Origin of the sequence: Rhizobium mulingense (assembly GCF_029194105.1) — a bacterium.
GTDB lineage: Bacteria > Pseudomonadota > Alphaproteobacteria > Rhizobiales > Rhizobiaceae > Rhizobium > Rhizobium mulingense.
Window position 1 is genome coordinate 390,008 of the sequence record NZ_JARFVE010000006.1, and the last position, 55,639, is coordinate 445,646.

Here is a 55,639-nt window from a genome sequence, read left to right on the forward strand (position 1 = left end):
ATCGAGCGTGTTTGCATTGAACTGTGGCTGGAAGAACGCAATGAGTTCATCGCGTTCGAGCGCTTGATTGAATTCATCCGCCAGTTCTTTTGAATGGATTGCCGCGCTGCGGAGCTCTTCGGTGAAAACCGCGGCGCGGCCGCGGCCGGCTTTCTTCGCCTCGTACAGAGCCAAATCGGCATTCAGAAGCAGCTGACCGAGATCCCGGTCGCGAGCGCGTTCTGTCTCCCAGGCGACACCGACGCTTGCGCCGACCACATAACCGGCTCCATCGATAAAGATGGTCTGCTGCAGCGTGTCGACAATCTGCCTGGCCAATTCGGTTGCTTTGGGCTCGGGATTGCTGCTCCAGCTGGCGAAGACGAACTCGTCTCCACCGATGCGGGCCGCGACATCGTTCGGGCCGGTCAAATCGGCAAGCCGCGAAGCCGTTGTTTGCAGGACCATGTCGCCGCCGGCGTGCCCCTTCGTGTCGTTGATCTCTTTAAACCGGTCAAGGTCGATATGGATAAGGATTAGGCGGTCTTGCGGATCGGGCCTTGGCGGCTGCGAGATCATTTGGTCGACAAACCGCCGATTGGGTAGGCCGGTGAGGGCGTCATGCAATGACAGGTGCTCCAGCCTCTGTCGTGCTCGTACGAGCTTGCTCTTGTGAAGGCGAAGTTTTTCGATGGTCTTCTGGCGCGATTTGGTCAGAAAGCCGACCCAGACGATCGGCGCGACCACACACGAGGCCAACAGGCTGGCATAAACTTCAAAAGTGCCGATGCCGTTATTCTGGCCCCATCCATACCTGGGAAGTGCGGCGAGGGACCACCGGCCGTACGTCATATCGACGGAGGCCACGACCGGTTTCTTCCCAAAAGTTTCCAGGCTGCCAAAAAACACCTGTTTGGCCGAGTTCGGCTCCGGCGTCGTGCTGATGGCGATCTCCAGGTCGGTCGAACTGAGACCGCTATCGCGGTATAACCTCGGAATATCGATGATTCCCGAAAGCAGACCCCAAAAGATCTGGCTGTTTCCGTCGTCGATATAAACCGGGCACCTGACAACGAAAGCCGTTCCGCCTTGGACAAGCTCCACCGGGCCTGTCAGTACGATATTGTGTGTGTTGCGCGCCAGCATCGCGGCGGCCCGTTGCTTCTCATTTTTTCGGTAGTCGAGTCCGATGGCCTTTTCGTTTCCTTTTTCCGGATAAACCCACTGGACCACCATGTCGGGCGCCGCGGCGAAGCTTCGCAATTGTGACTCAGGCTGCAGAATTTGCGCGGCAAGTTTGGAAAATCTGTTCTGGCCCATCGCCGGAGCGACCGCGATACCCGCCGCCAAACCTTGCAACAGCTTCACATTGCTATTGAGGTTGGTCTGAAGCCGAGACGACATCGTCGCAAGCTCGCCGGCAACAACCGAGCGTTCGTCGGCCAACGACCGCTCAAGCCGCCAGTCCGTTGCCAGCCAGACGACGATGGCTGCGATAACGGCCGCAAATAGTGCCGGAGCGAATGCGCTCGCATGGCTCATCAGAGGGCTCGCGAGGCTGCGAACTATCTTTGTATTTCTTCGAAACTTCATCAGGTCGCCGGTATGAATGACAGACCTGCATCCTTGCACAGTTTCTTTAAGGCAACACTAAACCGGCCAGCTCCTTGTTCGGCGCCGGCATCGTGCATGCTTCTTGGTGGGGCCGGAGAGGCCGTAGCGCCATTTCACGCTAGCTCATTGCAACCAATCCCGTCCGCTTGTTTCCGAAGTTCATCAAAACGGGAGAGAGGGACATTCCAACTTTGTAGAAACAGGACACTTCAACTGGGCGGCTATGTCAAAGCTGGTTAGAGGTGCGGCGCCGCCAGCCAGTTAGAAACGCGACACTGGCACTGGCGATCAGCCCCCGACCGAACCGGCTGGGCCGGGTTGCAAGGGTAGGGAGGGGGCGGGTGAGAGGCGCCCTTCGCCTTTAGCTTTGAGACTATGCCGACACCATTCATTCCGCAGCCTCCATCCGCGCCAGCGCCTTCTGCCGTTTGGCAATGACTTCCGGATCGTTCATGAAGTCCGTCCGCCGGCCGGGTTTGCGACCACGCTTTTGATAACCGTTGCCCTGGCCGCCATCCGGTATCCCAAACATATGATCCGTCTGACCGGTGCGGCGCGGGCCGCTCTTACTGCGCTGCAGTTCACGTCCAGCCTGCAGCTCAGCGACGATCGAAAGCATGTCGTCCAAACGCTTGTTCTCAACGACTTCGGGTCTATGTATCGATCGCAACTTATCGAAGGTTCTGTAGGGCAGGGCAAAACTCTCGTGCATGATCTCGAGGCGACCGTCCGGATAGTCGCAGACAACGACCTTCTTACCCGCCAGCGCCTTGGCCTGCTCCGTCGAATCGAGAATGAACAAGACCTTGTCGTAGCGTAACGTCAGGGACTGCGACAGCGTGCGGACCTCCTTGCGGCACATGGCGCTATCGAGATTCTCATGTGCGGCGAGGGGGCGGTGCATGTCTTTCGGATTGCGCGGCGGCTTGCCGAACCGGACATTGAAATCCGCAATAAACGCCGGTGCATAGAGGTTTGCCGCCTCGATCGTGTCGATGCCGGCAGCCGGAGTTCCTTGACCAATCGATCCTGCAGCGTCTGATTGGCGCGTTCCACGCGACCTTTGGCCTGCGGGGTGTTGGCGCAGATGATATCGATGTTGAGCTCATAAAGGGCACGACCGAACTGCGTCAGGCCGCTCGTCCGGTCTTTCTCCGATGCATGGACCGGGCGGAAGACACCGTGCTTGTCGCTATAGAATGCCAGAGGTTTGCCCCATTGCTGCAGATAGGCCTTCGTCGCATGCAGGTAGTCGAAGGTGTTCTCCGATCCGGCGAACCGCAGATGCAGCAGCTTGCCGGTAGCATCATCGATGTAGACGAGCAGGGCGCATTTGGGACCGCGGTTCTCAAACCACCAGTGATGCGAACCGTCGATCTGGACGAGCTCGCCGAGACAATCCCGCCGGCCGCGCGGCTGAAAAACCCGCTTCTTGCGTTCGCGTCGCGAGATCCAGATGCCGGCCTCGGTCATCCATTGGCGTAACGTCTCCTTGGCGACCGAAATCTGATGCAGTTCGATCAGTTTCTCGCGTGCTAACGTCGGACCGAAATCCGGATAGCGTTCGCGGATCAGATCCAGCGCCGCATTGCGAAAATCCTTGCTGTGGCGCCGATTGCTCGGCCGTGATCGCTTCTTCGAAACAAGACCGGCTTCACCGGAACGATCATAAGCCTGCAGCAGCCTGTGAACCTGACTTCGGCTGAGATCGAGCACCTCAGCCGCCTGGACGACGCTCAGGCGTCGATCACGGGTCTTCTGAACAACTTCGAGGCGATGCAATTCTTTCTGCGACATGGTGATCAAACAGGACATGACGACTCCGACCGCTCATGGTCTCGACCAGGCTGAAGGTCGTCATCCTTGCTCCCAACGTTGGCATTGACCAGCACGTCGAGAGGCGAGACTGTCGCATCTCTAACTGGCCCAACTGTCGCATTACTAAATAGCTCCTACAAACAAATATCGCATAAGACAGATTATGGAACGCAAACCTTTGTCAGCCACACCAAAGGCTTATGTCGTCCGCCTTTGCGCTGCCCCAGTCCGGCTCAGCTCCGATCGCGTTGCGGCTCCAGCGCGATATTGAAGCCCACCTTCACTCTCTCCATCGCTACAAAACTGCGGAACCGCTTGACGTTCCTGTTGGCGAAGAACAGGCGCCGGGCCATGGCTTCGTAGGCTCCCATGGTTCGGACGGCAACGATCAGCATGAAACCACTTCGCCCGTCACGTAGTAGCACGGCTGGACTTCAGGAGCCTCGGCGAAGGATTTCCTCGTCGCGTCGTGCGTGGCGCCGGACTCGCTCTGCCTTGCCGGATCGTTCACCACCGTCTGGTCTGCGAGACATGACCGGCAAATTCGCCCAGCAATACGCCGAACGGCAAGCTTCTGATCGCCCTCGCGGCGACGAAGGCTGCGCCGGTGGCTAAGGCGAGTTTCAGCCACGGATAGTCGCCGAGCTGCACATGGGCATTCGCATCGACGGATGTTGCCTTGGCTTTCAGCGCTGCTTCCGCATCGTCACGCAGCAGGCCGATGCGGGCCTGAAGCAGCCGCAATTCCCGCTGCAGGTGGTGCAAACTTTGGTCGGCCTTTTCACGCGCGGACTCGGCGGCGGCATCGGCAAAAGGCGGTTCGCCTTCCGCGACCAGTTCATCGGGATCGGGCGGAAGAAAGCCGTCGCGGTTGATGGATGATTGCATCGACTTGTCCTCGAATAAGTGAGCGCAGCGAGGCTCGACATTGCCGCCGGCCTCGCTGCACATCAATGATCGCGCCGGAAACTCTGGCTCTGCTGCGACCCGCCTTGCGTCTGCGACTGCTGTTGCGAATCGTTCGATGATGCGGGAGCGCCGATGAATTTATAAGCACGAACCTTGGCGCTTCCATGCGCGGTGTCGCGCACGGCGACCGGCGCCTCGTCGGAAGCCGGCCCTTCGAATGCGCTTTCGGATACTGCCAGGTCGTCCGCGGCCTTGCCGCCATGGGCCGAGCCCGCAAAACCGGTATTCGACCCGCCTTGGCGTCCGCTTTCCGATAACCAGAGATCCGCCCGCTCGTCGATGTCGATGCTGCCCTCGTCGTCCAGGATATCGTGAACGGTTTCGTAGAGCGCGTCATCGATATCGTTGACCTGAACGAGGAAGCCGCCTCGCCGCAGCCCTTCTGCGTACATCGCGCGATCCTCGTCCGGGAAGAAGAAGTCGGCCAGCGCGTCGAAGAAGCCGCTGCGGTCGTCGCTCATGACGCCGGCATTTTTTTCATCCGCCTCATATCCCGGCATCAATCTTATTCTCGCTACGGGGACGCCGGCATCCTCGAGACGGGAAATCGCGGATTCGGCCTCCGACCGGCTGTCGAAAAAGGCGGTAAGGCTGCCGCCGCCCACGGGGCCTGAAAACCCCGGGTTGGTATCGTTGTGAATGTTGCTCACGGAACTCTCCTCTCGATGTCGCGTTCCAGCCGCCGACCCGACGCCTGGTTTCCTGACTCGGAGAACCGGCAGCCGAGACGAATGTTCCAAGGCAATGGCGACTTGACCGTCAGTTCCATAATGCTGCCGCTTATCGTTTCGGCTGCACCGCGCGGTGAATTGCACCGGCTGTTGCATCCCTCGGCGGTTGACGTCAAACGGTGGAGACGCTAGCACGGCTTTTGACGCATTGGGGACATTTCATATGGACATCTTCACGGCAGCCGGTCTTACGGCTTTGCTGCAGGTCATCGCTATCGACCTTGTTCTCGCTGGCGACAACGCCGTGGTTATCGGTCTTGCCGCAGCCGGCCTTGAGGCCACGCAACGGCGCAAGGCGATCATCGTCGGCATCCTGGCCGCAACCGTTCTACGTATTCTCTTTGCCAGCGTCGCAGTCTATCTACTGGCCATTGTCGGCCTGCTCCTGGCCGGCGGCCTGCTGTTGCTCTGGGTCTGCTGGAAGATGTGGCGCGAGCTTCGCAACGGCCAAAACGAGGAACACCTAGCGGAGACCGGCGAAGGTGCGCCGAGAAAGACCTTCTTCCAGGCGGCGACCCAGATCGTCATCGCCGACGTCTCGATGTCGCTCGATAACGTGCTCGCCGTTGCGGGGGCTGCGCGCGAACATCCGAGCGTGCTGGTCATCGGCCTCGGCCTGTCGATCGCGCTGATGGGCATCGCGGCCAATCTGATCGCCCGGCTACTCGGTCGCCATCGCTGGATCGCCTATGTCGGTCTGCTGATCATTCTCTACGTTTCGCTCGATATGATCTATCGCGGCGCCGTCGAGGTTCTGCCCTATATGTCGTGATCCTGCATCAGGGTCGGGGTTTTCGCCTCGACCCGCAGCGTTTTTTTCAGACACAGAGCAGGACGCTGCGGCGCCCAGAATTACGCGCTGACCTCAATCTCGAAGCTCATCTGGTCAAACGCCGGCACCACATGCTCGGGCGTCTCAGCCATCACCGCGTCGTAATCCAGCGGCGTGTGCATATGGGTTAGAATCGCCCGTTTCGGCTTGAGCCGGCTGATCCAGTCGAGCGACTGTTCCAGCGACAGATGGCTCGGATGATAGGTATATTGCAGGGCGTCGATGATCAGAACGTCGAGATTTCGCAGCTTCTCGACGGTCTGCGGCGGGAAATCGCTGATATCGCTGCAATAAGCCACATCGCCGATGCGGAAGCCGAGCGAATGGATATCGCCATGCTGCTGGATATGCGGGTAAAAATCGATCTTGCCGCCGGGGCCGCGGATTTCGACGGGTTCGTCGATATTTTCGATGACGACGGGCAGCACGATCGGTGGGTAATTGCTGCCGGGCGGCGTTTCCAGGCAATAGCGGAAGGCTTCACGCAGCCTGTCCATCGTATATTGGTCGGCAAAGATCGGCACGCGGCGGCGCGTATTGTGGAAATAACCGCGCAGATCGTCAATGCCGTGAATGTGGTCGGCATGCGGATGGCTGTAAAGCACGGCATCGACATGGTCGGCCCCGGCCCTGATCATCTGCTCGCGAAAATCCGGCCCCGTGTCGACGACGACCGTGGTGACGCCGTCAGGGCTGAATTGCTGCACCATGAACGAGGCGCGCGTGCGCCGGTTTTTCGGATTGTCGGGATTGCAGGCGCCCCAGTCGCCAGAAATGCGCGGCACACCCGGTGACGACGAACAGCCGAGAATGGTGAAACGCCGCCGGTAGAGCACGCTGCTAGATCCTCGGCATTTTCGAGAACAGGCGGAAAGCGTTTTCCGTCGTGATCCGTGCAATCTCCGCGTAGGAAAGGCCGATCGTCTCGGCGAGCACTTCGGCCGTGTTGACGACATAGGAAGGCTCGTTGCGCTTGCCGCGCCAGCGTTTTGGCGCCAAATACGGCGCGTCCGTTTCCACCAGCAGCCGATCCTGCGGGACTGTCTTGGCAATCTCGCGCAGCTCTTCCGACTTCGGGAAGGTCAGGATGCCGGAGAAGGAGACATAGCCGCCGAGTTCGACGCCGGTTCGCGCCAGTTCCGGACCCGCCGAAAAGCAGTGCAGGATAAAGGGGAAAGCCCCCTTCCCCGTTTCCTCGGTCAGGATCGTTGCCATGTCCTCATCGGCGCTGCGGCTGTGGATAACGAGCGGCAGCTGCGTTTCCCGAGCGGCGGCAATATGCCGGCGAAAGCCGGTCTGCTGGTCCTCGGGCTTTTGCGTGTCGTAGAAATAATCGAGACCCGCCTCGCCGATCGCGACCACCTTCTGATGGGCGTTCGCCAGACGCACGAGGTCTTCCGTCTGGATATCAAGCTCTTCGTCGGCATTGTTCGGATGCGTACCGACCGAGCAGAAGACCGAGGGATATTTCTCGGTGATGGCGAGCAGCCCGTCGAGCTTGCGCACGCGCGTCGAGATCGTCACCATCTGTTTGACACCGGCCTGATGGGCGCGCGCGACAATCTCGTCGCGCTCGGCCTCGAAGTCTGCGAAATCCAGATGGCAATGCGTATCGATCAGCACGGCCTCAAGCCTCCGGAGCCACGTAGCGCGGGAAGACTGGCGTAGGCGCCTCGAGCGGCGTTCCGGCGATCAGGCGGCCGGCCTCGCCGAGGGCGGCAAAATCGCGCTTGTCGGCAGGCGCAGCCACGAGATCGAGCAGCTTACCCGACGATTCCGGCATGAACGGCTGCAGCAGGATGGCAATCTGGCGCACGACTTCGGCGGTGACGTACAGCACCGTACCCATGCGCGCCGGATCCGTCTTTTTCAGCGCCCATGGCGCCTGGCCGGCGAAATAGCGGTCGGCCTCGGAAACGACGGCTATGATCGAGCCAAGCGCCCGGTGAATCTGCTGCTTGCCCATGTCTTCACGCGTCGACGCGTGCAGCGCGTCGGCCTGCGCCAGCATCGCCTTGTCCTCGTCGGTTAGCGCCCCGCATTCCGGGATTTTGCCGTCACAGTTCTTGACGATCATCGACAGCGAGCGGCTGGCGAGATTGCCGATGCCGTTGGCGAGGTCGGAGTTGATGCGCGTGCCGATCGCCTCTTCGCTGTAGCTGCCGTCCTGGCCGAAGGAAACTTCGCGCAGGAAGAAGTAGCGCACCTGATCAAGACCGAAATGGTTTACCAGATTGACGGGATCGACGACATTGCCGAGCGACTTCGACATCTTCTCGCCCTTGTTGAGCAGGAAGCCGTGGGCAAAGACCCGCTTCGGCAGCGGCAGCTTCGCCGACATCAGGAAGGCCGGCCAGTAGACGGCATGGAAGCGGATGATGTCCTTGCCGATGATGTGGACATCCGCCGGCCAGTATTTGGCCCGCGGGCCGTTCCTGTCTTCGATATAGCCGGTCGCAGTGATGTAGTTGGTCAGTGCGTCGACCCAGACATACATGACGTGGGACGGATCGTTCGGCACCTTGATGCCCCAGTCGAAGGTCGTGCGCGAGACCGACAGGTCCTTGAGCCCCGATTTGACGAAGGAGATCACCTCGTTGCGGCGCTCGGCCGGACCGATGAAATCGGGATTGGCCTCGTAATGCGCCAGCAGCTTCTCCTGGTATTCGGAGAGCTTGAAGAAATAGCTTGCCTCTTCCACCCATTCGACGGGCGTGCCTTGCGCGCCGTAGCGCACGCCATCGGCGCGCAGTTCCGTCTCGTTTTCCTGGTAATAGGCCTCGTCGCGCACTGAATACCAGCCGGCATAGCTGTCCTTGTAGATGTCGCCATTGTCGGCCATCAGCTTCCAGATGTTGCGCGACGTCTCGTGATGGCGCTGCTGCGTGGTGCGGATGAAATCATCGTTCGAGGCGTTGAGCAGCTTCGCCATCGCCTCGAATTCGCCGGAGTTGCGGTCGGCGAGCGCCTGCGCGGTAATCCCCTCGGCGCGCGCCGTCTGCTGCATCTTCTGGCCGTGTTCGTCGGTGCCGGTCAGGAAGAAGACATCCTTGCCGTCCAGGCGCTGGTAGCGCGCCATCGCATCCGTCGCGATCAGCTCATAGGCATGGCCGATATGCGGTTTGCCATTCGGATAGGAAATCGCGGTGGTGATGTAGAAGGGTGTCTTGTCTGTCATGGCGGCCAATGTCCGGCTTACTCTATAAAAATGGTCAGCCGCTCTTAGCGCATGTCTCCGCCAAGCGAAACATCAAGTTTTGGCGCCGTCATGATTTCCGGGGCACGGGGTCGTGAACTTGACTCCGCTTCGCACCCAATTTACCGGTCGTCAGAAAGAGGGCGGGACAGAACGAAGTGTCAGTTTTCATCGATCCGGTTTGTTGTGGCCGCGCGCCGTTGGGGGCGCTTGTTTGACATTCGAGCCGCTCTATTCGATTTCGGGCCTGTTTGTCGGCGCGCTTGTCGGCATCACCGGCGTTGGTGGCGGTTCGCTGATGACGCCGCTGCTGGTGCTGCTCTTCGGCGTACACCCCGCAACCGCGGTCGGCACCGATCTCCTCTATGCGGCGATCACGAAGACGGCAGGCACTGCCGTTCACGGCGTGCATGGACGGATCAATTGGAAGATCGTCGGAAGCCTCGCCGCCGGCAGTGTGCCGGCCGCCGTGCTGATGCTTTGGCTGTTGGCAGGCGTCGATCGTAAAAGCATCGGCGTGACCAACACCATTACGGTTGCGCTCGGCTGGCTGCTTGTCATGACCGCGATTATGCTGGTCTTCCGAGGCTCGATCCTCGAATTGGCGCGGCGCGCCATCGGCGATCGCACGCCGCCGCAGCCGGCAACCATCCTCATTCTCACCGTCATTCTTGGGTTCTGTCTTGGCGTCCTCGTCACCCTGACCTCGGTCGGCGCCGGTGCGCTCGGTGTGACGATCCTGCTGGTACTCTATCCCAGGCTTAACGTGCGCGAGATCGTCGGTTCCGATATCGTCCATGCGGTACCGCTGACCCTGATCGGCGGCATGGGCTATTGGCTGATCGGCGAAATCGACTGGGCGATGCTGTTTGCCCTGCTCGTCGGCTCGATCCCCGGCATCGTCATCGGCAGCCTTCTGGCGCCGAAGCTGCATGAACGCACCATACGCATCGTCCTGGCCGCCACGCTTGCCGTCGTCGCAGGCAAGCTCTTGACCGGCTGACCAGGCTCAGGATTCTCATGCATGTCGCCGGGAAATGTGCAGCGGTTCCGGGACAACGACATGCATCAAAACAAAGAGCTAAAGCGCGTCGCATGAATCAAATTTAATGCGACGCGCTTTAGAGGCCCGGCTGCTTGATATCGGCGAGAATGCTGATGATCGTCTGCTTGCGGTCGAGATTATAGGCATCCGAAATGGTGAGCCGCTCAGTGATTTCGGAATAGAGCCGCGCCAGACGCTCGGCAGCAGCGATCTGCCCCTCCCCCGCTGCCACACGCGCACGGTTCATGATGTCGTCGCCGACATGGCTGACAAAGAAATCGAAGATCGTGTCGCTTTCTTTGCCCGACAGCGCATCGGCCAGCCCGTGCATCGCCTTGCGGGCCGCCGGCCCTTCGGCGGAAAGCACCTCGTCATAGGCGGCGATGATCTCTCCGCCGCCATAGTTCAAGAGCTTCAACGCTTCGCCGACACTGCCCTTGGCCGCCGAAAGCACCGCCCCGCCCTCTCCCGATATGCCGAGATGGTCAAGGGCTGCCACCAGCGCATCATCTGAAAGCGGCGACAGTTTCAACGGCAGGCAGCGCGAGCGGATCGTCGGCAGCAGCCGACCCGGCGCATGTGATAGCACCAGAAACAGCGCCCGCTTCGGCGGCTCCTCGAGGATCTTCAGAATGGCGTTGGCCGCATTGCGGTTCATGTCGTCGGCCGGATCGATGATGACGATCCGCCAATTGCCGGTACCTGACGTCTGCGAGAAGAACTTGCCGGCGCGGCGTACCTCGTCGACTGTTATCGCCGATTTCACCTTGCCGGTCTTTTCGTCCACCGGCCGGGCAAGATGCAGGAGATTATGCGAAGCGCCGGAGGCGATCTGGCGGCTGACTGCGGAGGCGGGATCCGGATCGCCGATCGTCTCCGGCGCTGTCTCGGGATCGGGATGCGAGAGCACGTGGTTGGCGAAGCGGAAGGCGAGCGTCGCCTTGCCGATGCCCTCCGGCCCCTCGATCAGGATGGCGTGATGACCTTTGCCGGATCGGTAGGATTGCGCGAGGAAGGCCTCCGCCTCCTCATGGCCAAACAATCTGGTGTTCTCGGCCGGCCAAACAGCGCCGTCGAGCAATCCCGGCCTCTCCTCACTCATAATGGAATTCACTCATGATGGGCGGCTTCCGGCAATCGGGCGCGGTCTGCGGGCGACTTGAGCTGCCTGATGATCGCCAGGATCTCGGCCGCGATCGCCTCCTCCGTCTGCATGGCGTTGACCACGTGGCAGCGCTCCGGCTCGCGCGCGGCGATATCGAGAAAGGCCTCGCGCCGTTTTTCATGCGTTTCGAGCCGCTCCTTCTCGAAGCGGTCGGGCGCCTCAGTCGCGCTGCGCTTCTGCGCCCGCTCCAGGCCGACCTTTGCGGGAATGTCGAGTATCAAGGTGCAATCGGGCACGACGCCATTGATGGCGATGCGCTGCAGCGTCTCGATGAAATCGGGTTCGAGGTTGCCGGTGATACCCTGGTAGACACGGGAGGAATCCATGAAGCGGTCGCAGAGCACGATCTTGCCCGCGGCAAGGGCCGGCCGGATCACCTCTTCGACATGGTCGTTGCGGGCAGCGGCAAAAAGGATCGCCTCCATCCGTGTGCCGAAGGCCTCGGCAGCCCCGGACAAGAGCACGTGGCGCACGGCCTCGGCGCCGGGCGATCCGCCCGGTTCCCGCGTTATCAGCACATCGTGACCTTCGCCCTTCAGCGCCTCCGCGAGGCGGCGGATCTGCGTGGATTTCCCCGCCCCTTCCCCGCCTTCAAACGTAACGAACAATCCCGTACCGGATGACAATGACAGCTTCCCGCATTCCGGGCGCCGCACGCGCGCGCGCCCCGCCTCTTCTATCTATCCGAAGACATCGGGAAGGAAAACCTTTCGCCGCGGCGACATAATCACCTTCCCCGGCAAATTATATCAGAAGGCCCGGCGTTTTATATCAGAAGGCCTGGCGTTCAAGTCTTGAACATGTGGCGCGCGACAGTGCAGCCGCTTGGCGATACCGGCTTCAGCCGGGCGCGGATTTGTCCCAGAGCCACGAGAAAAACAGCGATTCGCCGAGCTCCAGCATGGCATCGACGGCGCGGCTGCTGAGCGAGCCTTCGCCCACCGCCTGCGCGGTATAGAGCGGGACTTCCCTGAGAAGCCGGCTGCCGGCGAAAATCCTGAGCGTGCCGGCCTGATAATCCGGCTGCACCGGCGCTGTCAGCGGCCAGCGATAGACGATGCGCGCCGACAGCCGGTCGGGATTGCTGACCGGAATATAGACGCTGACCGGCGCTTTGGCGATCAGATCGACGGTGCGCGCCGCGCCGCCATAGACGCTGGCTGCGCCGATCACTTCATGCTCGGCGAAAATCTGCCGGCTCTCGAAGGCCGTCAGGCCCCATTCGAGCACACGCTTGGCCTCTTCCGTCCGCTCCTTGTCGGAGGCGATTCCGGCGAGTGCCAGAAACAGCCGCCGGCCGTCGCGCTGGACCGAGGCGACGATCGAATAACCTTCACCCTCGCTAAAGCCCGTCGCAAGTCCGTCAGCGCCGAGATCGAGCCCGAGCAGCGGGTTGCGGTTGCGCTGAAAGATCTTGTTCCACTCGAAATCGGGCTGGGCAAAATAGGGATAAAGATTGGGATAGGATTGCTGGAGGGCGGCGGCAAGCGTCACCATCTCGCGCGCCGTCACCTTGCTCTTGCCATCCGGAAGGCCGGTGGAATTGCCGAACACCGCCTTCTCCATGCCGATCTCGCGGGCGCGGCGCGTCATCGATTCGGCGAATTGCTGCTCGCTTCCGGCCATGCCCTCGGCGAGAATGATGCAGCTGTCATTGGCGCCTTGGATGGCGATGCCCTTGATCAGGTCTTCGACGCGCACGCGCGATTTCAGGGCGGCAAACATCGTCGCCGTCCTCGACGGCGCGCCGCCGGTGCGCCAGGCATATTCGGAAACGGGATATTCAGTGTCGAGGGTGATCTGACCCTTGGTCACCGCCTCGAAGACGAGATCCATTGTCATCAGCTTGGCAAGCGAAGCCGGCGAAAAGCCCTGATCCTCGTTCTTGGCGAGAAGCACCGTGCCGGTGGATGCCTCGATCATATAAGCCTGCGCCGCCTTGGTGGCGAAACCGGCAGCACCCCCATCGGCTGCTTGCGCGCCTCCGGCGAGCGGCATCAGGAATGCAAGAGCAGATGCGGCAAAAGTGCCGAGCGGTTTTGCCTTCGCAACTGCGGAAAAATAAAAGGTTAGAGCGATCCTGCGCTTCGGTGAAAAGCGCAACCGCTCTAGAAGGCGAAGCACAGGCCTCAGCATCGCAATTCCCATCGGTGAACGGCAGTTTTGAGAACGTTAGAGCGCGGCGAAATCCGATGCAATCGCCATGCTCAGCGCGCCGCGGATTTTGCCTGCTGGCGCTTGGCCGAGGCAAGGATCGAGGCCTGCGTCAACCCGTCATTGCGCACCATCACCGCGTCGAAGGCGAGATCGACGGTCACCGTCTTCACGCCCTCGTTCTGATAGCCAAGCGCGAGGGAAGGCTGAGAGCCGCCATAGGGGCGTTCATAGGGCATGGGACCGATCTCCGGCAGCACGACCACCTGATCGAAGGCCGGCGCGGCGTTTGAGGACGGTGCCGTCGGCGCCACCAGAACATGGGCGCCCGGGGCAAGCGCGGGCGCCGCATTGTAGCGCGCGCTCGGCGTCGAGCCGGCATAGGAGGTCGCCGACATCGGCACTGGTACCTTGGTCGGCTGCGCCTCGTAATCTTCCGCACTCTGCAGCTGATCGCGGGTGATCTTGCGGCTGTTGGAGGCAACCATGACGCCGCTCGCAATCTGCCCTTCCGGATTGACGCCGGGAATGCGGCTGCCCTTTGGTACGTAGGAAGCCATCAGATAGGGCATGTCGTGGCCGTCCATACGAGCGCGGCCGACATATTGCACGCGCACCTTGCCGGTGCCGCTGTGCTGCAGATCCAGCATATCGGCGGTCTTGTTGGAAAGATCGATGATGCGGCCTTCATGATAGGGACCGCGATCGTTGACGCGCACTATGATCGATGAGCCGTTCTCGATATTGGTGACGCGAGCATAGCTCGGCAGCGGGAAAGTCGGATGCGCGGCGGAAAGATGCATCTGATCGTAGACTTCGCCGTTCGCCGTCAGGCGTCCATGAAAGGCCGAACCATACCATGAAGCGATGCCGACCTTGCTATAGGAGAAGTCTTCCTTCGGATAATACCATTTACCCTTCACCACATAAGGATTGCCGACCATGTAGCGGCCGCCGCCCTTCGGGATGTTGTTGCCGGTGGCGACGCGGGGGCTGGCCTTCACGCCATATTCGGATTCCGAGAAATACTCTTTGCCATGGGCCTTTTTCTTCGGCACGGCCTGTGTCGTGCCGCATGCCGCAACCGTCGCACACATCGCCGATATCGCCAGCCACCGCGCTGTCGTTGCGAAAGACCTCGCCCCGTATCCCAATGTCATATGTCCCACGCCGCTCAAAGATCGTTATGGTTAAGGAACCTTGCCCCATCTTGGGCCAATAACGCCTTATGCCCACCCGCCTAACGAGACTTTAAATCTTGCTGGGTTCGTGGCGAATTTACGAACGTTTTCGTAGCGATAGCGACAATTCTAATGATTATGGTTTACAAATCGCTAACGTGAAGCGGCCGCCCTACCCTTCCACGGCTGCAGTCAGAGCCGCAATCGGCGTGCCGATGCGGATCATTTGGCATTGCAAAGTCAGCTTTCGGAGCGCGAGATGCCCCGGAGCGAAACAGCTGAGACATAAAGGTTGACGTGCCACCGAGCGCCAGGAGGCTGCCAATCTCCGCTGGAGTTGGAGCTTTCACCTCACGGTAGTGGCGCGACTTGTTTTTCACGCTTAGGGACGCGCCTTGAGTGGTAACCGCGGCGGCCACTCCCTTGGGGCGTGTAGTTTGTTGCTTGACTCAAAGTGGAGTAGAAAGTTTATTTGCGGCGTTCGGGTCGTAGCCCGGCGTCCTTTCCACGCTTATCTTTAGGGAGACGAGCTATGGCAAATCACAAGCCAGCAGTGCCTGACGTGTCGGTCCACGACTACGCACCAGCGGAAGCCATTGAAGGAAACCTTCTCGATAGCGCCTCGGATTCCGATGGCGACCTGCTTCAGGTTCAGTTCGTCAACGGAATAAGAATTCCCAACAAGACGGGTGAAGCAGGATACCTGGCCATCGAGGGTCAGCACGGAACGCTGACGATCTGGAGCAACGGCAGCTATAGTTACACGGTCAGTGATCCCGCAAGCCTTGAACCCGGTGAAGTCTTCGCCGAGAAATTCTCCTTCAAGATCTCCGATGGAAAAGGCGGCACGGATGTCGCCAATCTCAACATCGGCGTGCATACGCCTCCGCAAGGGCTGTATTCCATCGATTTCGAGAAGGCTCCGACGGAATATCCCGGGCAGCCGGATATCGCCTCGGGCTATGCCGGTTTCAAGTTTGGCGACAAGCTCGACGGCAATCTGTGGACGGTCGCCGAATCCGGCGGCAACGAATACGTCGTCACCAACCCCTACAATCCATTCTTCGATCGCGTTGACGGCAAACTCTTCACCGTGGAGGGTGTCGACGTCGCGACGGTTTTCGACCCGGCCTATCAAGGTGTCGATGCCCTTGTGACGTTCGAAGGCTATATCGGCGGCAACAAGGTGAGCGAGATGTCGCTGACAGTTTATGGCGACACCATTGCCGACGGCCAGCACATTTCGCTGGAAGCCTTGGGAGCAGTCGATTTCATCCGCTTCGATATTCAGCCCGATGTAGAGCCGACGGGGTTTCCGCAGCTCGCATTTGACAACTTCACCGTCCTCGTCTGACGATGGCAGAGAGAAGCGGCTGTCATAGCCGCTTCTCTGCAGAACAAGTTGACGCTGCGGTCAAAGCTGCTAAAAAGCCGGCCTGTGAGTGAATGGGCAGCAAATCGGCAGAAACCACCGATGCACTAGAAATCCCGAAGCGGAATTTCTTACAGCTTCTCAATTACTTGGAAGAGTGTCCGAGTGGTTTAAGGAACCGGTCTTGAAAACCGGCGTACGGGAAACCGTACCGTGGGTTCGAATCCCACCTCTTCCGCCATTTTTCACTTTAATGTGCCAGCGTCAGCCGCCCGATGCAGCGGTCCTTGAGGCATAGCCCCTAAGAGATCGAATGCAGGCGGGTGAAAACGGCGGCCCCGCCGTTTTCTGCGGCGATAATCCTCAGGTCGAAAAGAGAGCCGGCAGCCTTGCCGCAGCCGGATCGCTCGCGCCGTTATTCTAGAACGACGACGGCTTCGACCTCGAAGAGCATCGTGTCTATTGCAAGTTTGGGAACCGGGACAAGCGTCTGCGCCGGCAGCGCCGCGCTGAAGGTTTCTTTGACGTTTCTGGTCAGCACTTCGAGCTTGGACATATCGTGATCGACCACGAAGACCGTAAGCTTGGCGACCTGATCCGGCCTTGCGCCGAGCCCATCGAGAGCGGCGCGCAGATTTGCGTAAGCCTGCTTAACCTGGACAGCGAAGTCCGGCGACAAGGCGCCGGTGCTGTCCTGGCCACCCTGTCCTGAAATAAAGGCCAACCGCGCGCCGCGCGGTGCGATCGCCGCCGTGCTGTAGCCGTTCGGCGTCGGGTCGTAGAGGTCTTTCGGATTGACGATGGTTGGCTTGAGGTCGACCGCATTTGCCGTCGCCGCAGTGGAAATTCCCGTGGTCATGATGATTAGCCCTCCGAAAAGCAAATGTTTGATGGTGTGTGACATGATTTTCTTGGCCGTGCGGACTGCGAGCGATGGCGCACGCGGTCTTCGGATTGAATACTCGTTCGATCGTCGCATGATTGACTCGTACAACGTACGAATAAATCGCATCGTACGTTGTACGAGTCAATCGGCCGGAGTCGACATTTGCGGCTTTGTCGGCTTAAAACGACCGTCAGATCATTTAGGAAGGACGCATGGCAGCCAAAGGCGGCGGCGCTCAGGGTAAACGGCCTCGACGGCAAGCTGGGTCGGTCCCGTCCATGCAGCAGGCGGGCAGTGAACGGGCGCTTTCGATCGAACGGATCGTGGCGACCGCGGTCGAACTGCTGGATGCCGAAGGTGTCGACGGATTGACGATGCGCCGCCTGGCCGATCGCCTCGGCGCGGGCGCGATGAGCCTCTATTGGCATGTCGACAACAAAGAGGAAGTGTTTGATCTGGCGCTCGACTCGGTTCTCGAATATCGCGGGCCGCCGCAAGGCGGCGAGACTGCGGACTGGCGCGGCGCAATCTTTCACATGCTCGAGGACTGGCGCGCCGGCATGCTGCGCCATCCCTGGTCGGCATCGCTGCTGCCGCGCCGGGCGCTCGGCTCGAACATCCTCAGTCGCCTGGAATTGCTGGGTCGGATCTTATACGGAGCCGGCGTCGCCGAGGGAGATTTGAACGGGGCGATATGGTCGCTCTGGAACTATGTGATCGGCGCGACCATCACCCGTGCGAATTTCGACCTTTCCGACGCCGACATGGCCGCCGCGCAGCAGCGCCTTGCTCATCTCAGCGAAAAATATCCGACGATCGAGCGTGCTCGTCTGCTGCTGGATAATGATTGGGACGGCGCTTTCAGGAAAGGTCTGGATTTCCTGCTTGACGGGCTCGTGCCAAAATAACGAACCGGGCTCGGCCTTCCAGTTGATCAGCACTCTTGGTCACGAGCCTTGACCATGATCCTGGTTTTGATTGAGATTGTCCAGGACCGTCGCCGGCCATGACTTCGCTTCGCCCGAATACCCGATGAAATGATCGTGGACTGAAGGTGTGAGGGGGCCCTCACGATAATAGCGAGTAGACCCAGACGCCGATAGAACCCCAGAAGATCACCGGCGTCAGTATCATTCCTACAACGATAATTTTCGTCACCGCTATAAAGCTCCTCAATTCCGCCCCGCCGCGAAAACTATTGCAGCAACCAAGCCATTGGTATCGGCACGAAGTCCGGTTCCGATCGGACCTTGGTCGGTTTGGCTCGAAGGGCGACGGGCGGGGGAGTGATCTGCGTCGCCTCCCCGTCCGGTCTCAATGCCCCGCGGGCGCTCGGCCACGACGGTAAGTCCCGACCGCGATGGCGAATGCCGCGGCGATCAATGTGGCCGCGACGGCAAAAGTGATCTGCATGCCCAGGGGAATGGCCTCGGGAGGCGCGGCAGGGTGGCGGTTGACTATCCCGTGTCGTCGTGATTTCCCCTGCCGCATCATCAAGCGAGGACATCATGGCCGAGGACATTATTGTAAAAGACAGCAACGGAAGCCAGCTTCACGACGGCGATTCCGTGACTCTCATCAAAGACCTCAAGGTCAAGGGCACCTCGGAGACGCTGAAGCGTGGAACCTTGGTCAAGGGCATTCGACTGACCCACAATCCCGGCGAGATCGAGTGCAACACCAAGCAGGTCAAGGGCCTCGTGCTGAAAACGGAATTCCTGAAGAAGGCATAGGATTTGCTCGTCCGCGGCAATTTTTGAGTGCCTTCACGGCACTTCCTCGGTGATCACCTCGAAGCGGGAAAGTGTGGCCGGGCCGAAAGCCGTCGACATGGCGACGTCGGTGGCGTCGCGGCCGGTCGCCATCAATATTCTGCCGATCCGCGGCGTGTTGTGGCGGGCATCGACCGTGTGCCAATGACCGCCGAGAAAGACTTCGAACCAGGCGCTGAAATCCATTGGATTGGGATCGGCTGGAACGCCGATATCGCCGAGATAGCCCGTGCAATATCTGGCAGGAATGTTCAGGCATCGGCAAAACGCCATGGCGAGATGGGCGAAGTCGCGGCAGACGCCGCTCTTGTCGGTAAAGCCGCCATGCGCGGTTCTGAGAACGTCGGCCTTCTGATAGTCGAAGGTGATGTGGTTATGCACAAAGTCGCAGATCGCCTGCACGCGCGCCCAGCCGAGCGGCGTCGACGAGAAGGTTTTCCAGGCAAAATCCGAAAGCCTGTCGGTGTCGCAGTAACGGCTGCCAAGCAGGAAGACGAGCACTTCGTCGGGCAGGTCCTTGATCGCATGCTGCACGGCCTCGGTGGGCACGACGTCAGGTTGCCCCGTATCGTAAATCTCGAATCTGGTCGAAATCGTCGTCAGCCCGGGCGGAGCGATGATCCGGCTGCAGGCGTTGCCGAAACTGTCGGTATACTCCCAGACTTCGATAGGCCGGTCGAATGTCAGGACCTGCTCGCTCAGAAGGTCGGCACGACGAGAGGGGTGAATGTTGAGCACCAGCAGCATCGGCGTCGGCTGGATGCATTCATAGCCCAGATGGAACCCGGCGCGTATCTTCATTGTGGCTTCCTCGTCCTCCCCGCATGGAGGTGAGTATGGAACGCCGATTGCGCTGCCCGGTTCCAGCGGCCGCGCAACTCTCATCCAGCCGCGGTGATCCACCATCATCCCTGTTTTATCCCCGCCTGCTGCGTGGTCACGTTGACCTGCACCGTCATGCTGTCGAAATCCGACCCGTCGCCGTCATAGCTGCCGCTCAAAGGAACAGCCTGGCGCGGATCGCGGGCAACGGCCACGCGAATCAGATCGCGGTTGCCGACGATGCCGTTGGTCGGATCGAACTCCGCCCACCCAGCCCCGGGAAGATAGATCTGGCACCATGCATGTGTGGAGCCGCCGCCGAGCACGGTGGAGCCGTCCCGATTGGGGACGTAAACATAGCCGCTTACGAATCGCGCTGCCAGGCCGAGCGTGCGTGCAGCCTCCATCATCAGAAGTGCGAAATCCCGGCACGTGCCGGAGCGAAGATTTAAGGTCTCAAGCGGTGCCTGCGTCCCATGTTCGTGGCGCCGCGCATAAGCGAAGCTTTCCCGAATGGCATAACAGAGCGTCATCAGCAGGTGCCCAGTCTCAGTCGGGTGCCCCAGGCGCACAAACCGGCGCGCCCAGCGGCCGATCTCATCGCCCGGATCGGGGTAGTGGCGCTGCATCGCCGGCGCGAGATCGGCGATTTCGTCCTTGTCGTAGGAGAAGGGATAGGTGAGCGCCGCCTCGTCGATTCGAATATCCGGGGCGAACTGGGGTGTGTGGTCGAGCGTGATCCAGGTTTCGAAGCGAAGCTCGGAGGAGGGCCGCGAAAAATCGACGAGCGCCACGCAATTGCCGAAAACATCGTGGATCCAGCGCACATGACTTTGCTCCGGATAGGTCGTCAGCGACGCTTCGATCAGCCGCTGGTCGAAACTGTCGCGCGGCCGGAACATCAGGCGATGCTCGCCGAAATCGACCTCCCTGCGGTAACGATAGGCCGTGATGTGGCGGACCGTAAAAATCGTCATGGCCCGCCACCGGGTGATCTATTCACCTTACTGCTCCCAAGATGGCGACTCCGTCTCCTCATGAAGCGCCCTTCCCGCTTCCCCGCCTATCCCGATTTCTTGTCATATAAGCGGGTTTGAAAGATTGCTATTGTACCTTGACCGATCGACGGCAGGGCCGTCCAACCTAAGAGGATAACATGCATATCATCTGGGACGTTCTGACTCTTCTGCTGATCATCGGTTCGCTCTATGGCGGTCGCGAATATCGGATTATTCGCGCCCGTGCCCGCGCTCAGAATTGGGGCAGCTTCTAAACTCGATCCTGGCGGTCGCGGCCGGAATCTGCCGGTCGCGGTTACGTCGAATGACGTAAAGCCATACGATTAAGGAAATGCTGTATTAGTCGAGACGGTTTCCATCCGTCCATTCTCTCTGTTAGGCCAAGCCCGCCTCACCCCAGGCGGGCTTTTTTTCATGCAAAGCTTGGCCGCCCAGTGACGGCGCGCGTTTCGCTGCTGCCGTTACTTCTTGGCACCGGCCGAAAGCACCCGATGCGTCGCGTTGTCCATTGCGTGGCTGGCCTCCTGCCCATCCTTCTTCAGTCCGTAGGCAGTGTTGCCGCAAGCGGAAAGCGTCAGCAGGCAAAGGCAGGCAAAGGCGATAGCAGCTTTTGACATCGAGTTTTTCCCTGATAGAGGCGACCTCCAGGAAAAATGATGCAGTCCGCGCCAAAATCAATCCGTGCATTAAATCGGGGCATGTTCCATCGCCCTATACCCGATAATGATCCAGGTTACGCCAGGTAAAAACCCCATGAAATGTTGGAATTGTTTGCCTCTTAGCGGTGACATTGCCTGAAGCACCTGTATTTCATCGCCGGTCGCAGCGGATCATACTACTGCATTGGTGGTATTTCTAATTTTACATAAACATCACTCTTAACTATCTGTTAGTAATAACCTTGCGTCGATCGAAGTTAGGCTTATTCTATACCCAGAAGGGGATAGGTAAGAAATGTTTAGCAAAAGCCTGATCATGCCTTTCGGCTTCGCAATGCTTGCTGTGGCAGGCCTGCTGTTCCAGCTGATTGCCTACCTGCTGGAGACGCCGGTCACCCTGTTGCAGCCATAATCGACTAAGTTCCTCCAGGAGTGGAACTTTCTGCGGTTTCGTGCTTTCCTGCGAGTCGGTTTACAGGAGGGATTACCATGGAAGGCGCGGGCGTGGGTTGGATTGCAGCCATCATCATCGGCGGTATCGCCGGCTGGCTGGCGGAAAAAGCCATGAGCAGCAGCATGGGCCTGCTCATGAACATATTGCTTGGCATCGTCGGCGCGATCGTCGCCAACTGGATCCTCGGTCTCTTGCACATTCAGCCGCTGGCCGGCTGGCTGGGTTACCTGATCACCGGCTTCGTCGGTGCGTGCCTGCTGATTTTCGTCGGCCGCGCCATCCGCCGCTAATGGCCCAGACATAACTCTCGGACATGACTCAAAGCCGGGCGCGCCTTGCGTCCGGCTTTTTCTGATCCGAATTGCGTGTCAGCGGCGGCTCATCAGGCCGAAAACATAGGCGATGCCCGCCGTCACCGCGAGCGCCATGATCGGTTCTTCGCGAACCTTGTCGCGCAGCCGTTCCGTCATCAGCGAAGCTTCGTCCGTGACCACCGACTTCGCCCCCTGCCCCAGCGCCCGCACACTGTCCGTCAGCCTGGACAGATCTTCACGGAGTGCCGTGACCTGCGCCGACAGATCGTCTGCTGCGATATCCGCCTTGACGCGCGCAGCGGTGGACTCGGCGGAAGCGGTTTTCAAATCTGCCATGGTCTGCTCCTGTTTCATGGGATGCCGCTTCAACGAAATGGCGGGCCGAAAGGTTCCGCCGAAGCCGATCTTTTGTGTGCGGTCAACGCCTTGCGTCGCCACCGTCGCTCTGCGCAGCTTTTCGCGTGACAACCCTTCATTTCCTGTCGGGTTTGTTCTAAGGAACGTCGAATGTCTGCCCGCGCGCGGGTCAATGAATACTGCGAGGTTTGCGTTTCCATGTTCCATTTTCTGAGAAGAGCTGCTCAGACCTGGGTTGCCAAGCTGCTCCTGCTTCTCTTGGTCGCCTCCTTCGGTATCTGGGGCGTATCGCGCGAGCTGATATCAGGCGGCAACAGCACCACGGTCGTGACCGTCGGCGATCAGCGTGTGGGCGTCAACGAATTCCACCTCGCCTATCAGCGTCAGGTGGCAAGCCTCGGCCAGCAATTCGGCATGCGTCTCACGCCGGAACAGGCCCGTGCCTTCGGCGTCGAACAGCAGGTCCTCTCTCAGCTCATCGCGGGCGCTTCGCTCGACCAGCTCGCCGCAGACATGAATCTCGGACTGTCAGAGGATCGCCTCGCCCAGTTGATCGGTGATGATCCGGCTTTCAAGGCCGTCAATGGCCAGTTCGATCGCGAGCTGTTCGTCTCTCGCCTGCGCAATGCCAACATCCGCCAGGACGATTACATCAAGGAACGCAGCAAGGTGGCCGTGCGTAGCCAGATCGTCGATGCCGTTTCCAACGGCTTCAGCGCGCCGAAGACGCTGGTCGACGCATTGAAACTTTACGGCGATGAAAGCCGCAGTGTCGACTACCTCCTGCTGACCAACGCCAATATCGAACCGATCAAGGCGCCGGCCGATGATGTGCTCGCCGCCTGGTTCGAGGGCGTCAAACAGCGTTACCGCGCGCCGGAATATCGCAAGATCGCCTATCTCAAACTGCAGCCGGCCGACATCGCCGATGCCGCGACCGTCACCGACGACCAGGTCCGCGAAGCCTTCGATAAGGGCAAGGATAGCTATCGTACGCCCGAAAGCCGCACCATCGAGCAGCTGACCTTCACCAGCAAGGATCTTGCCGCCGCCGCCGAAACTGCGTTGAAGAGCGGCACCAGCTTCGATCAGCTGGTCTCCGACCAGGGCAAGACGGCAAGCGACGTGCTGCTTGGCGAATTCACCAAGGACAAGGTTCCCGACCAGGCCGTTGCCGACGCCGCCTTCGCGGTTTCGAAGGACGGCGGCACGACGCCGGTTGTCGACGGTTCTTTCGGTCCCGTCATCCTGCGCATCACCAACATCAAGGCGGAGACGACCAAGAATTTCGACGAGGTGAAAGACGAGATTCGCAAGCAGCTGGCGCTTTCCAATGCCTCTCAGGAAGTGATCAACGTTCACGACCGCATCGAGGATCTGCGCGCTGGCGGCGCCACGCTTGAAGACATCGCCGGCCAGCTGAAGCTCAACGCCGTAACCGTCGATGCCGTCGACGCGACCGGTGCCGACAAGGACGGCAAAGAGGTCAAGGATATCCCCGCCAAACAGCAGCTGCTCGGGGAAGCGTTCAAGACCGAGGTCGGCGTCGATGCGCCGCCGCTTCCGATCGGCAATGATGGTTATGTCTGGTTCAACGTCCGCGAGATCACGCCGGACCGCGACCGTCCGATCGCCGAGGTGCGCGAAAAAGCCGTCGAGGACTGGACGGCGGAGCAGCAGAAGGCCGAACTGGCCAAAAAGGCCGACGAATTGAAGGCCGAGGCACAAAAGGGCACCGCCCTTGCGGACATTGCGACGCCACTCGGCATCGCCGTCGAAAGCAAGAGCGGCATTACCCGCTCCACCGACGATCCGGTTCTCGGCCGCGCCGGCGTCAAGGCTGCCTTCTCCGGCCCTGTCGATACGGTGGCAAGCGCTGTCGGCGCCGATCCCTCGACGCAGATCCTGATGAAGGTGACCGAGGTCAACAGCCAGCCGACCGGCGACGTGCTGAACAACCGCGATGCCCAGCTCACCGCCATGGCCAACGCCGCGGGTGATGATATTCTCGATCAGATGGTCAACCTGCTGCAGACGCAGTACGGCGCGCAGGTCAACCAGACACTCGCCGAACAGACGGCGGCCCGCTAGAACAGGATGATTTTGGGCCGGGTCGGCCTAAAATCTGAATCCTGTTCCGAATTCAACAGTTAGAGCATGATGTTCGCCGAAGGTCGCTCACACTTTTCGGCGTCATGCTCTGGGAGGTTTTATGTCCGATCTGAAACCGTTCCTGGCCAAGGCCGCAAGCCGCGAGCCGCTGACGCGTGACGAGGCGCGCGCTGCCTTCGACATCCTGATGTCGGGCCAGGCGACGCCTTCCCAGATCGGCGGCTTCCTGATGGCGCTGCGCGTGCGTGGCGAAAGCGTCGACGAGATCGTCGGCGCCGTCACCACCATGCGCTCGAAAATGCTGACCGTCGAGGCGCCGGCCGATGCCATCGACATCGTCGGTACCGGAGGCGATGCCAGCGGCACCTACAATATTTCGACGCTGGCGGCACTGATCGTCGCCGGCGCCGGTGTGCCGGTGGCAAAGCACGGCAACCGGGCGCTGAGCTCGAAATCAGGCGCGGCCGACAATCTGGCTGCACTCGGCGTCAATATCGATGTCGGTCCCGAGATCATTTCCCGCTGCATTGCGGAGGCCAGCGTCGGCTTCATGTTCGCGCAGCTTCATCATTCCGCCATGCGCCATGTCGGCCCGTCCCGCGTCGAACTCGGCACCCGCACCATCTTCAATCTTCTGGGGCCGCTCTCCAATCCGGCCGGTGTCCGCCGCCAGCTGCTGGGCGTCTTTTCGCCGCAATGGCTGGTGCCGCTGGCCGAAGTCATGCGCGATCTCGGCTCCGAATGCGTCTGGGTGGTCCATGGCGATGGTCTCGACGAGATCACCACAACCGGCATCACCAAGGTTGCCGCCCTCGAAGACGGCAAGATCCGCACCTTCGAGCTGTCGCCCGCCGACTTCGGCGTCAGCCCCTGCGTGCTCGCCGATATCAAGGGCGGCGATGGTGTCGCCAATGCTGCAGCACTTCGCGAGGTTCTTGGCGGCGCGAAAAACGCCTACCGCGATGTTTCGCTGGCCAATGCTGCCGCCTCGCTTGTCATCTCGGGCAAGGTCGACACGATCCGCGACGGCATGAAGCTTGCCGCGCATTCGCTCGATAGCGGCGCCACCGCGCTCGCTCTCGACAAACTCATCGCCGTTTCCAACGATATCGATTAGGATTGCCGGATGAGCGATATCCTGAAGAAGATCGAACTCTACAAGCGCGAGGAAATCGCCGCCGCCAAGGCGACAGTGTCGCTGGCCGACCTGAAGGCGATGCAGGCGGGGCAGTCCGCGCCGCGCGGTTTTTATCAGGCGCTCGCGGCCAAGCGTGAGGCTGGCCATTTCGGCCTGATCGCCGAGATCAAGAAGGCAAGCCCGTCCAAGGGCCTCATTCGTCCGGATTTCGATCCGCCGGCGCTGGCCAAGGCCTACGAAGCCGGCGGCGCAGCCTGCCTTTCCGTGCTCACCGATACGCCAAGCTTTGAGGGTGCACCGGAATTTTTGACGGCGGCGCGCGCTGCCTGCGCCCTGCCCGCTTTGCGCAAGGACTTCATGTTCGAGACCTATCAGGTGCATGAGGCCCGCGCCTGGGGCGCCGATTGCATTCTGCTGATCATGGCGTCTCTCACCGATGACGAGGCGGAGCGTCTGCAGGACGAAGCTTTTTCGCTCGGCATGGATGTGCTGGTCGAGGTTCACGACGCGCCGGAAATGGAACGTGCGCTGAAGCTCTCCTCGCCGCTTATCGGCATCAACAACCGCAACCTCAGGACTTTCGAAGTCAGCCTGACCGTCAGCGAGACGCTTGCCCCCATGGTTCCTGATGATCGGCTCCTCGTCGGCGAAAGCGGCATCTTCACCCATGCCGATTGCAAACGCCTGCAGGCCGCCGGCATCAATACCTTCCTGGTCGGCGAAAGCCTGATGCGCAAGGACGACGTGACGGCCGCCACCCGCGCGCTGCTCGGCGGCGAAGCGGCAATCGCGGCCGAATAAGATGAACGGCGGAAAGCCCGGCCTCACCCATATCGATGCGTCAGGCGAGGCGCAGATGGTCGATGTTTCCGACAAGGCCGAGACGGTGCGCGTCGCCACCGCGGAAGGCCATGTGAGAATGGCGCCGGAAACACTCGCGCTCATCCGCCAGGGCAATGCCGAGAAGGGCGATGTCATCGGCGCGGCCCGCCTTGCCGGCATCATGGCCGCCAAACAGACCGCCAATCTGATCCCGCTCTGCCACCCGCTGATGCTGACGAAGGTGACGGTCGAGATCGCGGCAGATGCGGCCCTGCCCGGCCTGCGCGTCACGGCAACCGCCAAGCTGACCGGCAAGACCGGCGTTGAGATGGAGGCGCTGACCGCCGTCTCCGTCGCGTGTCTGACGATCTACGACATGGCCAAGGCCGCCGACAAGGCAATGGAGATCGGCGGCATCCGGCTGCTCGAAAAATCCGGCGGCAAATCCGGCAATTTCCGTCATCCGGAGGCGAGATGAACCTGCTCCCGGTCACCGAGGCACAGAACCGCCTGCTCTCTCGGGCAAAGCCGGTCGCAGCATCGGAGACGCTGCCGCTCGCCGAAGCAGAGGACCGCGTCCTTGCCGTCGATCTCACGGCCGGCCTGACACAGCCACCCTTCAATGCATCGGCAATGGATGGCTATGCGCTGCGCCGCGAAGACGCGCCGGAGCCGGGCGCTGTGCTGAAGGTCATCGGCACCTCGGCCGCTGGCCACGGCTTCGAGGGAAGCGTCGGCCGCAGAGAAGCCGTCCGCATCTTCACCGGCGCGCCGGTTCCGCCAGGCGCCGACAGCGTCCTGCTGCAGGAGGATGCTGAGAAGATCGAAGACGGTATCCGAACCAATTTCACCGTCCGGCAGGGTCAGCATGTGCGTCCCCGCGGCCAGGATTTCGTCGAAGGCGAAGCCGTGCTGACGGCCGGAACCGTGCTCGATTTCTCGCGGTTGACGGTCGCTGCCGGCATGAACCGGCCCGACGTCGAGGTGCTCCGGCGCCCGCTGATTGCCATCCTCGCAACCGGTGATGAACTGCTGCCGCCCGGAAGCACGCCCGGCCCTTCGCAGATCATCGCGTCCAATACGTTTGGTATCGCAGCCCTCGCCCGCAAGGCCGGCGCCGATGTGCTTGACCTCGGTATCGTCCCGGACGAACAGGCGAGGATCACCGCGGCGATTGACACGGCGCGAAACGCCAAGGCCGATGTCATCGTCACGCTCGGCGGCGCTTCGGTCGGCGACCATGATCTGGTGCAGGCAACGTTGATCGAGGCCGGCATGCAGCTCGATTTCTGGCGCATTGCCATGCGTCCCGGCAAGCCCCTGATGGTCGGCAGCTTCGGCGACATCCATGTGCTCGGCCTGCCCGGCAATCCGGTCTCGAGCCTCGTCTGCTCGCTGCTCTTCCTGGAGCCGCTGATCCGCAAGCTCGCCTCCCTGCCGCAGGTGCGACGCGAGGCAATGGTGGAGGCAGCCGTCACACTGCGCGCCAATGATCACCGGCAGGACTATATCAGGGCGAAGCTTACGAAGTCTGCTTCCGGAAGCTGGTTGGCCGAACCGTTCGGCAAGCAGGATTCCTCAATGATGAAGGTATTCGCGCAAGCCGACTGCCTCATCATCCGCCCGCCGCATGCGCCGGAGCTACCGGCCGGAGCGCCCTGCCCGGTCATGCTGTTGCGGCCGGACCTTCTGGCTTAGTCGCGTCTTTAGGTATCGAGGAAAGCGAAAAGACGCCCGCCCGCACCGCCTTGGCTGCCAATCCCGCACCGAAATCCGCAACCCCATGGGTTGCGATTCGCGTGAGTTCCCCACGCGGCAGATGGGCGCGCTCGGGATCGCCGATCAACATCTCGATACCGGCGGCCTGGCAGCGCCGCAGGAAGGCCATTACCCGTAAAGCAAGTGAGGGATCGTAAAACACGTCGCCCACCACAAGGAGATCGATCTCCTCCGGCGGCGGCTCGTCGATGATATCGGCGGCGAGCGCAACGATGCTAACACCGTTAACCGCCGCGTTAAGGCCGATCGCGGCAATGGCATTGACGTCGACATCAATCGCCGTCACCGCGGCAGCTCCGGCCTTCGCCGCCGCAATGGCGACGAGCCCGGAGCCGGCGCCGAGATCGACGACGCGGCGGCCAATGACTGTTTCCGGCCGATCGAGCAGATGGCGGGCAAGCACGGCGCCGCCGGCCCAGGGATAGGCCCAATAAGGCGCCGGATCGGCTTCTTCGCGGCCAGCAATTCGCCAGAGCCCGCTCGCAGGCCCTGCCGTATGTAGCAGGATTTCGGGAACGGCCGGAACGGGTGAGATCGGCAGATTGGCCTGGATGAAGGTGGCCGGATCGGGATGCGGCCTGCCGGAGCGTTTCATCGTCGTTGTGCTCCCTGCCCCGCTCTAAATCCAGCGCATCAACAATTCTTCCGGGCGATATGCGGCGTAGCTTATCGGCCGTCAGACAAAGCCCTCCGCCGCTACGAGCGAAGGGCTGCCGGCGAAATCAGCCGGGCTTCTTCTTCGAAAACTTGTTCTTCGGCCCGGCGCCGTCCTTGCCTTCGTATTTCGGGCGTTCGGATCTGGCGCCTTCGGATTTCCCGCCTTCGAATTTCTGCTTGTCGTATCTGGGCTTGTCGGATTTCGGGCCATCGAAGCCAGGCTTACCGGGTTTCTTGCTCCAGGGCTTGCTGTCCCGCTTCTCCCCGCCGGTATTCTCGGCCGCGGCATAGCCGCCGCCCGAACCCTTGCCGAACTTCTTCTTCGGCCGCTCGTCGCGGAAGTTATCGCCCGGCCGGTCGTCACGCGAAGCCTTGCCGGCATAGGGCTTCTGTGCCGGCGCACGGCTGAAATCCGGCGTGCCGGAAAGCCTGGTCACGCGGATGCCGCGCTCGAGCGTCTTGTTCGGTCCGAGCGCCTCCTGGAAGCTGTCGGCGCTTGCTACGGCTATCTCGACATAGGTTTCCTCGGGCTGCATCTTGATCGCGCCGATCTCGCGCTTCGTGACATTGCCGTTGCGGCAAAGCATCGGGATCAGCCAGCGCGGCTCGGCATTCTGCTTGCGCCCGACCGAGACGGAGAACCAGACGCTGGCGCCGAAATCCTCGCGAGGTCCCTTCTGCGCCGGCTCGTAAGACTCGGCATTGTCGCGGCGCTTGCGGCTGCGCTCATCCTGCACGGTGATCTCGATCAAATCCTCCGGCGCCGAATGATTGGTGCGGTAGAGACGCACGAAGGCGGCGGCGAGCTTTTCGGCGCCGTGGCTGGAGAGAAGCTGCTGCACCAGCCCCTGTTCTTCCTCCTGCGGCGCTTCGCTGAAGATCGGATCGGCGAGCAGCCGCTCGTCGTCGCGCTCGTTCACCTCCTCGGCCGACGGCGGCCGCGCCCAGGCGGCCGAAATGCCGGCATTCTCGAGAAGGCGTTCGGCCTTGCGCCGTGCATTCAGCGGCACGATCATGGCGCTGATGCCTTTGCGCCCGGCTCGGCCAGTGCGGCCGCTGCGGTGCAGCAGCGTGTCCGGATTGGTCGGCAGGTCGGCATGGATGACGAGATCGAGACCTGGCAGGTCGATGCCGCGAGCGGCGACGTCGGTCGCGATGCAGACGCGGGCGCGCCCGTCGCGCATCGCCTGCAGCGCATGGGTGCGTTCGTTCTGTGTCAGCTCGCCGGAAAGCGCTACGACGGAGAAATTGCGGTTGTTGAAGCGGGCGGTCAGATGATTGACCGCGGCGCGCGTCGAGCAGAAGACAATGGCGTTGGTCGCCTCGTAATAACGCAGCACGTTGATGATCGCATTCTCGCGGTCACTGGGGGCCACCATCAGCGCGCGATATTCGATATCGACATGCTGCTTTGTCTCAGCCGCGGTGCTGATGCGCACGGCGTTGCGCTGATAGCTTTTGGCAAGCTTGGCGATCGCCGCCGGCACCGTTGCCGAAAACATCAGCGTCCGGCGCTCGTCCGGCGCCGAATCGAGAATGAATTCCAGATCTTCGCGGAAGCCGAGATCGAGCATTTCGTCAGCCTCGTCGAGTACGGCGGCCTTCAGTTCCGACATGTTGAGCGCCCTGCGACGGATATGGTCGCAAAGACGGCCGGGCGTGCCGACGACGATATGGGCGCCGCGTTCGAGCGACCGGCGCTCGCTGCGGATGTCCATGCCTCCGACGCAGCTGGCGATCACCGCGCCGGTCATCTCATAGAGCCATTCGAGCTCACGCTTCACCTGCAGCGCAAGTTCGCGCGTCGGGGCGATGACAAGCGCAAGCGGCGCGCCGGCGTTGCCGAAGCGCTCCCCGCCCTCGAGCAGCGTCGGCGCCAGCGCCAGGCCGAAGGCGACAGTCTTGCCGGAACCGGTCTGGGCGGAAACCAGAGCGTCGGACGCGGCAAGATCAGGATCGAGCATCGACTTCTGCACCGGGGTGAGTTCGGCGTAACCGCGCTTCTGCAACGCCTTGGCGATCGCCGGAACGACGCCGTTGAATTCTGTCATGAGTTCGATCTTTCGGAGCTGTCAGGCGCGAAATGCGCCATGGCCGGAGCCAGCCGGCGGGATATTTGCGCCGTTCCTAGCCGCTCCCGCAGCGATTGTCAAAGCGTGCGGCTGCGCCACAGCCAGGCGTCGATATGGCTTGCCCGGCCGCGTAGCTCCGTTTCCAACGGCCCCTCCATCCGGCCGGCCTGCGGTAGCGCGCTGTCGGGGCCCGCGGCACGCACGATTTCGTCGCTCAGCGCCAGCTCGACGCCGTTATGGGCGGCGACCTCCATCAGCCGGGCGCCAACATTCACCGTGTCGCCTGCCGCCGTGATCTGCTGCCGGTCGCCGGTGCCGAGCCGCGAGGCGACGATCGGCCCGCAATGGGCGCCGACCTTGAAGCCGATCTTCTTCTCGGCAAAGCCCGCATGCGCGCCAAGCCAGGTCCGTGTACGCTCGCAAAGGCTGACCGCGCAAGAGACGGCGCGGGCAGCATCGTCATCGGCCGGCTCCGGAAGGCCGAACAGGATCATTGCCCCGTCGCCCATGAAGCTGGTGATGGCGCCGCCGTGAGACCTGGCCTCGTCGTCGATGATTTCGAAGAAACCGCTCAGCACTTCGCTGACCTTGACCGGTCCGAGCTTTTCGCTGAGACCCGTGAAACCCGAGAGATCGATGAAGATAACGGCAGCGTTCTGGCGTACCGGCGCGGCGAGGAAATTCGGATCACGCGCCAGCCATTCGCCAAGGCCGGGAGCCTCGATGCGCTGCAGGAGGGCGCTCTGCTCGGCGAAATGGCGAGCGCGGCCGCGGTCGCGCCAGAGTTCAGCCGCACCGAGCAGCAGCGCCGGCGGCAGCGCCGCGGCGATCGGCAGCGCCGCACTCAGCCAAAAGCCATTGGCAAAGGCCGACAGATTGAGCATGGCCCAGACCACCAGCACCAGTACCGTGATGAGGTAGCCCGCCGCACTCCGCCGCCAAGCCATCAGCGAAACGAGCAGGAGCGCCAAGCCGATGGCAATGCCGGCATCGATCAGCCTCATCCTGCGGTCGCGCACCATGCCGTCGCCGGTGACGAGATGGATGATTGCCGTCGACATCACCTCCACGCCGGGCATGACAGGATCGAACGGCGTCGGGAAAACGTCGCCGCCGCCGGTGACCGTCGAACCGATGACGACGATGCGGCCTGCCACCGCCGCTGCCGGCAGCTTGCCGTCCAGCGCATCGGCGGCGCTGAAGGTGGCGATGCTGCCGCGCCCGCCATAGAAGGTCAGCGGCAGGCGTTGACCGATATCCGTTGGAATACGCAGCGCTCCGAGCATGACGGCATCGCGTTCGATACTGGGATCGGCGCCGAGCGCCAACGATGCGGCACGCAACGGAAAAGCCGGATCCAGCCGGTCGGCGCTGCGCGAAATCAGCGGAATGAAACGCGGCGTGCCGGTCTGATCGGTTGCGACATTGACGATGCCGACCGCCGCCGCCTCGGCAAAACGCGGGAGCGGCAACAGAAGCTGGTTTGCCTCGGGGATGGCGGCCAACGGATCCTCGGCGGAATCGGTGACCTGCTGCCTGCTTTGCGCAAAGGTGGCCGCCCCCGCGATGACGGTTGGCCCCTGGCGCAAGGCGGCGGTCAGCGCCGCATCACCCTCCTCCGGCCCGGGATCGACGAGCAGAATGTCGAGCGCCAGGGCTTTCGGCTTGCCCGCATTGATCGCGCCAACAAGACGGGCAAGCGTGGCGCGGTCGAGCGGATAGCCGTGGGCGGCGGCGGTGCGGTCATCGATCGCGACGATCGACACGACAGGAGGCGGCTCTCTTGCCCCGACGGCGAGGCTGCGGACATCCGCAAGCGTGGCCTCCATCCGGTCGAGAAGGCCGACCTCTCCGTTGAGATTGAGATAACCGAGCGCCGCGCCCCAAACACCGGCGAACAGCAGCGCGATCACGGTCAGCAGACGATGGCTCATGAGAGTTACTGGCCGAGGCGGGCAAGAAGGGCAGCGACGCGCGGCGCCGGCCAGCGGCGCACGACAAGAGGTTCGGTTGAGCTGGTTACATCGACGCCCTCGCCTGGCGACAGCACCACCGGCTCGCCGGCCGGCCGACGGACGGCAACGCTGCCCCTGACGACCAGCACCGAGGTCTTGCCGCCTGCGACGTCGACAGCCCATTGCGTGCCGCGCACGGCAGCAATCGCCTGCGGCGTCACCACCTGGAAGCCACCTGTGTGCTGACTGCTGTCGACATCGACGAGAATGGCCTTGCGCCGTAGCGACGCCGAATCGGGACTGCCGTCACCGTTGCGGTCGGTAAGGCGGAAAGACGCGCCGGCCTCTGCCGTCACCTTGACGCCGCCGGGGCAGCTCAGCACCTGACGGTCGCCGGCGTCACGCGATATCGCGCAGCCCGCAGACTGCGCGAAGGCCACCTCATGCGGAATGAGGCCGGCAGCCAGCGCGGCGACAAACAGGTTGCGAAGCGTCGTATGCATGGAAAGCCCCCGTGACCGCGCGGAACAGCTTTTGCGAAAGCGCCCGCCAACTGTCTTCTTCCATATCGGCCATGATAGCCGAATTCCAATATTTCCGTAGGCGAAAAAGTAGACCGGTGAGACCACCGCTGAATTCTCAGGAACCGCTTCTCATCTGCGGCGCCGGCCCGGCATAACGCGCGCGCGGCCGGATCAATTCTCCGCTCTCTATCTGCTCCATCGCATGCGCCAGCCAGCCGGTGGAACGGGCAAGCGAAAAAATGATGATCGGCGCCTCTCGAGGCAGACCGAAGGCGGCCGCCATGGCAGCAAGCGCGAAATCGACATTGACCTTCTCGCCGACCATCTCCTCGCCGGTTTCCCGAAGCGCAGCAAATTGCGGCGGCAGGGAAAAATGCGAAAGCAGCGCCAAAGCCCTGATATCGCCATCGGGATAGAGCGGATGGCCGAAGGCCGAGAGGTGATTGCCTTGGACAAGCGAACGGCAGATCGCCTGTTCTGGCCCAAGCGCTGAAGATGAATCAATCAAGGCGTCGACGCCTTGCCAGGCGGCGCCGTGCAGCGGTCCCGTCAGCGTCGCCAGACCGGAAAGCACCGCGGCCGATAATGCGGCACCCGCCGAGGCGGTGACCCGCGCCGCAAAGGCCGAGGCGTTGAGTTCGTGATCGGCAAGCAGCACCAGCGCCCGGCGCAGGCAATCGGCGGCATCCGGCCGTTCCCAGCTTGCCGCCAGCCGCAGGTGCAGTGGCTGGTCCGAAGGTCCCGGCGCCAGCGCATCGGCGATGGTCGAGAGAACGCTGTGTGCCTCGCGCCGCAGCGCGGCTTGCGATCGGCCGAGCGATGGCAGATCCGCCGTTACCCGTCCGGCCAGCGCCAGGAACGCAGCCTGAAGCGACGGCGGGGCATTTCCAGTTGCTGTGCCCGAGAACAGCGTTTCCGCGCCGTTCCAGAGCAGTGCCGCCGTCTGCTCAGGCGTCGCCGCCTCGGCGAAGTCGGCGGCATCCCGCCCACGATAGAAAAGCCGTCCTGCGATGATGGTGGAGATCGCCGAGGAGAGAACCGGGTCGCCCCAGCGGATCGACTCGGCAGCTACCGTTTCGGCCTTGCGGCGGCCGGCATGGCGTTCGGCCAGCCGCTGCACATCGGCAGCCTGGTAGAGGCTGCGGCGCGGGTCGGCGGGATCGGGTTTGGCGCGGATGCGCCCGCGGCTAACATTGGCGTAAAGGGTCTGCGGTTTGGTCTTCAGCGCCTGCAACGCCTCCTCGGCGGTCAGCCATGGCATCGGAGCCTCATATTGATCATTTGCATCAAGATTGACGTCAATGAGACTAGGTCGGATCATCCTTGTCGTAAAGGAGAAACAATATGAAAAACGGCTTGGAAGACGTCATCGCCGCCGAAACGCAGCTCTCGGATGTCGATGGCGAAGCGGGGCGCCTGATCATCCGCGGCGTATCGCTGGATCATCTCGTCGCGGACGGGACCTATGAGGGCGTTGCCGCCCTGTTGCTGGATGGCTTGATGGAGCGGAGCTTCGATGAAGCGGAATTGCGCGGCTGGCTGGCGAAAGCGCGAACGAAGGTCTTCGTCCATATTGAGGCCGCCGACGACGCCTTGCTCGCACTACCGCCGGTTGATGCGATGCGGGCGCTATTCGCCCGGCTGCCCGACGGCGAGGATTTGGATATCGCGCTCGGCCTTCTGGCAGCGCCTGCAGTCTTCCTGCCCGCGGTTCTCAGGCTGCAGCGCGGCCAAAAGCCGATCGCGCCCGACGCAGCACTGCCGCAGGCGGCCGATATCCTGCGCATGCTGACTGGCAAATTGCCGAGCAAGGAGCAAGTGTCAGCGCTCGATACCTATCTCGTCACGATCTCAGACCACGGCCTTAACGCCTCGACCTTCGCATCGCGGGTCATCGCCTCGACCCAGGCCGGCCTCACCTCTTCCGTGCTGGCGGCGCTGAGCGCGCTGAAGGGGCCGCTGCATGGCGGCGCGCCCGGGCCTGTCCTCGACATGCTGGATGCCGTGGGAACGGCGGAGAATGCCGGCCGTTGGCTCGGCGACGCGCTCGATCGCGGCGAAAGGCTGATGGGCTTCGGCCACCGCATCTATCGTGTGCGCGATCCGCGCGCCGATGCGCTGAAAGGCGCGCTGAAGCCGCTGCTCGCGTCGGGACAGGTGGACAGCGCCCGTGGTGCGCTGGCGGAAGCCGTGGAGGCCGCCGCGTTGGCGATCCTGAAGGCGCGCAAGCCTGACCGGCCGCTCGACGTCAATGTCGAATTCTATACCGCGCTGCTGCTCGAAGCGCTCGGCTTCCCGCGGCAAGCCTTCACCGGCGTCTTCGCAACCGGCCGCACGGTTGGTTGGCTGGCGCATGCGCGCGAACAAGCCCTCGACGGCCGGCTGATTCGCCCGCGTTCGGTCTATATCGGGCCGTTGCCGGCGGCTGCATGAAGGCTGATCCGGCAGGATATCCGGATCCAATCCAGATCGCGCGTAATCGCGCGATCTGGTGCCGCACTCGTCAGACGAGCCGGCTCTGCTCCGTTGCTGCTTCGATGAAGCTGGCAAACAGCGGATGCGGGTCGAGCGGGCGGCTCTTCAGTTCGGGGTGATACTGCACGCCGATGAACCAGGGGTGATCGGGATATTCGATCGTCTCCGGCAGAACGCCGTCCGGCGACATGCCGGAGAAAACGAGGCCGCAGCTCTCAAGCCGGTCCTTGTAGTCGACATTGACCTCATAGCGGTGGCGATGACGCTCGGAAATGTCGGTCGAACCGTAGATTTCCGAGATCTTCGTGCCCTTCTTCAAGGCCGCCTTGTAAGCGCCGAGGCGCATCGTGCCGCCGAGATCGCCGGCCGCGGTGCGCTTCTGCAGCTCGTTGCCCTTGACCCATTCGGTCATCAGGCCGACCACCGGTTCCTTCGTCGGGCCGAATTCGGTCGACGAAGCCGCCGGCACATCGGCGAGATTGCGCGCCGCCTCGATGACGGCCATCTGCATGCCGAAACAGATGCCGAAATACGGCACCTTGCGCTCACGGGCAAAGCGGGCCGCATGGATCTTGCCTTCGGAGCCGCGCTCGCCGAAGCCGCCGGGCACGAGGATTCCATGCACCTTTTCCAGATAGGGTGCGGGATCTTCCTTCTCGAAGACCTCGGACTCGATCCATTCGAGCTTGACCTTGACGCGATTGGCGATTCCGCCGTGGTGCAGCGCCTCGATCAGCGATTTATAGGCATCCTTGAGGCCGGTATATTTGCCGACGATCGCGATCGTCACTTCGCCTTCCGGCGTCCGGATGCGATTGCAGACCTCTTCCCACTGGTCAAGGCGCGGCTTCGGCGCCGGCTCGATGCCGAAGGCGGCGAGCACTTCGTCGTCGAGGCCTTCCTTGTGGTAGGCCATCGGGACGTCGTAGATATTGGCGACATCGAGCGCCTGGATGACGGCGGACGGGCGAACATTACAGAACAGCGAGAGCTTGCGGCGCTCGGCTTCCGGGATTTCGCGATCGGCGCGCACCAGCAGGATATCGGGATGAATGCCGAGCGCCTGCAGTTCCTTGACTGAATGCTGCGTCGGCTTGGTCTTCAGCTCGCCGGCCGCCGGGATGTAAGGCATCAACGTCAGATGGACGTAGACGGCGGTGCCGCGCGGCAGGTCGTTGCCGAGCTGGCGGATCGCCTCCATGAAGGGCATTGCTTCGATGTCGCCGACCGTGCCGCCGATCTCGCAGATGACGAAGTCGTAGTCCTTATTGCCCTCGGTGACGAAATCCTTGATCTCGTTGGTGACGTGCGGAATGACCTGCACCGTCGCGCCGAGATAGTCGCCGCGGCGTTCCTTGTCGATGATGTTCTTATAGATGCGGCCAGTGGTGATGTTGTCGGTCTTGGTCGCCGAACGCCCGGTGAAGCGCTCGTAGTGGCCGAGATCGAGATCGGTTTCCGCGCCGTCGTCGGTGACGAAGACCTCGCCGTGCTGGGTCGGGCTCATCGTGCCCGGGTCCACGTTCAGATAGGGATCGAGCTTGCGAAGCCGGACCCGATAACCACGAGCCTGCAGCAAGGCTCCGAGAGCCGCGGCCGCGATTCCTTTTCCGAGGGAGGAAACCACGCCGCCAGTGATGAATACGTATCGCGCCATGGGATTCACCGGATACCTTTTCAAAAACGATTCCACCAGCCCAAAAATTCTTTTCCGGAACTTTCGAAGCCTGACGCGGGAATCTGAACAAAAGAAAACCGGCAGACCCGAGGGCCTGCCGGCGGTTTATGTCGAGGACCGGTTACTGTCCCGTCGGGACGCCGGAGGGCTGAGCCGGCGCCGGCGCGGCCGGAGCTGCGGGCGTTGCCGGGGCAGTCGTTGCCGGAGCGGTTGCTGCCGGCGCATCCGTTGAAGGCGCGCTGGCCGCCGGCGCCTGGGCTGCCGGAGCTTGCGCGGCCGGAGCCTGCGGAGCGGGCGCGGCGGCGCCGCTGCTCGGAACGCCGTTGCCCGCCGGCTGGTTGGCCGGAGCCTGTGCGCCGCCGAGCGAATCGAGAATGCCGTTGCCCTGGCCGCTCGTGGCCGGAATGCGGTTGAGGATGTCGCTTGGACGGCCCTCATAACGCGTCAGTATGCCGAGGCCGAGCGACGTCAGGAAGAACAGCGTGGCAAGGATCGCGGTCGTACGCGTCAGAGCATTGGCCGTGCCGCGGGCCGACATGAAGCCCGAACCGCCGCCGATGCCGAGGCCGCCCCCTTCCGAGCGCTGGATGAGCACGACGCCGACGAGGGCGAGCACGATCATGAGATGGATGACAATCAATACTGTCTGCATGGGTCCAGTCCTGCCCGCCGGAAGACGGACATAATTGAAAATTCTGGCGGCTCTTTACATGAGGCGTTCATCTATTCCAAGCCCTTCGGCCGAGAATACGTCGCGGATTGAACGAATAACCCGGGAATAAACAACGCCTCAGGCGAGCAGCCCCTCGTAGGCCCCGTAGATGGCGAGGAAGTCGGCGGCTTTCAAGCTCGCCCCCCCGATCAGCGCGCCGTCGACATTGGCAATGCCCATCAGCTCGCCGGCATTGGCCGGCTTGACCGAGCCGCCATAGAGAAGGCGCATCTTGCGGCCTTGGTCGCCGAAGCGCGCCGCCATTTCGGCGCGCATGAAGGCATGCGCCTTTTCCACGTCGCCCGATGTCGGCGTAACACCGGTACCGATCGCCCAGATCGGCTCATAGGCGATGACCGTATTTTCGGCGGTTGCGCCATCAGGAACGGAAGCCGAAAGCTGGCGCTTGATGATGTCGAGCGCCTGACCGGCGCGGCGTTCATCCGCCGTCTCGCCGATGCAGATGATCGCCGTCAGCCCCGCGGCAAAGGCGGCCTCCGCCTTGGCGCGCACCAGATGGTCCGTTTCGGCGTGGTCGGTACGGCGTTCGGAATGGCCGACGATCACATAGGTGCCGAAACTGTCGGCGATCATTTCGGCCGAGAGGTCGCCGGTGTGCGCCCCAGAGGCCTTCTGATGGCAGTCCTGCGCGCCGATCGAAAGCGGGCTGTCGGTGCAAAGCGCGGTCGCCACATAGAGCAGCGTCGCAGGCGGGCAGATCAGCGCCTCGACCTTATCGGCGAGCGGCGGGCGAACACCCTCGGCGATCGCCTTGATCTGATCCAAGGAGGCACGGGTGCCGTTCATTTTCCAATTTCCCGCCACGAGCGGGCGCACGTCAGGTGTCATGCCGGCCTTCCCAAAATCTGCTTATGCCTGCGGCCATATCAAAAGCTTGCGGCAAAGAAAAGCATCATGCCCTTGACGTAAGGGGAATCTCGGCCATTCTCGGGCAAATTTTCCCGAAAATCCGCTGCTAAGCCGCAAGAATCCAGTTCAACACCCTGCGCCAGTCGATCATTCGGATCGGCGTTCCGTGATTGCCGGTCTGAAACAGCGTGAAGCGCGTCGGATATTTTGCCTTGTGCAGTCTTTCGAACAGCGCCTGCTGGTCGCTGGCGGCATAGACCGGATCGCGGCTGCCATGCGCGAACCAGAGCGGCAGCTTCGCCCTGTAGAAGGCGCTTCTGGTGAAATCGGGATCGGTAACCCCGCTCATGATCAGCATGCCCTTCAGCCGCTGGACACTGGCCTCGTCGCGGGCAATGCCCCAGCAGACCTGGCTGCCCATCGAGGCGCAGGAGAGGATCACCGCCCGGCCCGGCGATTGGGCGCTGGCATAGCGGATGAGACCGGCGATGGCGGCAGCGCCGTTGCTGTCGAAGCTCTTGACCGTCGGCGAATAGTAGACACCACCATTGCCGGCAGCCAGGTTCTTCAGCCGGTTGAAATTGCCGCCGAAGCTGTAGTCGTTGGCCCCGAGTCGGCGGTCGCCGTCGCGGCCGTGGATGAAGATCACCGTGAAAGCGGCATTTTGCGCCGGTCCCACCCTGGTGACATCGAGGCTGACGCCATCGAGGGAGAGCGTTTCGTCGACTTGCGCCTTGCGGATGCCGAGCGCCACATATTTCTGCTGCACCCGCTTTTGCGGGATCTGGTCGCGGCCGTTGATATCGCGCATTTCGTCGTAGTCGATGACCTCGAAAGCGCCGTCGTCGCCTGTCTGCAGGACGGTCTGCTTCGAGAACAGTTCGTCCTTGAAGGGCGCCAGCGCTCCAGCCGCCCGCGCCGGCCCGCCTGATGACAGCGTGACCGCAGACAGGAAAAACGCCGCAATTGCTGATATAACAGTGCAATCACTTGTGGACATTCGCATGCAGATGGTTTCCTGAAGCCTGCCGCCGCTTGCCATTCCGCGCCCGGCAACGCAAATCATGTGTCAGACTCCGCCAGAATTGGCGGTGTCGCGTATAGAGGTGCTTTCTGGCAGAATCTGCCTGATTCGCAAATGTGACATGAAATGCGGTGATTTTGGGTCGGCGGCGGATGCAAGCCCAAGACAGGATGAAGATCTGAACGGCTCCATGGACGACAGCAACGACCTTTTCTCCGGACTGCCCCTTTCTGAAAAACGCGAGGAGGCACAGAAGCCCGTGGCGCCGGCCGAGCGGCCAGCGGCCGCAGCGCCCATTGCCGCGACGCCGCCCTCCGCCTCTGTGCGCCCGGCGCCCGCCGGATCGAATTCGGATGAATACGGCGCCTCGTCGATCCGCGTCCTCGAGGGTCTCGAGCCGGTGCGCATGCGCCCGGGCATGTATATCGGCGGCACCGACGAAAAGGCGCTGCATCACCTCTTTGCCGAAGTCATCGACAATGCGATGGACGAGGCAGTCGCCGGACACGCCAATTTCATCGAAGTGCATCTCGATCTGCAGGGGTATCTCACAGTCACCGACAACGGCCGCGGCATCCCGGTCGAGAACCATCCGCAGGTTCCGGGCAAATCGACGCTCGAAGTCATCATGACCAAGCTGCATGCCGGCGGCAAATTCGACGGCAAGGCCTATGAGACATCGGGCGGCCTGCACGGCGTCGGCGTCTCGGTCGTCAACGCGCTGTCCGACTTCCTCGAGGTCGAGGTGGCGCGCAACCGCAAGCTCTACCGCCAGCGCTTCTCCCGCGGTCTGCCGCAGGGCGGGCTCGAGGAATTGGGCGACGTTCACAATCGCCGCGGCACCCGCGTGCGCTTCCATCCAGACGCCCAGATCTTCGGCGAGCATATGAAGTTCGACGCCGCGCGCGTCTTTCGCATGGCTCGCTCCAAGGCTTACCTCTTCGGTGGCGTCGAGATCCGCTGGAGCTGCGAGCCCGGCGTTCTTCCGGAAGGGTCCGAAGTGCCTGATAAGGCCACCTTCCATTTCCCCGGCGGCCTCAAGGATTATCTCCAGGCGACGATGGGCAAGGAGTTTACCGTCACCCGCGAGATCTTCGCCGGCAAGACGGAGAAGGCCAGCGGCCACGGCTCGATGGAATGGGCGATCACTTGGTATGGCGGCGATCCGCAGGTGCATTCCTATTGCAACACCATCCCGACGCCCGAGGGCGGCACGCACGAGGCGGGACTGCGCATCGCGCTGACCAAGGGCCTGAAGGCCTATGCCGAGCTGACGCAGAACAAGCGCGCCGCGCAGATCACCACTGACGACGTGATGATCTCGGCCGTCGGCATGCTATCGGTCTTCATCCGCGAGCCGGAATTCGTCGGCCAGACCAAGGACAAGCTGGCGACCGTCGAAGCCCAGCGCATCGTCGAGAACGCGCTGCGCGACCCGTTCGACCACTATCTCGCCGACAATCCGAACGAGGCGGCCAAGCTGCTCGACTGGGTGATCGAGCGCGCCGAGGAGCGCCTGCGCCGCCGCAAGGAAAAGGAAGTCAACCGCAAGACGGCGGTGCGCAAGCTGCGCCTGCCCGGCAAGCTCGCCGACTGCTCGCAGAATACCGCCGAAGGCGCCGAGCTCTTCATCGTCGAGGGTGATTCGGCAGGCGGTTCGGCCAAGCAGGCGCGCAACCGCGCCAACCAGGCGATCCTGCCGCTGCGCGGCAAGATCCTCAATGTCGCCAGCGCCGGCCGCGAGAAATTCGGCGCCAACCAGCAGCTCGCCGATCTCATCCAGGCGCTCGGCTGCGGCACCCGCGCGAAGTATCGCGAGGAAGACCTGCGCTACGAGCGCATCATCGTCATGACTGATGCCGACGTCGATGGCGCTCATATTGCTTCGCTGCTCATCACCTTCTTCTATCAGGAGATGCCGGAGCTGGTGCGTGGCGGTCACCTCTTCCTTGCCGTGCCGCCGCTCTATAAGATCACGCAAGGAGCGAAATCCGCCTATGCCCGCGATGACAATCATCGCGCCGAACTGATGCAGACGGAATTCAAGGGCAAGGCCAAGGTCGAAATCAGCCGCTTCAAAGGCCTCGGCGAGATGATGCCTGCCCAGCTCAAGGAAACCACTATGGACCCGTCCAAGCGCACCCTGCTCCGGGTGCTGATCGACGAGGTGGATTTCGAAGGCACCCGCAGCGCCGTCGACGATCTGATGGGCACCAAGCCGGAGGCCCGCTTCCGCTTCATCCAGGAGCGCGCCGCCTTCGCTGAAAACCTGGATATTTAAGCAGGCCTGAGACGCGCCGAACGGTTCGACAGAGACCATCGGCGCGCGACGTTTTGGCATTTCGCCATCGCCTCGCTCGCCAGGAACGACCAGCGCGTCGTCTCGGCCCGCAAGAGCCAGGTGCTCGATCTGAGAGCAATCGGCCTCGTTCCCGACAATATCGAGGCCATGTCGCTCACAAGGCCAAAGGATGGACCGACGTCCTCATTCGCGGCTCGAACAATAATTTCTCGGGCGCGCAGAAGACGCAGTTCTACGCCTTCAAGATTTTGCGTCGTCCGCAACGGTAAGACATCAGCTCTGATGGCTGAATAGCGACGCTTTGTAGACGCTTTCACGGCGCGGACCTTGAAACCGCCGGGTTCATAGCCCATAACCAGAAGACAAGAATAAGAAGAGGCGCGCGTGGGTGTGTTTGACCGCCAGAAAAGCAATCATGAACCGCGATGGCTGGGCTCGTCGGCGCAGACACGCACGCCGCTGATCCCCTCCATCTCCGCGGCGCGCTGGCTGCTGGTGCTGATCGTCGCCGCCGGAGTCTATTTCTTCTACGGCTTCCTCGTGCCGGTGCTGGCGGCTCTCGTCATCGGCTTCGCCAGCTGGCCGCTCTACCGCAAGCTTCTTGCCCGCGTCGGCGGCAATACAACGGTCGCCGCGACCATCGCCATCCTCCTCATCGTCACCTTCCTGGTCATTCCGATCGGTTTTGCGGTCACCTACACGACGGGCGAGGTGCGCAACTGGGTCACGTGGGCGATCCACGCCAACCGCGCCGGCGCCGCGACGCCGAATTGGATCGTTGCTCTGCCCTGGGCAGGGGCCTATCTCGATGACGTCTGGACGAAATATATCGGCAGTCCCGGCGCCTTGGGGGAACTCATCCAAGCCGTCAGCGGCGCCAATATCGGCAACATCTATCGGGCCGTGCTTGCAGCCGGCGGTGGCGCCTTCCACCTTCTGCTGACGCTGCTCTTCATGCTGATCGCGCTGTTCTTCGTCTATCGCGACGGTTTCTCCTTCTCCAAGCAGATCGACATGCTCGGCGAGCGCATCCTGCCGAACCGCTGGGAGCGCATTTCCCGCGTCGTGCCGGCGACGATTAGCTCCACCGTCATGGGCATGACGCTGATTGCGATCGGCGAAGGCATCGTGCTCGGCGTGGCCTACTGGATCGCCGGTGTGCCGTCGCCGGTCACGCTTGGCGTGCTGACGGGCGTGATGGCGCTGATCCCCGGCGGCGCGCCGCTCTCCTTCACGCTGGTCTCCATTTATCTCCTGGCAAGCGGCTCGCATGTCGCCGGTATCGGTCTCTTCGTCTGGGGCACGGTCGAGCTCTTCATCGTCGATAAGACGCTGCGCCCGAAACTTGTCGGCGGCCCGATCAAGCTGCCCTTCCTGCCGACCTTTTTCGGTCTGGTCGGCGGCGTCAAGACTATGGGCTTCCTCGGCCTCTTCATCGGCCCGGTGCTGATGGCGCTGATCGTCGCGATCTGGCGCGAATGGGTCCATGAGGCCCGCAATGTCGAGAGCAGCGAGCGGGTACCGCAGATCGTCATCGATGAACAGGCCCCGCCATCCAAGCCGATTCCCCGTGTAGCCGAAGGCTGAACCGGGCTCGCGGGCTGCTATCCCAGCCGCTTTTCCATGAACAGGCTGAGCGGATCCGGCAGATAGGCGCCGAACGGATCGATGTCCCGGTATCCGTATTTGCGGTAGAGAGCGATCGCCTCGGGCTGGTAGATGCCGGTCTCGAGCCGGACCGCCGTCAGCCGCTTTTCCCTCGCGATCGCTTCCAGCGCGTTCATCAGGCCGCTGGCGATCCTCAGTCCCCTCGCCTGCGGGTCGACGAACATCCGCTTGATCTCCGCCGTGCCGTCGCCGGCCTCGACCAGCGCGCAGCACCCGACGATCGCCCCATCATGGCGCGCGACCAGGAAACTCACCGAAGGCTCCTCCAGCGAGGAGAGGTCGACGAGATGGTTGCTCTCGGCGGGATAGAGCGCCCCCGCATAGGCATCGGAGAGATCGAGAAGGCGGATGACGCCCTCCTGCCGCGGCGGCTCCTGGGCAATACGAACGGACATGCTGGCTCCCTATTCTTGCAAGACGCAACTTTTGCCTCGACATGACGAAGAGTTAATGCTCTCGCCTTGTTTCGGTTGGAATTGCGCCGTCTAAGGCGATATCAGGTTCAATAGCCAAGGAAGCAGAATATGCAAGCGGTGCTCATCGTGATGACCGTTCTCGGTTGCGACGATTCCGTCAGCCAATGCAATTATGTCGCGACCGTCGACAAACGCTGGGAAACGGTTGCCGCTTGCGATGCCGAAGCCGAACGCCGGCTAAAGGCCTATACCAATGTCAATTACCCCTCGGTGATCGCCGTCTGTGAGGCGCCGAAAGGTGTTGCCGGCGCCGAACCGCCAAAGCCGGCGCCCGTGCCTGCGACCATTACAGCACCTGAGCCTGTGGAGGAACCCGTGGGAAGACTCGCCGGATTTGCTGAAAACATCGCCGGCCAGGTCCGCGCACATCTTCCGTCCGGCCGAGACGTCAAGGAGACACTCTCCAAGCCTGTGCACTTCGTATCCGCCAGCTATTCCTGGGCGGTGAAACGGATCGCTAATTAGGCGGCCGCAAGCGCTGCATAGACGCGGGCCGACTGCCGCTGTTCGGCGACATGCAGCTTTTCCACCATGCCGAGCAGCTCGCCGACCGCGCCATGTTCGCCGTTATGATGGCGGAATTTTTCAAGCAGACGACCGCAGACATTGCCGCGCACGCTGCCCGGCGCTTTTCTGGAGGCCTCGCGCCAGAGCAGCGTTGCCTCGACGAAAATCACGCTGATATCCCTCGGCAGGCCGGCGGATTCATAAAGCGCACGCACCGCATGCATGCGTCCCGTCGCCAGGATCGAGCGCACGCGGCGCTCGCCGCAGCCTGTCAGATCGACGATCGCTGCGGCGAAGAAGTCCACCTTGCCGGAGCAGAGGGCGTGCATCATGAAGGACGGCGTCAGGCGGCCGCTGAGGCGCAAATGTTCGACGAGGTCAGGTATCTCCCGCGGCGCGATATCGCCGGCGATCGAAACGATGGCAGCCTCCGTCGCTTCGCGGCTGATCCGCTGGAGCCGCTGCAGGCCGATTGCCGCCTGAGCGAGTGGCAGACCGACCAGCGCATTGCTGACGTGCTGGGTCAGAAGCTGGCGGGCATCGGCCGGAAGATCGCTGCGTTCGAGGAGAAGATTGCGGATCTCGCAGCAGTCGCCGAGCCGTTCGGCGATGCGCTTCAACGAAAGACTGGAAATGACAGCGCCCTCGTTCTCGAGCAGGCAGAGCAGCTCCTCTTCATCGCCGACCTCCGCAAGGGCGGCTGAAACCGGCCGCGTCACACGCGCCCTCGCCGCGATCAGCATCCGGGTTGCGCCATTGCCGCGTGCGGCGAGATCGACGAGATCGGCGTCGGTCAGAAGCGGTGAACAGGTGATGGCGTGGCAGGCGATCTCAGGCTGATCCGCGGCAAGCGAAAGGACCAGACTGCGCGGCGCGTCTGGCGACCAGGCGATCGCCTCGGCAAGCGCAAGCCGCACGCGCGGCGACGGATCGTCGAGCAGAAAGGTCATTGCCATCTCGGCCGCCGCCCGCTCCTCCACGCTCATCTGAGATTGCAGATAGGCTCGACCGAGTGCGTTCGCGGCCCGGGCCCGATCGCCGGTCTTGGCCGTTTCGATCCAACGAAGGAAAGCTTCTACGATCACGCGACGCCCCAGCACTTGAACGCGATTCCCTCGCGTTCCTTTCATTGCTGCGACCGTAGCGGCAAAAAGTTTAAGATTCGTTCACCATATTTCTTAAGCCCTTGTATGCCTTCGCGTCAGCCCTCGACCTGCGGCCGGAGCATCTCGAAGACATCGCTACCCTCGCTGTAATCCATGTAGCCCATCCGGGCCACAGGCCGGGCGATCGACATGTCGAGGCGGCCATCCCTGACAATCGCCTCGTCGATGCGGATGCCGATCACCTCGCCGAACACCATGACGTTTTCGGATGGCGCACCCGACAGCGTCTTCGGCTCGATGATCTCGGTAACCCTGCACTCGAGCACCGCGAACGCCTCGCCGACATAAGGGGCATCGATGAGTTCGGCCTGCTTCGGCGTCAGCCCGGCGAAGCCGAATTCGCTGTCGCCGTAGGGCAGTGCGGCCGAGGAAAGGTTCATCTTTTCGGCAAGATCGCGGCTGACGAAATTGCAGGTGAAGACGCCGGTCTCGGCGGCGTTGCGCTGGCTGTGCTTGCGCCCGGCGGAGGAAAACATCACCAGCTTCGGCCGGTCGGCGACGGCGTTGAAGAAGGAATAGGGCGCGAGATTGATCGAGCCATCCCTGCCCTTACTGCCGATCCAGCCGATCGGCCGTGGCGACACGATCGCCTTGAAGGGATCATGCGCCAGCCCATGGCGGTTGCTGTCGGTGGTGTAGAACATCAATCCTCTCCACCGATCCAGGTGACGGTGTCGGCAAGCTCCGGCCGCGGCCGCTCGATTGCCGGAAATGTCGTCGAACCGATATGGATGAAGCCCGCCACCTTTTCGCCCGGTTCGACGCCGAGCAGCGGATAGGCGCGCTCATCATAGGCGAACCACTCCGTCAGCCAGTTGGCCACGAACCCATGGGCATTGGCTGACAGGATGACGTTGAGGCAGAGTGCGCCGGCCGACATCAGTTGCTCCCATTCCGGGATCTTGATGTGCGGCCCTGCCTTGCTGACCACGGCCACGACCACAGGCGCGCGGGTGAAACGGGTGCGTTCGACCTGGATCATCTCTTCGGAGAGGTCGGGTTTCGTCTCGAGCGCCAGTCTCAGCAACGCCTCGCCGAGGCGGACGCGCTCCTGTCCGCGATAGACGATGAAGCGCCAGGGCGCGATCTTGCCGTGATCGGGAACACGCGAGGCAAGACGCAGGATTTCCTCGATTTCGGCCTTCTCGGGGCCTGGTTCGCACATCTGGAAAGCGGGGATGGAGCGACGCACGGCGAGATAGTCGATCAGCTTGATGTCGGATTTCATGCGGGAGAAGCTTTCATTTTTATGCTGCTGCAAAGCGTGGGTCTTGAATTTGCCATCGCGTTGGTCTTGAAGTGGCCTTTGCGATTTCAGAAGTCAATCGGTTCACGAAACAGATGTTTGGCATTTCGCCTTTTGCACGCCTCGGCCTCGCCATCGCCCTGATGGTAGTGACGCCCCTCGGCGCCGGCGCGCAGGACGCTTTCAAGGACTTCAAGCAGATCGAATCGACGCCGAAGATGCCGAAGCTCAACGCTTTCATCGCGCCCGGCACCGCCCCCGAAGCCGCCAAGCTGCGCGACGTCGCGATGGAAGCCAAGCTGACGGCCGACGGCACGCCTGTCGAGGATGGTCTGTCCTGGTACGTCTTCAGCCCGATCGCCGGGACCGACGGCAAGCTGCCGCTGATCGCTAGCGCCAAGGGCGGACCCGCCGCCTTCCAGCTCGCTCCGGGCGATTATTTCGTTAATGTCTCCTTCGGCCGCGCCGGTGTCACCAAGAAGCTGACGGTGCCGGCCGACGGCCAGGTCGACAAGCAGGTGATGGTGCTTGATGCCGGCGGCCTGCTGCTCAATGCCGTCTCCGGCACCGATGCCCGCATCCGCCCCGATCAGTTGAGCTTCTCGATCTATTCCTCGGAAGTCCGCGACGACGGCGAGCGCGGCCTCGTCGTGGCCGACGTCTCTCCGAACACGGTCGTGCGCCTCAATGCCGGCACCTATCACATCGTGTCCGAATATGGCAGCGTCAATGCCGTCATCCGCGCCGACATCCAGGTCGAGGCCGGCAAATTGACCGAGGCGACGATCCAGCATCGCGCCGCCCAGATCACCTTCAAGCTGGTCTCCGAAGCCGGCGGCGAGGCGATCGCCGATACGGCCTGGTCGATCCTGACGGCAGCCGGCGACAGCGTCGGCGAAAGCGTCAGCGCCTTTCCAACCATGGTGCTTGCCGAAGGCGAATATTCCGCCGTCGCCCGCAATAAGGACAAGATCTACCAGCGGGATTTCAAAGTGGTCGCCGGCAGGAACACCGATGTCGAAGTTCTGATGAAAGACCAGCAGCCGCAGCAGCCGGAGAGTGCGGCCCGCACGGTGCAGCAGGTGCCGGCCGGTACGCCGTCTCCGCCGGGTGTCCAGCCGGCTCCGGAAGCGCCGCTGCCCTCCTACGAACAGCTCGTGCCGCAGGGCGGTGACGGCGCCAGCCTGGATTGATTTTACCGCGCACGCGGATCGGCCAGCGCTTTAATCGTCAGTTTCCATTATGGGCTGGAAGATACTTCGAAGAGTAGCCGGGGCTCGGAATGCGCCGCTTTTATTCGACAGCGCCGAGGTTCGGCGCTGTCGTATTCCGGGTATTTTCAAGCCGCCTTGGCTTTCTTTGCTTCGGCCTTGCGACGCAGGTCCGGCGGTGTCGCCTCGAGCGTCAGGCCCTCGACCGCAGCGTCGAGCCCCATCGAAACCTGGTCCTGGCTGCCGAGGCGGCGGATGTTGACCGTGCGCTCCTCGGCCTCCTTCCTGCCGCAGACGATGATGACAGGAACCTTGGTGACCGAATGCTCGCGTATCTTATAGTTGATCTTCTCGTTGCGGAAGTCGGTCTCAACGTTGAGACCGGCCTCGCGCAGCGCCTCGGCCACTTCAAGACCGTAGGTATCGGCCTCCGAGGTGATCGTCGCGACCACCACCTGCAGCGGCGATACCCAGAGCGGCATATGGCCTGCGAAGTTCTCGATCAGGATACCCAAGAAGCGTTCCATCGAGCCGCAGATGGCGCGGTGGATCATCACCGGCTGCGTCTTTTCGGAGTTGCTGTCGATGTAGAAGGCGCCGAAGCGTTCCGGCAGGTTGAAGTCGACCTGCGTCGTACCGCACTGCCATTCGCGGCCGATCGCATCCTTCAGCGTATATTCGAACTTCGGACCGTAGAACGCGCCCTCGCCCGGCAGGATGCCGGTCTTGATGCGGCCCTCGGACTGCCCCTCGATCGTCTTCAAGACGTCGGTCATCACAGCTTCGGCGCGATCCCAGAGTGCGTCGGAACCGACGCGCTTTTCGGGCCGGGTCGAAAGCTTGACGACGATTTCCTTGAATCCGAAGTCCTCGTAGACTGACAGGATCAGATCGTTGATCTTCAGGCATTCGGCGGCCATCTGCTCGTCGGTGCAGAAGATATGCGCGTCGTCCTGCGTAAAGCCGCGCACGCGCATCAGCCCATGCAGCGCGCCCGACGGCTCGTAGCGATGCACCAGCCCGAATTCGGCAAGCCGGATCGGCAGCTCGCGATAGGACTTCAGGCCATGCTTGAAGATCTGCACATGGCCGGGGCAGTTCATCGGCTTTAGCGCAAAGACGCGGTTGTCGGCTTCCTTGTCTTCGGGATGGGTGATCGCATGCGCCGATTTCACGGCGAACATGTTTTCCTGATACCAGCCCCAGTGACCCGAGGTTTCCCAGAGCGACGTGTCAAGGACCTGCGGCGCGTTGACTTCCTGGTAGTCGGCCGCCAGCCGGCGGCGCATATAGGCGACGAGCGTCTGGAAGATGCGCCAGCCCTTGCCGTGCCAGAAAACAACGCCCGGACCTTCCTCCTGGAAATGGAAGAGGTCCATCTCGCGGCCGAGCTTGCGATGGTCGCGCTTCTCGGCTTCGGCCAGCATATGCAGGTAGTTGTCGAGATCGGCCTGGTCGGCCCATGCCGTGCCGTAGATGCGCGACAGCATGGCATTGTTGCTGTCGCCGCGCCAGTAGGCGCCGGCAACCTTCATCAGCTTGAAGGCGGTGCCGACCTGTCCTGTCGAGGCCATGTGCGGACCGCGGCAAAGGTCGAACCAGTCGCCCTGATGATAGATCTTCAGATCCTGCCCTTCCGGGATCGCATCGACGAGCTCGACCTTGTACTGTTCGCCCTTGGCGGCAAAAACTTCCTTGGCCTTGTCGCGCGACCAGATCTGCTTGGTGAAGGGCGCGTTGCGGGCGATGATCTCCTTCATCTTCTTTTCGATCTTCGGCAGATCGTCGGGCGTAAACGGCTCGTTCTTGGCGAAGTCGTAGTAGAAGCCGTTTTCGATGACCGGGCCGATCGTTACCTGGGTGCCGGGCCAGAGTTCCTGTACGGCCTCGGCCATCACATGCGCGGCGTCATGCCGGATGAGTTCCAGCGCACGCGCGTCCTTGCGAGTGATGATTTCGATCTTGCCATCCGTGACGGCGTCGGAAAGGTCACGCACGGCGCCGTCGATCGCAATGGCGACGGCGCTCTTGGCGAGCGACTTGGAAATGGATTCGGCGACATCCTTGCCGGTTGCGCCGGCCGGGAAGCTGCGCACGGAACCATCGGGGAATGTCAGGGAAATAGCTTGGGACATTGAAATTCTCCTTGTCCAGTCCCGCCAACGAATGCGGGTGGTTGCAACGACAGCGCCTCCGTCCTTGGATGCGCTGCCGCCTGATACTCAGATTTCCCTCGGGAGTAAAGAAGGAGCGGCCTACATGATCATTTGCGCGAGGCCGCAGACCGTGTTCCAGTTGCGCATTGTGCCGATGCCTATCCGCTTGGTCGTCAGTGCCGAAAGCAGCTTGGATTGGCTCGGCTTGCCGGCGAAATCGATCCAGAGGTCGCCGCCGACGATGGCGATGCGCTGTCCCTCCGTCATCAGCGGCTTCAAAGCCTCGACCTTCTCAGGGTCGACCGGCAGGCGCATCACCCGGACGATCACCTGGTCGCCGCTGCCGTCCCTGAACGGATTGGTACTGCAAAGCGCCATCCAGGTGCAGTCGCTGCGCACGATGATATCGACATGTTTGCCGAACTTCTCTTCGAAGCCCTCTTCCAGCGCGACCTCGAGTTCATGCGGGCGCATTTCGTCTGCCTCGAAAACGAGATTGCCGGTCGAAACCAGGGTGCGCGGTTCGCGATAACCCAGCTCTTTGGCAAGCGCGCGCAAATCTTCCATGATCACGCGGCGATCAGGTGTTAGGACGATGCTGTGCAGGAGGGCGATGAAGGTGCTCATGGCCGCCAGGACTCCTCGGTTATCCCAGGTAAGAAACCACGGTCACCGAATGGTGACCACACATCGCCCGTCGGCGCTGCCGGCACTTTGCCACGCAAACATCTTCGCGTAACGTCGTCATGGCGCTCACCCGCTTTTGCGTCCGAGGGAGAGATACCGCCAGGGCGTCCACCAGCGGAAGCCGTCGCCGAGCGCCTCGGGCACCGGGTCTAGGCCGCTGGTGCCGCCCGGGCCGCAGCGGCTGACGCGAAACAGCGTCATCCAGCCGCCGGCCCATAATCCGTGCCGGGCAATCGACTCATAGCCGTATTCGGAGCAGGTCGGGATATGGCGGCAGGAATTGCCGACAAAGCCGGAAAGCGTCAACTGATAGAGGCGGATCAGCCCCATGCCGAGCAGGCGGTCGGGGGTTTTGCGGAAGGGGCCGGTATAATTGCGGGAATAGCGCGCAGGCCTTTCGCGCGGCTGGCTCGATCCGGCCGCGCCGCCATCGTCCTCATCGTCAGCTTGCCGGACGCAGAACTCGCACATCTCGGTTATGCCTCGATCACTTCCGCCCGTTTCGCCTCGATCTGTCCGATCGCATCGACGACCGCGTCGAAGGTCAGCATCGTCGAGGCATGGCGAGCCTTATAGTCGCGCACGGGCAACAGGTAGCGCATGTCCTCGAACCGTCCGGTGGGACCCACCCCATCTGCCTTCAACATGGCAAGCATATCCTCACGCGCCTGCCGCAATTCACCCGATGTGGCGCCGACGACATGGCGCGCCATGATCGAGGACGATGCCTGGCCGAGTGCGCAGGCTTTCACGTCATGCGAAAAAGCAGTCACGACATCGCCGTCCATCTTTAGCCATATCCGCACCTTGGAACCGCATAGCTTGGAGTGTGCCTGAGCGGTCGCATCGGCGTCCGCCAACGTGCCGGTCAATGGAATATTGCCGGCGAATTCGAGGATTTTGCTGTTGTAGATGTCATCCATTGCTGGGTTTCCGCTCCAAAATCGCTGCGGATCGGCCTTAATGGCGCTGTTATTGTTATTGAAACAAAAAACACACCGTGTCGCCTGAGGATACTTACATACCATGGCCGTCTTCCTATATGTATGTCGTTCGAAGGCCATGAAAATGCAATGGTCTTGTGTAAGTTTGATTGGGAAACCGTGCCGGACGGGCATGAATTGCCCCGAAAGCCCCGGAGCCTGCCAAAGGTGCATGAATTCCCGCATGGGACTGACCAGTGGCAATTCCGACAGATGGGTCCGCGGTGCGGATCAGGAGACCATTGATCATGGACGCCATCGTAAAGAACTTTCCGCAGCCGAACCGCGACTCGGACCGCCCCTCCCAGCAGGAGGCGGAGGAAGCCGTGCGCGTTCTGTTGCGCTGGGCCGGTGACGATCCGACGCGCGAAGGCCTCCTCGAGACGCCCGCCCGTGTCGCCAAAGCCTATCGCGAGCTTTTCGCCGGTTACGATATGGCGCCTGAGGACGTGCTGGGACGGACCTTCGAAGAGGTCGCTGGCTACGACGACATGGTCCTCGTCAAGGACATTCCTTTTTACTCGCATTGCGAACATCACATGGTCCCGATCATCGGCAAGGCCCATGTCGCCTACATGCCGGATGGACGCGTGCTCGGCCTGTCGAAGATTGCCCGTGTCGTCGAGATTTATGGCCGCCGCCTGCAGACGCAGGAAACGATGACGGCGCAGATTGCCCGCGCCATCGACGATACGCTGCAGCCGCGCGGCGTTGCCGTGATGATTGAGGCCGAACATATGTGCATGGCGATGCGCGGCGTTCAGAAGCAGGGTTCGACGACGTTGACGACCACGTTCACGGGAACCTTCAAAACGGAACCGGCCGATCAGGCCCGTTTCATGAGCATGGTGCGGAGCCGCTGATACCGGCTCTCGCAGGAGGCCGCGATGAGTCACCTGATCTTCAATCAACCATCCGAGGACAAGTCGGCGTTGGAAGACGCCGGCGATTTCACGCCGCGTTTTGACGATCGCGGCCTGATCACCGCGATCGTCACCGACGCCGGCGACGGCGAACTGCTGATGGTGGCGCATATGAACGCTCAGGCGCTGGCGCTGACCATCCAGACCGGCACCGCCCATTATTTCAGCCGCTCGCGCGGCAAAATCTGGAAGAAGGGCGAGACCTCGGGCAACCTTCAGACGGTGAAGGAAATTCGCACCGATTGCGATCAGGACGCCATCTGGCTGAAGGTCGAGGTCGCCGGCCATGACGCCACCTGTCACACCGGCCGCCGTTCCTGCTTCTACCGGACGGTCACGCTGCAGGAAGGGAAGCCGATGCTCGACATCGTTGACGACGAGCGTCATTTCGATCCGCAGGACATCTACGGAAAATAGGTCGAACTTTCCCGGCATCTGCCCCTTATTGTGCCAGAAACCGCTTCTATATACCATTTGGCAACTGATCGGCCACATTGTGTGACATAAGTGTTCTACTGGGAGGGGAGAGCGCAATGCTGAACTGGAGTCTGCATCGTCAAAGCGCTGAAGGCGAAGGTTCCGGTTCCGGCATGCCAACGATACTCGAGACAATTCCTTCTCCTGCGCCTGCCAAGAAAATCAAGATCGCGCTCGCGCTCGGCGGCGGCGCGGCCCGCGGCTGGGCTCATATCGGCGTATTGCGTGCCCTTGACGAAGCCGGGGTCGAAATCGGCATGATCGCCGGCACGTCGATCGGCGCGCTGGTCGGCGGCTGCTATCTTGCCGGCAAACTCGACGAACTCGAAACCTTCGCGCGTTCGCTGACCATGCGCCGGATCGCAAGCCTGCTCGATCTGACCATCGGTGGCAGCGGCCTGTTCGGCGGCATGCGGCTGACCAAGCGTATGCAGGAGCATCTCGAAGGCCTCAATGTAGAGGATCTGGACCGCCCTTTCGTCGCGGTCGCCGCCGAGGTCAACACCGGCCACGAGGTCTGGATCGCCAATGGTTCACTGATCACGGCGCTGCGCGCTTCCTACGCCCTCCCCGGCATCTTCGAACCGGTGCGCAGCAATCACCGCACGCTGGTCGACGGCGCGCTGGTCAATCCCGTTCCCGTCTCCGTCTGCCGCGCCTATGAGCAGCCGCTGGTCGTCGCGGTCAATCTCAATTACGATCTTTACGGCCGCTCGGCCGTCGTCCGGCATAATGCCAGCCTCTCGCCGCAGGAAGTGCAGAAACAGGAAGAGGCGCCCTATGCCCGCCTCGGCATGACCGGCGTCATGGTGCAGGCTTTCAACATCATTCAGGACAGGATTGCCCGCGCCCGCCTTGCCGGCGATCCGCCCGACATTTCGCTGCAGCCGCGCCTCAGCTATATCGGCCTTTCAGAATTCCACCGGGCCGGTGAGGCGATCGAACGCGGCTATGAGGAAGCCAGAGCCAGGCTTCCCGAGATCAAGCGCATGCAGGAAGTCTACGCCAGCGCTCCATGAGGCGTCGTCCCGCAACAGGCAGCTCGGTACGACGGCATCGTTCGGACCAATCGGCAAGTTCAGCCGGCAATATAGGCCTTGATATCCTCGGCCTCGCGCTCGACTTCGGCAATCCGCGATTTCACCACGTCGCCGATCGAAATGATGCCGGCAAGCTTGCCATTTCTTTCCACCGGCACGTGACGGAAACGGCGGCTGGTCATCAGTTCCATCAATTCGTTAACGGTCGTCTCCTCATGGCAGCGATAGACCTTCGCGGTCATGACCTGGCCGAGTGTCTGATCGAGGCCGTCCTTGCCGTGTTTGGCGATGGCATGCACGAGATCGCGCTCGGTGAACATGCCCGAAATCCGATTCTCCATGCCGACGACGACGATGGCGCCGATCTTTTTCTTGCTCAGGATGACGGCTGCCTCGGCGACGGTCGTGTTGGGCCCGGCGGTAATGACGTCCCTGCCCTTCAGGTCGAGGATTGCTTTGACTGAACTGGTCATTCGAACCTCCTATGTCGAAACTGTAACGCTTGTCACAGCTATCCGCGACGGTTTCTCCCCCCGATCGCGAATAGTTCGATGGTGCACTGCCCTGCTCAGGATTGCAACACATCCTTCTCCGCTTCGGTTGGTTCCTCGGGCGGCTGCGGTGCCCGGTCAAACAGCGA

54 protein-coding genes, 1 tRNA gene and 2 pseudogenes (2 of these 57 cut by a window edge) are annotated in these 55,639 nt (G+C 62.0%); 21 read left to right on the forward strand and 36 right to left on the reverse strand.

Going from position 1 to position 55,639, the window contains the following annotated elements; all coding sequences use genetic code 11:
* From PYR71_RS16930 to PYR71_RS16950, 5 genes and pseudogenes are all read right to left on the reverse strand, one after another.
* Positions 1-1,572, reverse strand: the 5' portion of a protein-coding gene (locus PYR71_RS16930) for a bifunctional diguanylate cyclase/phosphodiesterase (RefSeq protein ID WP_275620164.1). It extends 708 nt beyond the left edge of the window; only the first 1,572 of its 2,280 coding nucleotides appear in the window; its start codon is at positions 1,570-1,572; its stop codon lies off the left edge, out of view.
* Positions 1,573-1,981: 409 nt separating this feature from the next.
* Positions 1,982-3,408, reverse strand: a pseudogene (locus PYR71_RS16935) (ISNCY family transposase).
* A 236-nt stretch (positions 3,409-3,644) separates the two neighbouring features.
* On the reverse strand, positions 3,645-3,806 hold the full coding sequence (locus PYR71_RS31020; RefSeq protein ID WP_416340297.1) for an Lrp/AsnC ligand binding domain-containing protein: 162 nt from the start codon (positions 3,804-3,806) through the stop codon (positions 3,645-3,647).
* A gap of 112 nt (positions 3,807-3,918) precedes the next feature.
* Complete coding sequence (locus PYR71_RS16945) at positions 3,919-4,299, reverse strand: hypothetical protein (protein WP_183913815.1); 381 nt, start codon at positions 4,297-4,299, stop codon at positions 3,919-3,921.
* Between the two features lie 62 nt (positions 4,300-4,361).
* Entirely contained in the window at positions 4,362-5,030 is a 669-nt protein-coding gene (locus tag PYR71_RS16950) for a hypothetical protein (RefSeq protein WP_275620165.1), read from the reverse strand.
* Between the two features lie 244 nt (positions 5,031-5,274).
* On the opposite strand from PYR71_RS16950, the gene PYR71_RS16955 reads away from it, so the two are divergent.
* Positions 5,275-5,883, forward strand: a complete 609-nt coding sequence (locus PYR71_RS16955; protein ID WP_275620166.1) for a TerC family protein — start codon at positions 5,275-5,277, stop codon at positions 5,881-5,883.
* 80 nt (positions 5,884-5,963) lie between these two features.
* Here PYR71_RS16955 and PYR71_RS16960 read toward each other — a convergent pair whose 3' ends face one another.
* Genes PYR71_RS16960 through metG form a run of 3 tightly spaced genes read right to left on the reverse strand, consistent with a single transcriptional unit; the run spans position 5,964 to position 9,121 of the window.
* Positions 5,964-6,779, reverse strand: a complete 816-nt coding sequence (locus PYR71_RS16960) for an MBL fold metallo-hydrolase (protein ID WP_275620167.1) — start codon at positions 6,777-6,779, stop codon at positions 5,964-5,966.
* A 4-nt stretch (positions 6,780-6,783) separates the two neighbouring features.
* Positions 6,784-7,566 (reverse strand): TatD family hydrolase, encoded by a 783-nt coding sequence (locus PYR71_RS16965; RefSeq protein WP_275620168.1) that lies wholly within the window; start codon positions 7,564-7,566, stop codon positions 6,784-6,786.
* Positions 7,567-7,570: 4 nt separating this feature from the next.
* Positions 7,571-9,121: a methionine--tRNA ligase gene (gene metG / locus PYR71_RS16970; protein WP_275620169.1), complete on the reverse strand. Its 1,551-nt coding sequence runs from the start codon at positions 9,119-9,121 to the stop codon at positions 7,571-7,573.
* Positions 9,122-9,353: 232 nt separating this feature from the next.
* Here metG and PYR71_RS16975 point away from each other — a divergent pair, with 232 nt between their 5' ends.
* Positions 9,354-10,142 (forward strand): sulfite exporter TauE/SafE family protein, encoded by a 789-nt coding sequence (locus tag PYR71_RS16975; protein WP_183913804.1) that lies wholly within the window; start codon positions 9,354-9,356, stop codon positions 10,140-10,142.
* Between the two features lie 118 nt (positions 10,143-10,260).
* Here the strand turns inward: PYR71_RS16975 and PYR71_RS16980 are convergent, their stop codons facing one another.
* From PYR71_RS16980 to PYR71_RS16995, 4 genes are all read right to left on the reverse strand, one after another.
* The gene (locus PYR71_RS16980) at positions 10,261-11,286 is read right to left on the reverse strand and encodes a DNA polymerase III subunit delta' (protein WP_275620170.1); all 1,026 of its coding nucleotides are present in this window, start codon (positions 11,284-11,286) and stop codon (positions 10,261-10,263) included.
* A gap of 8 nt (positions 11,287-11,294) precedes the next feature.
* Positions 11,295-11,975: a dTMP kinase gene (tmk, locus tag PYR71_RS16985; protein ID WP_275620171.1), complete on the reverse strand. Its 681-nt coding sequence runs from the start codon at positions 11,973-11,975 to the stop codon at positions 11,295-11,297.
* Positions 11,976-12,189: 214 nt separating this feature from the next.
* Complete coding sequence (locus tag PYR71_RS16990; protein ID WP_275620219.1) at positions 12,190-13,347, reverse strand: D-alanyl-D-alanine carboxypeptidase family protein; 1,158 nt, start codon at positions 13,345-13,347, stop codon at positions 12,190-12,192.
* A gap of 209 nt (positions 13,348-13,556) precedes the next feature.
* On the reverse strand, positions 13,557-14,663 hold the full coding sequence (locus tag PYR71_RS16995; protein WP_183913797.1) for a septal ring lytic transglycosylase RlpA family protein: 1,107 nt from the start codon (positions 14,661-14,663) through the stop codon (positions 13,557-13,559).
* Positions 14,664-15,216: 553 nt separating this feature from the next.
* Here PYR71_RS16995 and PYR71_RS17000 point away from each other — a divergent pair.
* A complete protein-coding gene (locus tag PYR71_RS17000) occupies positions 15,217-16,038 on the forward strand; it encodes a cadherin-like domain-containing protein (protein ID WP_275620172.1) in 822 nt (273 codons plus the stop codon).
* Positions 16,039-16,207: 169 nt separating this feature from the next.
* Positions 16,208-16,297, forward strand: a tRNA-Ser gene (locus PYR71_RS17005).
* A 174-nt stretch (positions 16,298-16,471) separates the two neighbouring features.
* Here PYR71_RS17005 and PYR71_RS17010 read toward each other — a convergent pair.
* Positions 16,472-16,960: a RidA family protein gene (locus tag PYR71_RS17010; RefSeq protein WP_275620173.1), complete on the reverse strand. Its 489-nt coding sequence runs from the start codon at positions 16,958-16,960 to the stop codon at positions 16,472-16,474.
* Positions 16,961-17,154: 194 nt separating this feature from the next.
* On the opposite strand from PYR71_RS17010, the gene PYR71_RS17015 reads away from it, so the two are divergent.
* Both PYR71_RS17015 and PYR71_RS17020 read left to right on the forward strand, forming a co-directional pair.
* Positions 17,155-17,850 carry a TetR/AcrR family transcriptional regulator gene (locus tag PYR71_RS17015; RefSeq protein ID WP_275620174.1) on the forward strand — a complete coding sequence of 232 codons (696 nt, stop codon included), beginning with the start codon at positions 17,155-17,157 and terminating at the stop codon, positions 17,848-17,850.
* 600 nt (positions 17,851-18,450) lie between these two features.
* Positions 18,451-18,675 carry an alkylphosphonate utilization protein gene (locus tag PYR71_RS17020; RefSeq protein ID WP_275620175.1) on the forward strand — a complete coding sequence of 75 codons (225 nt, stop codon included), beginning with the start codon at positions 18,451-18,453 and terminating at the stop codon, positions 18,673-18,675.
* 33 nt (positions 18,676-18,708) lie between these two features.
* Here the strand turns inward: PYR71_RS17020 and PYR71_RS17025 are convergent, their stop codons facing one another.
* The 3 genes from PYR71_RS17025 to PYR71_RS17035 form a co-directional block, all read right to left on the reverse strand.
* A complete protein-coding gene (locus PYR71_RS17025; protein WP_275620176.1) occupies positions 18,709-19,515 on the reverse strand; it encodes a transglutaminase-like domain-containing protein in 807 nt (268 codons plus the stop codon).
* Between the two features lie 104 nt (positions 19,516-19,619).
* Entirely contained in the window at positions 19,620-20,513 is an 894-nt protein-coding gene (locus PYR71_RS17030; RefSeq protein WP_275620177.1) for a transglutaminase family protein, read from the reverse strand.
* A 503-nt stretch (positions 20,514-21,016) separates the two neighbouring features.
* The gene (locus tag PYR71_RS17035) at positions 21,017-21,172 is read right to left on the reverse strand and encodes an entericidin (RefSeq protein WP_183913785.1); all 156 of its coding nucleotides are present in this window, start codon (positions 21,170-21,172) and stop codon (positions 21,017-21,019) included.
* Positions 21,173-21,703: 531 nt separating this feature from the next.
* On the opposite strand from PYR71_RS17035, the gene PYR71_RS17040 reads away from it, so the two are divergent.
* Entirely contained in the window at positions 21,704-21,958 is a 255-nt protein-coding gene (locus PYR71_RS17040) for a GlsB/YeaQ/YmgE family stress response membrane protein (RefSeq protein WP_183913783.1), read from the forward strand.
* Positions 21,959-22,036: 78 nt separating this feature from the next.
* Here the strand turns inward: PYR71_RS17040 and PYR71_RS17045 are convergent, their stop codons facing one another.
* Positions 22,037-22,318, reverse strand: a complete 282-nt coding sequence (locus tag PYR71_RS17045; RefSeq protein ID WP_183838904.1) for a hypothetical protein — start codon at positions 22,316-22,318, stop codon at positions 22,037-22,039.
* 219 nt (positions 22,319-22,537) lie between these two features.
* On the opposite strand from PYR71_RS17045, the gene PYR71_RS17050 reads away from it, so the two are divergent.
* The 5 genes from PYR71_RS17050 (at position 22,538) to PYR71_RS17070 (ending at position 28,109) form a co-directional block, all read left to right on the forward strand.
* A complete protein-coding gene (locus PYR71_RS17050; protein WP_275620220.1) occupies positions 22,538-24,430 on the forward strand; it encodes a peptidylprolyl isomerase in 1,893 nt (630 codons plus the stop codon).
* A 121-nt stretch (positions 24,431-24,551) separates the two neighbouring features.
* Positions 24,552-25,568 (forward strand): anthranilate phosphoribosyltransferase, encoded by a 1,017-nt coding sequence (trpD, locus tag PYR71_RS17055; RefSeq protein WP_183913781.1) that lies wholly within the window; start codon positions 24,552-24,554, stop codon positions 25,566-25,568.
* A 9-nt stretch (positions 25,569-25,577) separates the two neighbouring features.
* The gene (trpC, locus tag PYR71_RS17060; protein WP_275620178.1) at positions 25,578-26,390 is read left to right on the forward strand and encodes an indole-3-glycerol phosphate synthase TrpC; all 813 of its coding nucleotides are present in this window, start codon (positions 25,578-25,580) and stop codon (positions 26,388-26,390) included.
* Between the two features lies 1 nt (position 26,391).
* Positions 26,392-26,889, forward strand: coding sequence for a cyclic pyranopterin monophosphate synthase MoaC (gene moaC, locus PYR71_RS17065; protein WP_275620179.1), 498 nt, complete (start codon positions 26,392-26,394; stop codon positions 26,887-26,889).
* Positions 26,886-28,109 (forward strand): molybdopterin molybdotransferase MoeA, encoded by a 1,224-nt coding sequence (locus PYR71_RS17070; RefSeq protein WP_275620180.1) that lies wholly within the window; start codon positions 26,886-26,888, stop codon positions 28,107-28,109. The genes moaC and PYR71_RS17070 overlap by 4 nt, the downstream gene beginning before the upstream one ends.
* Here the strand turns inward: PYR71_RS17070 and PYR71_RS17075 are convergent.
* The 5 genes from PYR71_RS17075 to PYR71_RS17095 form a co-directional block, all read right to left on the reverse strand.
* On the reverse strand, positions 28,078-28,785 hold the full coding sequence (locus tag PYR71_RS17075) for a class I SAM-dependent methyltransferase (protein ID WP_275620181.1): 708 nt from the start codon (positions 28,783-28,785) through the stop codon (positions 28,078-28,080). The genes PYR71_RS17070 and PYR71_RS17075 overlap by 32 nt on opposite strands.
* 127 nt (positions 28,786-28,912) lie before the next feature.
* Positions 28,913-30,898, reverse strand: a complete 1,986-nt coding sequence (locus PYR71_RS17080) for a DEAD/DEAH box helicase (RefSeq protein WP_275620182.1) — start codon at positions 30,896-30,898, stop codon at positions 28,913-28,915.
* Between the two features lie 98 nt (positions 30,899-30,996).
* A complete protein-coding gene (locus PYR71_RS17085; RefSeq protein ID WP_275620183.1) occupies positions 30,997-32,853 on the reverse strand; it encodes a CHASE2 domain-containing protein in 1,857 nt (618 codons plus the stop codon).
* 5 nt (positions 32,854-32,858) lie between these two features.
* On the reverse strand, positions 32,859-33,377 hold the full coding sequence (locus PYR71_RS17090) for a FecR domain-containing protein (RefSeq protein WP_275620184.1): 519 nt from the start codon (positions 33,375-33,377) through the stop codon (positions 32,859-32,861).
* Between the two features lie 136 nt (positions 33,378-33,513).
* Complete coding sequence (locus tag PYR71_RS17095; RefSeq protein ID WP_275620185.1) at positions 33,514-34,659, reverse strand: citrate synthase; 1,146 nt, start codon at positions 34,657-34,659, stop codon at positions 33,514-33,516.
* A gap of 83 nt (positions 34,660-34,742) precedes the next feature.
* Between PYR71_RS17095 and PYR71_RS17100 the strand changes: the two genes are divergently transcribed.
* Positions 34,743-35,831, forward strand: coding sequence for a citrate synthase/methylcitrate synthase (locus PYR71_RS17100; protein WP_275620186.1), 1,089 nt, complete (start codon positions 34,743-34,745; stop codon positions 35,829-35,831).
* A 70-nt stretch (positions 35,832-35,901) separates the two neighbouring features.
* Here the strand turns inward: PYR71_RS17100 and pyrG are convergent, their stop codons facing one another.
* The 4 genes from pyrG to PYR71_RS17120 all read right to left on the reverse strand — a co-directional run bounded on the left by pyrG (position 35,902) and on the right by PYR71_RS17120 (position 40,139).
* Complete coding sequence (gene pyrG, locus PYR71_RS17105) at positions 35,902-37,530, reverse strand: CTP synthase (protein WP_064685859.1); 1,629 nt, start codon at positions 37,528-37,530, stop codon at positions 35,902-35,904.
* A 142-nt stretch (positions 37,531-37,672) separates the two neighbouring features.
* Positions 37,673-38,203, reverse strand: coding sequence for a preprotein translocase subunit SecG (gene secG, locus PYR71_RS17110; RefSeq protein ID WP_183913762.1), 531 nt, complete (start codon positions 38,201-38,203; stop codon positions 37,673-37,675).
* Between the two features lie 138 nt (positions 38,204-38,341).
* The gene (gene tpiA / locus PYR71_RS17115) at positions 38,342-39,112 is read right to left on the reverse strand and encodes a triose-phosphate isomerase (RefSeq protein WP_275620187.1); all 771 of its coding nucleotides are present in this window, start codon (positions 39,110-39,112) and stop codon (positions 38,342-38,344) included.
* Between the two features lie 127 nt (positions 39,113-39,239).
* Positions 39,240-40,139: an alpha/beta hydrolase gene (locus PYR71_RS17120; protein WP_275620188.1), complete on the reverse strand. Its 900-nt coding sequence runs from the start codon at positions 40,137-40,139 to the stop codon at positions 39,240-39,242.
* Positions 40,140-40,347: 208 nt separating this feature from the next.
* Between PYR71_RS17120 and parE the strand changes: the two genes are divergently transcribed.
* The 3 genes and pseudogenes from parE (at position 40,348) to PYR71_RS17135 (ending at position 44,046) form a co-directional block, all read left to right on the forward strand.
* Entirely contained in the window at positions 40,348-42,438 is a 2,091-nt protein-coding gene (gene parE / locus PYR71_RS17125) for a DNA topoisomerase IV subunit B (protein ID WP_275620189.1), read from the forward strand.
* A gap of 63 nt (positions 42,439-42,501) precedes the next feature.
* Positions 42,502-42,728, forward strand: a pseudogene (locus tag PYR71_RS17130) (esterase-like activity of phytase family protein); the annotation flags it as partial.
* Positions 42,729-42,843: 115 nt separating this feature from the next.
* Positions 42,844-44,046 carry an AI-2E family transporter gene (locus PYR71_RS17135; RefSeq protein WP_183913753.1) on the forward strand — a complete coding sequence of 401 codons (1,203 nt, stop codon included), beginning with the start codon at positions 42,844-42,846 and terminating at the stop codon, positions 44,044-44,046.
* A 17-nt stretch (positions 44,047-44,063) separates the two neighbouring features.
* On the opposite strand, the gene PYR71_RS17140 is transcribed toward PYR71_RS17135, so the two are convergent.
* Positions 44,064-44,522, reverse strand: coding sequence for a GNAT family N-acetyltransferase (locus tag PYR71_RS17140; protein WP_183913752.1), 459 nt, complete (start codon positions 44,520-44,522; stop codon positions 44,064-44,066).
* A gap of 129 nt (positions 44,523-44,651) precedes the next feature.
* Between PYR71_RS17140 and PYR71_RS17145 the strand changes: the two genes are divergently transcribed.
* The gene (locus PYR71_RS17145; RefSeq protein ID WP_275620190.1) at positions 44,652-45,068 is read left to right on the forward strand and encodes a hypothetical protein; all 417 of its coding nucleotides are present in this window, start codon (positions 44,652-44,654) and stop codon (positions 45,066-45,068) included.
* Here the strand turns inward: PYR71_RS17145 and PYR71_RS17150 are convergent.
* From PYR71_RS17150 to PYR71_RS17160, 3 genes are all read right to left on the reverse strand, one after another.
* Positions 45,065-46,210, reverse strand: coding sequence for a DUF2336 domain-containing protein (locus tag PYR71_RS17150; protein ID WP_275620191.1), 1,146 nt, complete (start codon positions 46,208-46,210; stop codon positions 45,065-45,067). The two genes, PYR71_RS17145 and PYR71_RS17150, sit on opposite strands and share 4 nt — an antisense overlap.
* A gap of 101 nt (positions 46,211-46,311) precedes the next feature.
* The gene (locus tag PYR71_RS17155) at positions 46,312-46,920 is read right to left on the reverse strand and encodes a flavin reductase family protein (RefSeq protein ID WP_183913746.1); all 609 of its coding nucleotides are present in this window, start codon (positions 46,918-46,920) and stop codon (positions 46,312-46,314) included.
* The gene (locus PYR71_RS17160) at positions 46,920-47,504 is read right to left on the reverse strand and encodes a nitroreductase family protein (RefSeq protein WP_275620192.1); all 585 of its coding nucleotides are present in this window, start codon (positions 47,502-47,504) and stop codon (positions 46,920-46,922) included. The genes PYR71_RS17155 and PYR71_RS17160 overlap by 1 nt, the downstream gene beginning before the upstream one ends.
* Before the next feature lie 113 nt (positions 47,505-47,617).
* Here PYR71_RS17160 and PYR71_RS17165 point away from each other — a divergent pair, with 113 nt between their 5' ends.
* Positions 47,618-48,715, forward strand: coding sequence for a hypothetical protein (locus PYR71_RS17165; protein ID WP_183913742.1), 1,098 nt, complete (start codon positions 47,618-47,620; stop codon positions 48,713-48,715).
* Between the two features lie 146 nt (positions 48,716-48,861).
* Here PYR71_RS17165 and thrS read toward each other — a convergent pair whose 3' ends face one another.
* The 4 genes from thrS to PYR71_RS17185 form a co-directional block, all read right to left on the reverse strand.
* Positions 48,862-50,868 (reverse strand): threonine--tRNA ligase, encoded by a 2,007-nt coding sequence (gene thrS, locus PYR71_RS17170; RefSeq protein ID WP_275620193.1) that lies wholly within the window; start codon positions 50,866-50,868, stop codon positions 48,862-48,864.
* Positions 50,869-50,988: 120 nt separating this feature from the next.
* Positions 50,989-51,516, reverse strand: a complete 528-nt coding sequence (locus PYR71_RS17175) for a DUF1697 domain-containing protein (RefSeq protein WP_010020106.1) — start codon at positions 51,514-51,516, stop codon at positions 50,989-50,991.
* 126 nt (positions 51,517-51,642) lie between these two features.
* Complete coding sequence (yidD, locus tag PYR71_RS17180; RefSeq protein ID WP_275620194.1) at positions 51,643-52,047, reverse strand: membrane protein insertion efficiency factor YidD; 405 nt, start codon at positions 52,045-52,047, stop codon at positions 51,643-51,645.
* Between the two features lie 5 nt (positions 52,048-52,052).
* Entirely contained in the window at positions 52,053-52,499 is a 447-nt protein-coding gene (locus tag PYR71_RS17185) for an iron-sulfur cluster assembly scaffold protein (protein ID WP_183913735.1), read from the reverse strand.
* A gap of 308 nt (positions 52,500-52,807) precedes the next feature.
* On the opposite strand from PYR71_RS17185, the gene folE reads away from it, so the two are divergent.
* The 3 genes from folE (at position 52,808) to PYR71_RS17200 (ending at position 54,978) form a co-directional block, all read left to right on the forward strand.
* Entirely contained in the window at positions 52,808-53,422 is a 615-nt protein-coding gene (folE, locus tag PYR71_RS17190) for a GTP cyclohydrolase I FolE (protein WP_275620195.1), read from the forward strand.
* A 24-nt stretch (positions 53,423-53,446) separates the two neighbouring features.
* Positions 53,447-53,899: a phosphoribosyl-AMP cyclohydrolase gene (gene hisI, locus PYR71_RS17195; RefSeq protein WP_183913733.1), complete on the forward strand. Its 453-nt coding sequence runs from the start codon at positions 53,447-53,449 to the stop codon at positions 53,897-53,899.
* Between the two features lie 116 nt (positions 53,900-54,015).
* On the forward strand, positions 54,016-54,978 hold the full coding sequence (locus tag PYR71_RS17200; RefSeq protein ID WP_183913731.1) for a patatin-like phospholipase family protein: 963 nt from the start codon (positions 54,016-54,018) through the stop codon (positions 54,976-54,978).
* 59 nt (positions 54,979-55,037) lie between these two features.
* Here the strand turns inward: PYR71_RS17200 and PYR71_RS17205 are convergent, their stop codons facing one another.
* Positions 55,038-55,472: a CBS domain-containing protein gene (locus tag PYR71_RS17205; protein WP_183913729.1), complete on the reverse strand. Its 435-nt coding sequence runs from the start codon at positions 55,470-55,472 to the stop codon at positions 55,038-55,040.
* A gap of 95 nt (positions 55,473-55,567) precedes the next feature.
* On the reverse strand, positions 55,568-55,639 hold the final stretch of the coding sequence (locus tag PYR71_RS17210; protein ID WP_275620196.1) for a rhomboid family intramembrane serine protease. The gene runs 717 nt beyond the window's last position; only the last 72 of its 789 coding nucleotides appear in the window; its start codon lies beyond the right edge, outside the window; its stop codon occupies positions 55,568-55,570.

What these genes read in the sequence shown, in the direction of transcription:
- PYR71_RS31020 (WP_416340297.1), bottom strand. Translation starts at nt 3,806, where the DNA reads ATGCTGATCGTTGCCGTCCGAACCATGGGAGCCTACGAAGCCATGGCC.
- PYR71_RS16945 (WP_183913815.1), bottom strand. Translation starts at nt 4,299, where the DNA reads ATGCAATCATCCATCAACCGCGACGGCTTTCTTCCGCCCGATCCCGAT.
- PYR71_RS16955 (WP_275620166.1), top strand. Translation starts at nt 5,275, where the DNA reads ATGGACATCTTCACGGCAGCCGGTCTTACGGCTTTGCTGCAGGTCATC.
- metG (WP_275620169.1), bottom strand. Translation starts at nt 9,121, where the DNA reads ATGACAGACAAGACACCCTTCTACATCACCACCGCGATTTCCTATCCG.
- PYR71_RS16980 (WP_275620170.1), bottom strand. Translation starts at nt 11,286, where the DNA reads ATGAGTGAGGAGAGGCCGGGATTGCTCGACGGCGCTGTTTGGCCGGCC.
- PYR71_RS16990 (WP_275620219.1), bottom strand. Translation starts at nt 13,347, where the DNA reads ATGCCGCTCGCCGGAGGCGCGCAAGCAGCCGATGGGGGTGCTGCCGGT.
- PYR71_RS16995 (WP_183913797.1), bottom strand. Translation starts at nt 14,663, where the DNA reads ATGACATTGGGATACGGGGCGAGGTCTTTCGCAACGACAGCGCGGTGG.
- PYR71_RS17000 (WP_275620172.1), top strand. Translation starts at nt 15,217, where the DNA reads ATGGCAAATCACAAGCCAGCAGTGCCTGACGTGTCGGTCCACGACTAC.
- PYR71_RS17010 (WP_275620173.1), bottom strand. Translation starts at nt 16,960, where the DNA reads ATGTCACACACCATCAAACATTTGCTTTTCGGAGGGCTAATCATCATG.
- PYR71_RS17015 (WP_275620174.1), top strand. Translation starts at nt 17,155, where the DNA reads ATGGCAGCCAAAGGCGGCGGCGCTCAGGGTAAACGGCCTCGACGGCAA.
- PYR71_RS17020 (WP_275620175.1), top strand. Translation starts at nt 18,451, where the DNA reads ATGGCCGAGGACATTATTGTAAAAGACAGCAACGGAAGCCAGCTTCAC.
- PYR71_RS17025 (WP_275620176.1), bottom strand. Translation starts at nt 19,515, where the DNA reads ATGAAGATACGCGCCGGGTTCCATCTGGGCTATGAATGCATCCAGCCG.
- PYR71_RS17030 (WP_275620177.1), bottom strand. Translation starts at nt 20,513, where the DNA reads ATGACGATTTTTACGGTCCGCCACATCACGGCCTATCGTTACCGCAGG.
- PYR71_RS17035 (WP_183913785.1), bottom strand. Translation starts at nt 21,172, where the DNA reads ATGTCAAAAGCTGCTATCGCCTTTGCCTGCCTTTGCCTGCTGACGCTT.
- PYR71_RS17040 (WP_183913783.1), top strand. Translation starts at nt 21,704, where the DNA reads ATGGAAGGCGCGGGCGTGGGTTGGATTGCAGCCATCATCATCGGCGGT.
- PYR71_RS17045 (WP_183838904.1), bottom strand. Translation starts at nt 22,318, where the DNA reads ATGGCAGATTTGAAAACCGCTTCCGCCGAGTCCACCGCTGCGCGCGTC.
- PYR71_RS17050 (WP_275620220.1), top strand. Translation starts at nt 22,538, where the DNA reads ATGTTCCATTTTCTGAGAAGAGCTGCTCAGACCTGGGTTGCCAAGCTG.
- trpD (WP_183913781.1), top strand. Translation starts at nt 24,552, where the DNA reads ATGTCCGATCTGAAACCGTTCCTGGCCAAGGCCGCAAGCCGCGAGCCG.
- trpC (WP_275620178.1), top strand. Translation starts at nt 25,578, where the DNA reads ATGAGCGATATCCTGAAGAAGATCGAACTCTACAAGCGCGAGGAAATC.
- moaC (WP_275620179.1), top strand. Translation starts at nt 26,392, where the DNA reads ATGAACGGCGGAAAGCCCGGCCTCACCCATATCGATGCGTCAGGCGAG.
- PYR71_RS17070 (WP_275620180.1), top strand. Translation starts at nt 26,886, where the DNA reads ATGAACCTGCTCCCGGTCACCGAGGCACAGAACCGCCTGCTCTCTCGG.
- PYR71_RS17075 (WP_275620181.1), bottom strand. Translation starts at nt 28,785, where the DNA reads ATGAAACGCTCCGGCAGGCCGCATCCCGATCCGGCCACCTTCATCCAG.
- PYR71_RS17080 (WP_275620182.1), bottom strand. Translation starts at nt 30,898, where the DNA reads ATGACAGAATTCAACGGCGTCGTTCCGGCGATCGCCAAGGCGTTGCAG.
- PYR71_RS17085 (WP_275620183.1), bottom strand. Translation starts at nt 32,853, where the DNA reads ATGAGCCATCGTCTGCTGACCGTGATCGCGCTGCTGTTCGCCGGTGTT.
- PYR71_RS17090 (WP_275620184.1), bottom strand. Translation starts at nt 33,377, where the DNA reads ATGCATACGACGCTTCGCAACCTGTTTGTCGCCGCGCTGGCTGCCGGC.
- PYR71_RS17095 (WP_275620185.1), bottom strand. Translation starts at nt 34,659, where the DNA reads ATGCCATGGCTGACCGCCGAGGAGGCGTTGCAGGCGCTGAAGACCAAA.
- PYR71_RS17100 (WP_275620186.1), top strand. Translation starts at nt 34,743, where the DNA reads ATGAAAAACGGCTTGGAAGACGTCATCGCCGCCGAAACGCAGCTCTCG.
- pyrG (WP_064685859.1), bottom strand. Translation starts at nt 37,530, where the DNA reads ATGGCGCGATACGTATTCATCACTGGCGGCGTGGTTTCCTCCCTCGGA.
- secG (WP_183913762.1), bottom strand. Translation starts at nt 38,203, where the DNA reads ATGCAGACAGTATTGATTGTCATCCATCTCATGATCGTGCTCGCCCTC.
- tpiA (WP_275620187.1), bottom strand. Translation starts at nt 39,112, where the DNA reads ATGACACCTGACGTGCGCCCGCTCGTGGCGGGAAATTGGAAAATGAAC.
- PYR71_RS17120 (WP_275620188.1), bottom strand. Translation starts at nt 40,139, where the DNA reads ATGCGAATGTCCACAAGTGATTGCACTGTTATATCAGCAATTGCGGCG.
- parE (WP_275620189.1), top strand. Translation starts at nt 40,348, where the DNA reads ATGGACGACAGCAACGACCTTTTCTCCGGACTGCCCCTTTCTGAAAAA.
- PYR71_RS17140 (WP_183913752.1), bottom strand. Translation starts at nt 44,522, where the DNA reads ATGTCCGTTCGTATTGCCCAGGAGCCGCCGCGGCAGGAGGGCGTCATC.
- PYR71_RS17145 (WP_275620190.1), top strand. Translation starts at nt 44,652, where the DNA reads ATGCAAGCGGTGCTCATCGTGATGACCGTTCTCGGTTGCGACGATTCC.
- PYR71_RS17155 (WP_183913746.1), bottom strand. Translation starts at nt 46,920, where the DNA reads ATGTTCTACACCACCGACAGCAACCGCCATGGGCTGGCGCATGATCCC.
- PYR71_RS17160 (WP_275620192.1), bottom strand. Translation starts at nt 47,504, where the DNA reads ATGAAATCCGACATCAAGCTGATCGACTATCTCGCCGTGCGTCGCTCC.
- PYR71_RS17165 (WP_183913742.1), top strand. Translation starts at nt 47,618, where the DNA reads ATGTTTGGCATTTCGCCTTTTGCACGCCTCGGCCTCGCCATCGCCCTG.
- thrS (WP_275620193.1), bottom strand. Translation starts at nt 50,868, where the DNA reads ATGTCCCAAGCTATTTCCCTGACATTCCCCGATGGTTCCGTGCGCAGC.
- PYR71_RS17175 (WP_010020106.1), bottom strand. Translation starts at nt 51,516, where the DNA reads ATGAGCACCTTCATCGCCCTCCTGCACAGCATCGTCCTAACACCTGAT.
- yidD (WP_275620194.1), bottom strand. Translation starts at nt 52,047, where the DNA reads ATGTGCGAGTTCTGCGTCCGGCAAGCTGACGATGAGGACGATGGCGGC.
- PYR71_RS17185 (WP_183913735.1), bottom strand. Translation starts at nt 52,499, where the DNA reads ATGGATGACATCTACAACAGCAAAATCCTCGAATTCGCCGGCAATATT.
- folE (WP_275620195.1), top strand. Translation starts at nt 52,808, where the DNA reads ATGGACGCCATCGTAAAGAACTTTCCGCAGCCGAACCGCGACTCGGAC.
- hisI (WP_183913733.1), top strand. Translation starts at nt 53,447, where the DNA reads ATGAGTCACCTGATCTTCAATCAACCATCCGAGGACAAGTCGGCGTTG.
- PYR71_RS17200 (WP_183913731.1), top strand. Translation starts at nt 54,016, where the DNA reads ATGCTGAACTGGAGTCTGCATCGTCAAAGCGCTGAAGGCGAAGGTTCC.
- PYR71_RS17205 (WP_183913729.1), bottom strand. Translation starts at nt 55,472, where the DNA reads ATGACCAGTTCAGTCAAAGCAATCCTCGACCTGAAGGGCAGGGACGTC.